This is a genomic window from Streptomyces sp. Ru71, from assembly GCF_002920535.1.
Classification (GTDB): Bacteria; Actinomycetota; Actinomycetes; order Streptomycetales; family Streptomycetaceae; genus Streptomyces.
Genome location: NZ_PQSS01000030.1, coordinates 1 through 56,766, shown reverse-complemented (window position 1 = coordinate 56,766; position 56,766 = coordinate 1). Strand labels below are relative to the sequence as shown.

The 56,766-nt window shown below is 73.9% G+C and carries 48 protein-coding genes and 1 pseudogene (1 of these 49 only partly in view); 17 read left to right on the top strand and 32 right to left on the bottom strand.

Features of this window, described 5'->3' with window-relative positions:
- The 4 genes from C3489_RS19280 to C3489_RS19265 form a co-directional block, all read right to left on the bottom strand.
- On the bottom strand, positions 1-884 hold the 5' portion of the coding sequence (locus tag C3489_RS19280; protein ID WP_103783116.1) for a hypothetical protein. Its footprint begins 226 nt before the window's first position; only the first 884 of its 1,110 coding nucleotides appear in the window; it begins with the start codon at positions 882-884; its stop codon lies beyond the left edge, outside the window.
- Positions 881-1,888 carry a hypothetical protein gene (locus C3489_RS19275; protein WP_103783115.1) on the bottom strand — a complete coding sequence of 336 codons (1,008 nt, stop codon included), beginning with the start codon at positions 1,886-1,888 and terminating at the stop codon, positions 881-883. The genes C3489_RS19280 and C3489_RS19275 overlap by 4 nt, the downstream gene beginning before the upstream one ends.
- A gap of 70 nt (positions 1,889-1,958) precedes the next feature.
- The gene (locus tag C3489_RS19270; RefSeq protein ID WP_103783114.1) at positions 1,959-2,576 is read right to left on the bottom strand and encodes a DsbA family protein; all 618 of its coding nucleotides are present in this window, start codon (positions 2,574-2,576) and stop codon (positions 1,959-1,961) included.
- A 163-nt stretch (positions 2,577-2,739) separates the two neighbouring features.
- Positions 2,740-3,285, bottom strand: a complete 546-nt coding sequence (locus C3489_RS19265; protein WP_103783113.1) for a DUF1697 domain-containing protein — start codon at positions 3,283-3,285, stop codon at positions 2,740-2,742.
- Positions 3,286-3,671: 386 nt separating this feature from the next.
- Here C3489_RS19265 and C3489_RS19260 point away from each other — a divergent pair, with 386 nt between their 5' ends.
- Positions 3,672-5,921, top strand: coding sequence for an MMPL family transporter (locus C3489_RS19260; protein WP_103783112.1), 2,250 nt, complete (start codon positions 3,672-3,674; stop codon positions 5,919-5,921).
- Positions 5,922-6,068: 147 nt separating this feature from the next.
- Here C3489_RS19260 and mgt read toward each other — a convergent pair.
- The 5 genes and pseudogenes from mgt to C3489_RS19235 form a co-directional block, all read right to left on the bottom strand.
- A pseudogene (gene mgt, locus C3489_RS19255) lies at positions 6,069-7,312 on the bottom strand (macrolide-inactivating glycosyltransferase).
- 55 nt (positions 7,313-7,367) lie between these two features.
- Positions 7,368-8,201: a PIG-L family deacetylase gene (locus C3489_RS19250; RefSeq protein ID WP_103783110.1), complete on the bottom strand. Its 834-nt coding sequence runs from the start codon at positions 8,199-8,201 to the stop codon at positions 7,368-7,370.
- A 208-nt stretch (positions 8,202-8,409) separates the two neighbouring features.
- Positions 8,410-9,678 (bottom strand): ABC transporter substrate-binding protein, encoded by a 1,269-nt coding sequence (locus C3489_RS19245; protein WP_103783109.1) that lies wholly within the window; start codon positions 9,676-9,678, stop codon positions 8,410-8,412.
- Positions 9,678-10,511, bottom strand: a complete 834-nt coding sequence (locus C3489_RS19240) for a carbohydrate ABC transporter permease (RefSeq protein WP_103783108.1) — start codon at positions 10,509-10,511, stop codon at positions 9,678-9,680. Before C3489_RS19240 ends, C3489_RS19245 begins: the two co-directional genes overlap by 1 nt.
- Positions 10,508-11,443, bottom strand: a complete 936-nt coding sequence (locus C3489_RS19235) for a carbohydrate ABC transporter permease (RefSeq protein WP_103783107.1) — start codon at positions 11,441-11,443, stop codon at positions 10,508-10,510. Before C3489_RS19235 ends, C3489_RS19240 begins: the two co-directional genes overlap by 4 nt.
- Before the next feature lie 158 nt (positions 11,444-11,601).
- Between C3489_RS19235 and C3489_RS19230 the strand changes: the two genes are divergently transcribed.
- Complete coding sequence (locus C3489_RS19230; RefSeq protein WP_103783106.1) at positions 11,602-12,462, top strand: phosphotransferase enzyme family protein; 861 nt, start codon at positions 11,602-11,604, stop codon at positions 12,460-12,462.
- A 31-nt stretch (positions 12,463-12,493) separates the two neighbouring features.
- On the opposite strand, the gene C3489_RS19225 is transcribed toward C3489_RS19230, so the two are convergent.
- Entirely contained in the window at positions 12,494-15,925 is a 3,432-nt protein-coding gene (locus C3489_RS19225) for a CHAT domain-containing tetratricopeptide repeat protein (RefSeq protein ID WP_103783105.1), read from the bottom strand.
- 75 nt (positions 15,926-16,000) lie between these two features.
- Between C3489_RS19225 and C3489_RS19220 the strand changes: the two genes are divergently transcribed.
- Together C3489_RS19220 and C3489_RS19215 are read left to right on the top strand one after the other, a co-directional pair.
- A complete protein-coding gene (locus C3489_RS19220; protein ID WP_103783104.1) occupies positions 16,001-16,189 on the top strand; it encodes a hypothetical protein in 189 nt (62 codons plus the stop codon).
- Entirely contained in the window at positions 16,186-16,929 is a 744-nt protein-coding gene (locus C3489_RS19215; RefSeq protein WP_103783103.1) for a hypothetical protein, read from the top strand. The genes C3489_RS19220 and C3489_RS19215 overlap by 4 nt, the downstream gene beginning before the upstream one ends.
- 56 nt (positions 16,930-16,985) lie before the next feature.
- On the opposite strand, the gene C3489_RS19210 is transcribed toward C3489_RS19215, so the two are convergent.
- Positions 16,986-17,960 (bottom strand): LysR family transcriptional regulator, encoded by a 975-nt coding sequence (locus C3489_RS19210; RefSeq protein WP_103783102.1) that lies wholly within the window; start codon positions 17,958-17,960, stop codon positions 16,986-16,988.
- A 94-nt stretch (positions 17,961-18,054) separates the two neighbouring features.
- On the opposite strand from C3489_RS19210, the gene C3489_RS19205 reads away from it, so the two are divergent.
- Positions 18,055-19,137 (top strand): DMT family transporter, encoded by a 1,083-nt coding sequence (locus C3489_RS19205; RefSeq protein ID WP_103783143.1) that lies wholly within the window; start codon positions 18,055-18,057, stop codon positions 19,135-19,137.
- A gap of 19 nt (positions 19,138-19,156) precedes the next feature.
- Here the strand turns inward: C3489_RS19205 and C3489_RS19200 are convergent, their stop codons facing one another.
- Positions 19,157-19,879 (bottom strand): 3'-5' exonuclease, encoded by a 723-nt coding sequence (locus C3489_RS19200; RefSeq protein WP_103783101.1) that lies wholly within the window; start codon positions 19,877-19,879, stop codon positions 19,157-19,159.
- Positions 19,880-19,985: 106 nt separating this feature from the next.
- Entirely contained in the window at positions 19,986-21,224 is a 1,239-nt protein-coding gene (locus C3489_RS19195; RefSeq protein ID WP_103783100.1) for an SAV2148 family HEPN domain-containing protein, read from the bottom strand.
- A gap of 407 nt (positions 21,225-21,631) precedes the next feature.
- Between C3489_RS19195 and glgX the strand changes: the two genes are divergently transcribed.
- The 3 genes from glgX to C3489_RS19180 all read left to right on the top strand — a co-directional run bounded on the left by glgX (position 21,632) and on the right by C3489_RS19180 (position 27,569).
- Positions 21,632-23,743 (top strand): glycogen debranching protein GlgX, encoded by a 2,112-nt coding sequence (gene glgX, locus C3489_RS19190; protein ID WP_103783099.1) that lies wholly within the window; start codon positions 21,632-21,634, stop codon positions 23,741-23,743.
- 94 nt (positions 23,744-23,837) lie between these two features.
- Positions 23,838-26,189 (top strand): malto-oligosyltrehalose synthase, encoded by a 2,352-nt coding sequence (gene treY, locus C3489_RS19185; protein WP_103783098.1) that lies wholly within the window; start codon positions 23,838-23,840, stop codon positions 26,187-26,189.
- Between the two features lie 129 nt (positions 26,190-26,318).
- Positions 26,319-27,569, top strand: coding sequence for a M14 family zinc carboxypeptidase (locus C3489_RS19180; RefSeq protein WP_103783097.1), 1,251 nt, complete (start codon positions 26,319-26,321; stop codon positions 27,567-27,569).
- Positions 27,570-27,725: 156 nt separating this feature from the next.
- On the opposite strand, the gene C3489_RS19175 is transcribed toward C3489_RS19180, so the two are convergent.
- From C3489_RS19175 to C3489_RS19165, 3 genes are all read right to left on the bottom strand, one after another.
- Entirely contained in the window at positions 27,726-28,148 is a 423-nt protein-coding gene (locus C3489_RS19175) for an SSI family serine proteinase inhibitor (protein ID WP_103783096.1), read from the bottom strand.
- Positions 28,145-29,467 carry a M14 family zinc carboxypeptidase gene (locus C3489_RS19170; RefSeq protein ID WP_103783142.1) on the bottom strand — a complete coding sequence of 441 codons (1,323 nt, stop codon included), beginning with the start codon at positions 29,465-29,467 and terminating at the stop codon, positions 28,145-28,147. Before C3489_RS19170 ends, C3489_RS19175 begins: the two co-directional genes overlap by 4 nt.
- Positions 29,468-29,624: 157 nt before the next feature.
- The gene (locus tag C3489_RS19165) at positions 29,625-30,176 is read right to left on the bottom strand and encodes a DUF1707 and FHA domain-containing protein (RefSeq protein WP_103783095.1); all 552 of its coding nucleotides are present in this window, start codon (positions 30,174-30,176) and stop codon (positions 29,625-29,627) included.
- 188 nt (positions 30,177-30,364) lie between these two features.
- Between C3489_RS19165 and treZ the strand changes: the two genes are divergently transcribed.
- The gene (gene treZ / locus C3489_RS19160; protein WP_103783094.1) at positions 30,365-32,110 is read left to right on the top strand and encodes a malto-oligosyltrehalose trehalohydrolase; all 1,746 of its coding nucleotides are present in this window, start codon (positions 30,365-30,367) and stop codon (positions 32,108-32,110) included.
- Positions 32,111-32,149: 39 nt separating this feature from the next.
- Here treZ and C3489_RS19155 read toward each other — a convergent pair whose 3' ends face one another.
- Together C3489_RS19155 and C3489_RS19150 are read right to left on the bottom strand one after the other, a co-directional pair.
- Complete coding sequence (locus C3489_RS19155; protein ID WP_103783093.1) at positions 32,150-33,079, bottom strand: phosphotransferase family protein; 930 nt, start codon at positions 33,077-33,079, stop codon at positions 32,150-32,152.
- A 51-nt stretch (positions 33,080-33,130) separates the two neighbouring features.
- Entirely contained in the window at positions 33,131-34,258 is a 1,128-nt protein-coding gene (locus C3489_RS19150; protein WP_103783092.1) for an aminopeptidase P family protein, read from the bottom strand.
- Between the two features lie 210 nt (positions 34,259-34,468).
- Between C3489_RS19150 and C3489_RS19145 the strand changes: the two genes are divergently transcribed.
- Positions 34,469-35,224 carry a metallophosphoesterase gene (locus C3489_RS19145; protein WP_181139742.1) on the top strand — a complete coding sequence of 252 codons (756 nt, stop codon included), beginning with the start codon at positions 34,469-34,471 and terminating at the stop codon, positions 35,222-35,224.
- On the opposite strand, the gene C3489_RS19140 is transcribed toward C3489_RS19145, so the two are convergent.
- Both C3489_RS19140 and C3489_RS19135 read right to left on the bottom strand, forming a co-directional pair.
- A complete protein-coding gene (locus C3489_RS19140; protein WP_103783090.1) occupies positions 35,217-35,804 on the bottom strand; it encodes a PDZ domain-containing protein in 588 nt (195 codons plus the stop codon). The genes C3489_RS19145 and C3489_RS19140 overlap by 8 nt on opposite strands.
- Positions 35,805-35,935: 131 nt before the next feature.
- On the bottom strand, positions 35,936-36,814 hold the full coding sequence (locus C3489_RS19135) for a LysR family transcriptional regulator (protein WP_374936753.1): 879 nt from the start codon (positions 36,812-36,814) through the stop codon (positions 35,936-35,938).
- A gap of 76 nt (positions 36,815-36,890) precedes the next feature.
- Between C3489_RS19135 and C3489_RS19130 the strand changes: the two genes are divergently transcribed.
- Entirely contained in the window at positions 36,891-37,619 is a 729-nt protein-coding gene (locus C3489_RS19130; protein WP_103783089.1) for a hypothetical protein, read from the top strand.
- A gap of 137 nt (positions 37,620-37,756) precedes the next feature.
- On the top strand, positions 37,757-38,695 hold the full coding sequence (locus tag C3489_RS19125) for a hypothetical protein (protein WP_103783088.1): 939 nt from the start codon (positions 37,757-37,759) through the stop codon (positions 38,693-38,695).
- On the opposite strand, the gene cyc2 is transcribed toward C3489_RS19125, so the two are convergent.
- On the bottom strand, positions 38,682-40,847 hold the full coding sequence (cyc2, locus tag C3489_RS19120; protein ID WP_103783087.1) for a germacradienol/geosmin synthase Cyc2: 2,166 nt from the start codon (positions 40,845-40,847) through the stop codon (positions 38,682-38,684). The genes C3489_RS19125 and cyc2 overlap by 14 nt on opposite strands.
- A 178-nt stretch (positions 40,848-41,025) precedes the next feature.
- Here cyc2 and C3489_RS19115 point away from each other — a divergent pair, with 178 nt between their 5' ends.
- Positions 41,026-41,847 (top strand): alpha/beta fold hydrolase, encoded by an 822-nt coding sequence (locus C3489_RS19115; RefSeq protein ID WP_103783086.1) that lies wholly within the window; start codon positions 41,026-41,028, stop codon positions 41,845-41,847.
- The gene (locus C3489_RS19110) at positions 41,844-43,106 is read left to right on the top strand and encodes a cytochrome P450 (protein WP_103783085.1); all 1,263 of its coding nucleotides are present in this window, start codon (positions 41,844-41,846) and stop codon (positions 43,104-43,106) included. Before C3489_RS19115 ends, C3489_RS19110 begins: the two co-directional genes overlap by 4 nt.
- Positions 43,107-43,109: 3 nt before the next feature.
- Here C3489_RS19110 and C3489_RS19105 read toward each other — a convergent pair whose 3' ends face one another.
- The 6 genes from C3489_RS19105 to C3489_RS19080 form a co-directional block, all read right to left on the bottom strand.
- The gene (locus C3489_RS19105; RefSeq protein ID WP_103783084.1) at positions 43,110-44,291 is read right to left on the bottom strand and encodes a damage-control phosphatase ARMT1 family protein; all 1,182 of its coding nucleotides are present in this window, start codon (positions 44,289-44,291) and stop codon (positions 43,110-43,112) included.
- 156 nt (positions 44,292-44,447) lie between these two features.
- Entirely contained in the window at positions 44,448-45,101 is a 654-nt protein-coding gene (locus tag C3489_RS19100; protein ID WP_103783083.1) for a ScbR family autoregulator-binding transcription factor, read from the bottom strand.
- Between the two features lie 154 nt (positions 45,102-45,255).
- Positions 45,256-46,212, bottom strand: coding sequence for an ABC transporter substrate-binding protein (locus tag C3489_RS19095; protein ID WP_103783082.1), 957 nt, complete (start codon positions 46,210-46,212; stop codon positions 45,256-45,258).
- Between the two features lie 92 nt (positions 46,213-46,304).
- A complete protein-coding gene (locus C3489_RS19090) occupies positions 46,305-46,973 on the bottom strand; it encodes an ABC transporter permease (RefSeq protein ID WP_103783081.1) in 669 nt (222 codons plus the stop codon).
- Positions 46,970-47,668, bottom strand: a complete 699-nt coding sequence (locus tag C3489_RS19085) for an ABC transporter permease (protein WP_103783080.1) — start codon at positions 47,666-47,668, stop codon at positions 46,970-46,972. The genes C3489_RS19090 and C3489_RS19085 overlap by 4 nt, the downstream gene beginning before the upstream one ends.
- The gene (locus C3489_RS19080; RefSeq protein WP_181139741.1) at positions 47,665-48,858 is read right to left on the bottom strand and encodes an ABC transporter ATP-binding protein; all 1,194 of its coding nucleotides are present in this window, start codon (positions 48,856-48,858) and stop codon (positions 47,665-47,667) included. The genes C3489_RS19085 and C3489_RS19080 overlap by 4 nt, the downstream gene beginning before the upstream one ends.
- Before the next feature lie 240 nt (positions 48,859-49,098).
- On the opposite strand from C3489_RS19080, the gene C3489_RS19075 reads away from it, so the two are divergent.
- From C3489_RS19075 to C3489_RS19065, 3 genes are read left to right on the top strand one after another with little or no spacing between them, the layout of a single operon-like run.
- Positions 49,099-49,695 (top strand): LysE family translocator, encoded by a 597-nt coding sequence (locus C3489_RS19075; protein WP_103783078.1) that lies wholly within the window; start codon positions 49,099-49,101, stop codon positions 49,693-49,695.
- Positions 49,696-49,697: 2 nt separating this feature from the next.
- Entirely contained in the window at positions 49,698-50,399 is a 702-nt protein-coding gene (locus C3489_RS19070) for a B3/4 domain-containing protein (RefSeq protein WP_103783077.1), read from the top strand.
- Positions 50,400-50,437: 38 nt separating this feature from the next.
- On the top strand, positions 50,438-52,096 hold the full coding sequence (locus C3489_RS19065; RefSeq protein WP_374936755.1) for a PLP-dependent aminotransferase family protein: 1,659 nt from the start codon (positions 50,438-50,440) through the stop codon (positions 52,094-52,096).
- Positions 52,097-52,118: 22 nt separating this feature from the next.
- On the opposite strand, the gene C3489_RS19060 is transcribed toward C3489_RS19065, so the two are convergent.
- The 5 genes from C3489_RS19060 to C3489_RS19040 all read right to left on the bottom strand — a co-directional run bounded on the left by C3489_RS19060 (position 52,119) and on the right by C3489_RS19040 (position 56,764).
- Positions 52,119-53,303 (bottom strand): PP2C family protein-serine/threonine phosphatase, encoded by a 1,185-nt coding sequence (locus tag C3489_RS19060; protein ID WP_258054855.1) that lies wholly within the window; start codon positions 53,301-53,303, stop codon positions 52,119-52,121.
- Between the two features lie 111 nt (positions 53,304-53,414).
- Positions 53,415-54,155 carry a PP2C family serine/threonine-protein phosphatase gene (locus C3489_RS19055; protein WP_103783075.1) on the bottom strand — a complete coding sequence of 247 codons (741 nt, stop codon included), beginning with the start codon at positions 54,153-54,155 and terminating at the stop codon, positions 53,415-53,417.
- A 128-nt stretch (positions 54,156-54,283) separates the two neighbouring features.
- Entirely contained in the window at positions 54,284-54,691 is a 408-nt protein-coding gene (gene msrB / locus C3489_RS19050) for a peptide-methionine (R)-S-oxide reductase MsrB (protein WP_103783074.1), read from the bottom strand.
- Between the two features lie 14 nt (positions 54,692-54,705).
- Complete coding sequence (murC, locus tag C3489_RS19045) at positions 54,706-56,094, bottom strand: UDP-N-acetylmuramate--L-alanine ligase (RefSeq protein ID WP_103783073.1); 1,389 nt, start codon at positions 56,092-56,094, stop codon at positions 54,706-54,708.
- Between the two features lie 211 nt (positions 56,095-56,305).
- A complete protein-coding gene (locus C3489_RS19040) occupies positions 56,306-56,764 on the bottom strand; it encodes an indole-3-glycerol phosphate synthase (protein WP_258054854.1) in 459 nt (152 codons plus the stop codon).
- Between the last annotated feature and the right edge of the window lie 2 nt (positions 56,765-56,766).

Sequence of the window (56,766 nt, the reverse complement as noted above, 5' to 3'; positions counted from 1 at the left end):
TCCCGGATGGTGGTCTCGCCGTCGACGTAGGCGTACTTGCGCCGGTCGTCCTGCTCGAAGCCGGCGACCTTGCGCAGCCGGTCGGCACCGGTGGCCTGATCCAGCGCGTCGCCGTCGACCAGCCCGGAGTCGATCTGCGCCGCCCACTTCGCCTCGGAGTCGAAGGTCTGCTCGCGGTTCCAGCCGGCCAGCATGGGGTCGGTCGGGCGGCTGCGGTTCCACTTGCCGCCCAGCTCGGCGTAGGAGAGGTGGGCGTCGGTGTCCGTGACGCGGCCGATCACCGGGGAGCCGCGGCCCGGGTAGTCCTTGACCGGGACGACGGTCTTGAGCCGGGACTCCGGGGGCAGAGGGGCGGCGCCGGGGGTGAGCGAGGGAACGGGCACGCCCGGCAGCGGCTTGTCCTCGCCGGCGGTGCCGTTGCAGTCGGCGTTCGCGTACTCCCCGCTCGCCTTGGCCTGCTGCACCACGACACCGTCGGCGAGGATGGTGCACATGATGTTCCCGGCGCCGTGTTCGGAGCGGTTGCTCACGAGCAGGGCGACGTGTTCCTCGCGGTCGAAGGTGAAGGTCGCCTTGAACGGCAGGACGGTGGCCTCATGGCTCTCGTCGCCGCGCGGCGTGGTGTAGTGCACGTCCGCCGAGGGGCGGTCGCCGGTGACGATGTAGGTGATCCGGACGTGGTCGCTCGGTACGGCCGCGCCCGGCTTGTCGCCGCCCGGCTCGTCGCCGCCGCCGAACACCGCCGCGAGTGTGAGCACGATCTGGGCGAGGATCAGGAGCGCGGCCAGGACCCACAGCGGTCCGGGGACGCGGTCGAACGTACGGCGTCCGGCCGGGGACAGCGGGGGCCCGTCGGCGGTGGTCGTGTCGGCGTGGCCGCTCATCTCGTCCCCCCGGAAGCGTGGTCGCCGTCGCCGGCCAGGTCCAGTCCCGCCTGCCGGGCCTCGCCCAGGCTGCGCTGCAACGCCTCCAGCCGGGCCCGGTCGGCGAGGCCCTCGATCTCCGCGACGGCGAGCTCGTCGCGCACGGTACGGGCGAGGAGTTCGGCCATGTCGTCGCCGAGCTCCTCCAGCTCCTGCACCGCCTGCCAGTCCCGGTACGCCTCGTCGGCGGCCCGGACGTGCTCGGCGTACCGCTCCAGCGCCTCGACCCGCTCCTCCAGCGCCTCGGCGGACAGCTGCAGGGCCCGCTTCTGCGGCTCCAGCACCTCCAGCACCCGGGGAGAGGCGGTGGTGTTGCCGGTGACGGAGCGCACCTGCGTGGCGAGCCGGGTGAGTTCGGCCAGCACCTGGGCGATCTCCCACTCCTGCACCGGCAGGGTCACGGCGTTGGCGACGTCGTCGAGCAGCCCGGCCTTGTTGACCTCGGACTCCAGGACGGTCGTCACGGCGATCTGGGTCCGCAGCATCTGGCGGCGCAGCGACCGGCCGACGAGCGGGCGCAGCACCGAGGTGCCGAAGTCCTCGTCGACGTAGTAGTGGCCGTGGTGGAGGCGGGCGAGCCGCTGCGCCTCGTCCATCCCGCAGCCGAAGACGTAGATCAGCAGCCAGGACACGCACTGCAGCGCCGTCACCGTGATCAGGAACGGGGTCAGCCCGCCCCACCACCACGCGGCCACCACCCCGGCCTGTGCGAGCGCCCCGGTGACCGCGCCCGCGCGCCGGCCGAGCAGCAGCGGCAGCGCGACCACCGGCAGGAAGCCGCACAGTGTCGCGACCGGCAGGGCCAGCAGGACGTCGGTGGACGTGCGCCCGCCCCGGCGCGGCGCGGCGGGCAGCGGCTCGGCCGCGGGGATCAGCCCCGCCCCGGCCCCGGCCAGCAGTTCCCGTTCCTCTTCTTCCAGCGCCGGATCCACCACCGGCCGCAGCAGTGCGGAATCGACCGCCATCGGACCACCCCCCAGATGTTCGGGATGATCGTGACACACGAACCCCGCACCGGCGCACCCGTGTACGACGTCAGTCGAACGACAGTCCGCCCGTGCGGGTCCGCTTGAGTTCGAAGAGGTCGGGGTCGCCGGCCAGGACCCGGAAACTGTCGAAGAGTTCGGCCGCGCGCTGCCCGCGCGGGATGGCCCGCAGCACCGGGCCGAACCACACCGTGCCGTCGACGTGGAGCGTCGGCGTGCCCACGTACTTGCCGGACTCCGCCTCCGCGCCGGCCTGGTGGCTGCGGCGCACGGCGTCGTCGTGGGACGCGTCGTGCGCGGCGGCGGCGAGGTCGGCGTCCAGGCCGAGTTCGGCGAGGGACTCGGCGATCACCGCGTCGAAGTCCCGCTGCCCGCGCTCGTGGATGCGGGTGCCGAAGGCGGTGTACAGGTCGCGCAGGACCTTCTCGCCGTGCCGCTCGGCGGCGGCCACCGCCACCCGGACCGGGCCGATCGAGTCGTCGACCAACTCGCGGTACCAGTCGGGCAGTTCGTTGCCGATGTTGTGCAGGTACAGGCTCATCACATGGAAGCGCAGGTCGAGGGGGCGGTGCCGTTCGACCTCCAGCAGCCAGCGGGAGGTGATCCAGGCGAAGGGGCAGGCGGGGTCGAACCAGCAGTCGACGCGGGTCGGCGAGGTGTCGGTCATGGCGCCGACGCTACCGGCCGGGCGGCCCGCGGGGACGGGCCATTTCGCCGCCGGTTCCGTGGGCCAATCGGCACGGCGGGCGACCGGAGGCGAACAGCGGGTCGCGCCGGCCGCGCCGGGGTGCGGGCCGAGGGCACGATCCGGCGCAGCGGGCTCGGCGCGCTCAGTCCGCGGTCATCTCCACCAGCTTGACGACCGTGTTCCAGTTGCGGCTCGTGGCGATCAGGCCCTTGTTCACGCGCGGCCGGGACAGCGCCTCGCCGAGCTTGGAACGGCCGAGGCCCTCCGGGGCGTACAGGTACAGGGCGCGGTCGCCGAGGCGGAACTCCTCGGGGAGGTAGGCGGCCGGGTCGATCTCCGCGAACCGCTCCGGGCCGACCTGGCCGGAGAAGTACGTGACGTGCAGCTGCTTGGCCTCCAGCTCGGCGGCCGGGAACGGGCAGGCGTCGGCGACCGCCTTCAGATAGGCGTGGTCGCGCACGATCACATCGACCCGGAAGCCGAACTGCCGCTCGATCGCCTCCGTGAGGCCGGCGGCGAGGGACTCCTCGTCGCCGTGAGCCGAGGAGAAGACGGCCTGGCCGCTCTGGAGGTAGGTGCGGGGGTCGTCCAGGCCCAGACCGCTCATCAGGGAGCGCAGTTCGGCCATCGGCAGCTTTCTGCTGCCGCCCACGTTGATTCCGCGCAGCAGCGCCGCATACGTCGTCATCCGCCCACCATAGAGCGGCCGTCGCGCCCCGTGGGGGCGGGCACGACGGCCGTGGTCCCGGAAGGGATTGCGCGAAACTCTGGCCGATGAGGCGGGTGCGGATCAACCTCTCCACGCAGCTGTGACTTGTTCAACAACCTTGTGTAATCACAAAGCGGGGCCCTGCCGTCCGATTCGGGCACCCTGATCCATGGCCCCCACCTCCGTCGACAGATGTAAGGGGCACGCTCCGCCCCTGAGGGGAGACGGCGGGGCACCGAGGGGAGGAGCGGGGGCGTGCGCACCTCACCGGGCAGCACGACGAGATGGCTTTATCCGGCCCCTACCTTCGAGAGGGAAGGTGGCGGCAGGGGGCCGCCGCCGAAGGTTGAGGGGGCAGGCCCGTCATGGGGAGTGGAGAATCGCGGGTGCGGGGGTTCGCCGCCCGGGCCGGCGGCTGGAGCGCCCGGCACCGGTGGGCGGCGGTCGGCATCTGGGTGCTGTTCGTCGTCCTGGCGATGGGGCTGGGATCGGCGGCGGGCCGGGTCGATGTGGACGAGAGCGACCAGCTGAAGGGCGAGACGCACACCGCCGCCCGGATCATCAAGGACGCCGGCATCGACGAGCCCGCGAGCGAGACCGTGCTGGTGCAGGCGAAGGACGGCCGGCTGAAGGCGACCGACACGGAGTTCAGGGCCGCCGTCGACGCCGTCGTCAAGGCGGTCGACGGCACCGGCCGGGTCACGGACGTGACGTCGCCGTACGTCTCGAAGACGATCTCGAAGGACGGCCGCAGCGCGCTGGTGCAGTTCGACATGCGCGGTGACGCGGACACCGCCGGCGACCGGGTGGAGCCGGTGCTGAAGGCCGTCGAGGGGGTGCAGAAGGAGCACGCCGGCACGCTGCGGATCGAGGAGATCGGCGGCGCGAGCATGATGAAGACCTTCAGCGACGCGTTCGGGGACGACTTCAAGAAGGCCGAGTACTCCGCCGTGCCGGTGGCCCTCGGCATTCTGCTGATCGCCTTCGGCGCGCTGGTCGCGGCGTTGCTGCCGGTGGCGCTGGCGATCACCGCGATCATGGCGACGATGGGCCTGATGGGCCTGGTCAGCCATGTGCAGCCGATGAGTGACACCGCCAACTCGGTGATGCTGCTGGTCGGTATGGCGGTCGGCGTCGACTACTGCCTGTTCTACCTGCGCCGCGAGCGTGAGGAGCGGGCCGCCGGGCGGGACGCCCGTACCGCTCTGCAGATCGCCGCCGCGACCAGCGGCCGGGCCATCGTGGTCTCCGGTGTGACGGTGTGCGTGGCGATGGCGGGCATGCTGTTCACCGGGCTCGCCACCTTCGAGGGGATGGGGCTGGCCTCGCTGATGGTGGTGGCCGTCGCCATGGTCGGCTCGGTGACCGTGCTGCCGGCGCTGCTGTCGCTGCTGGGCGAGCGGGTCGAGAAGGGCCGGCTGCCGTTCCTGAGCCGGCGGCGGCGCAGGAGCAGCGGGGAGAGCCGGTTCTGGTCGGCCGTCGTCAAGGGCGTGCTCGCCCGGCCGGTGCTGTCCGTGGTGGTCGCGGCCGGCGCGCTGCTCGCGGTGGCGGCGCCCGCGCTCGGCATGAAGACGCAGCAGCTCACGCTGGACCAGGAGTTCGGGGACTCGCTGCCCATCGTGCAGACCTACAACCGGGTCAACGACGCCTTCCCGGGCGGCTCGGAGCCGGCCGAGGTGATCGTGAGCGCCAAGGACATCACCGCTCCCGAGGTGAAGGCGGCGCTCGCCGACTTCCGGGACCGGGCGATCTCCTCGGGCGCCTCGCGCGGCCCGGTCGACATCAAGGTGCACGAGAAGCAGAACATCGCCTTCGTCTACGTCCCCCTGGTCGGCGGCTCCGACCAGGACAAGGCGGGTGCCAGCCTGGAGAAGCTGCGCGACGAGGTGCGGCCGGCGACGCTGGGCGAGGTGGCGGGCGTCGAGGCGCCGATCACCGGGCAGGTCGCGGGCTCGCACGACTTCAACGACCAGCTCCTCGGTTCGGTCGTGCCGGTGTTCGCCTTCGTGGTGGTGTTCGCCTTCGTGCTGATGCTGCTGTCGTTCCGCTCGCTGACGATCGCCCTCACGTCCATCGTGCTGAACCTGCTGTCGGTGGGCGCCGCGTACGGCATCCTCGTGGCGGTGTTCCAGCACGGCTGGGGGGCTTCGCTGGTCGGCGCGGAGGGGGTCGGCGCGATCGTGACCTGGCTGCCGCTGTTCCTGTTCGTGATCCTGTTCGGCCTGTCGATGGACTACCACGTGTTCGTCGTCTCCCGGGTCCGCGAGGCGCGACTGCGCGGCCGGTCGACCAAGGAGGCCATCGCGCACGGCGTGGTCACCACGGCGGGGGTGGTCACCAGCGCCGCGGTGATCATGGTCGCCGTCTTCGCGATCTTCGGCACGCTGTCGATGCAGTCGATGAAGCAGATGGGCGTGGGCCTGGCGGCCGCGGTCCTGATCGACGCGACCCTCATCCGGGGCGTGCTGCTGCCGGCGGTCATGGCGCTGCTGGGCGAGCGCAACTGGTACCTGCCGAAGTGGCTGCACCGGCTGCCGGACCTGACCCACGACGAGGCGCCGGAGGCCATCGCCGGCCGGCCGGCGCGGGACGAGGGTGAGCCGCTGCGGGTGTGACGCGCGGCCCGGGGGCCCGCCGGTCGTGTACCGACCGGCGGGCCCCCGTGTTTTCCTGCTCGGTGACCGCGCGCGGACAGATCCCGCTCAGCGCCCGCCCGCGGCCAGGCTTCCCGCTCAGTGGCCGCGCGCGGACAGATTTCCCGCTCAGTGGCCGCGCGCGGCCAGCTCGGCCTCGATGAGGTCGGCCGCCCGCCGGGTGCCGCCCTCCTGGGCCATCTGAGCCTGGATCTCCTTCAGCCGCCGGGCCACCTCGGCGTCCTCGACCAGAGCGAGGGCGGCCTCGCGCAGCACCTCGGCGGTCGCCTCCGCCGTCGCCAACCGCCGTGCCACGCCGAGCCCCACCAGCATGTCGGCGTTGCCGAACTGGTCCACGGCCTGCGGTACGGCGATCATCGGCGTGGCCGTGGCCAGCCCCTCCTGGCTGCCGCCCGCCCCGGCGTGCGTGACGAACAGGTCGGCCTCCTTCAGGACCGCCAACTGCGGCACCCAGTCACGGACTTCCACGCTCTCCGGTACGTCGCCCAGCTCGGCGGGGTCGACATGCTTGCCGATCTGCAGCACGGTGTGCCAGCCGGGCAGGTCGCCGAAGGCGCGGACGCACTCCCGGTAGAACGCGGGCTGCCTGGTGAAGGTGGAGCCCAGCGACACCAGCGCCACCTTCTCGGCGCCGGCGGGCCGCTGCCAGGTGCCCTGCGCGGCGCGGTCGCCCTGGCAGGCGCCGACGAAGGTGTACACCCGCTCGTCGACCCGGTCGGCGTTGGGCTGCAGCGCCTTGGGGATCAGCACCAGGGAGCGGGCGGGCCGGCCGGCGAAGTCGTCGGGGTGCTGAGTGATGCCGTTCTCCTCCAGCCACCCCTGGAAGCGGGCGTAGTACGCCTGCCCGCGCGGCGTCTTCCTCGGCTCCGCCCACATCGGTTCGGCGACCTCCTCCTCGTAGCCGTCCCAGGCGACGAGGTTGGGCGAGAGGGAGACCGCCGGGACGCCCCAGCGGTGGGCGAGGACGCGGGCCGGGTAGGAGGCGATGTCGTGCAGCACGAGGTCGGGCTCGTCGTCCCGGTAGGCCTCGATCAGCTGCGGCAGGGCCTGCATGGCGTCGGCGAGGAACGGTTCGACGTTGTCGAGAAGGGTGTCGCCCCACGCGGAGGGGTCGTCGTCGGGTGAGGGCAGTGTGGAGCTCCAGAGCTTGGGTTCGGCGCCCGTCTCGGCGACCTTGTCCGCGAAGACGGGCGGGATGGCGTAGGTGACCCGGTGCCCGCGCGCGACGAGCTCCCGGATCACCTCAAGGCTGGGGTTCACATGGCCGTGTGCGGCGATGGAGAACATGGCGATGTGGGCACGACGACTGGTCATGTCGAGCACCCTATGCCGAGACGAGACGTCTCGTCCAAGGTATTTACCCGCGCTGCGCGCTCGATGCGCCTGCCCGGCCGCCGCAGGGACGGCTCAGCGCAGCCCGGCGAAGAGATCGTTCTCCGGGACGGCCGCGCCCGTGGTGTCCTGGACCCGTACGAAGGTCTCCACGCCCATCAACTCGGCGAACCTCTCCTTGCCCATCCTGAGGAAGAAGATGTTCTCGCCCTGACTGGCGTGCGCGGCCAGTGCGTCGAACTTCTGACCGCTGAACGCCGTGGCGTCCACCCACGTGGTGATCTCGTCGTCGGGGAGACCGATCTCGGCCAGCGCGGCGGCCTCGGCGGGATCCGGCTCCGGCATGTCGGCACCGAACTCGCGCATGATCTCGCCGAACCGCCGCATCATCGAGCGGGGCATCGTGGTCCAGTACACCTTCGGTTCCAGATCGGTCATCTCCAGCGCCGCCATCGTGATGCGGTGAGCCTGGATGTGGTCGGGGTGGCCGTAGAAGCCGTTCTCGTCGTAGGTGACGACCACATCGGGGCGATAGTGCCGCATGAGTTCCGCGAGTCGGGCCGCGCCTTCCTCGACGGGGGTCTGCCAGAAGGATCCGGGGGCGTCGTTGCCCGGCCAGCCCATCATCCCGGAGTCGGCGTAGTCCAGCGTCTCCAGGTGACTGATCTTCAGAACGGCACAGCTGGCGTCGAGTTCCTGACGGCGCATCGCGGCGACCGCAGCCGGATCGTGCCCGGGCTCACCCGGCTTGACACCCCCCGGTCCGTCCCCGCATCCGCCGTCGGTACACGTCACGAGGACCGTGCGGATGCCTTCCGCCGCGTACCGCGCGAGGATCCCTCCGGTTCCGGTGGCCTCGTCGTCCGGGTGGGCGTGTACGGCCATGAGCGTCAAGGGCCGGTCAGTCATGAAGCAGTCCTCCTGAAGAAACGTCGTTCGTCCCGGCGCGCGTCAGCCGTGGCGCGGTCTCGGGCCCGGTACTGGCAGGGCGCACGACCCTATGGTCTCCGTGTTTCTCGCCCGTACGGCGCGCGGTCCCCCGATCGGTGCAACCGTGCCGACCGGAGCGCCTGTTCCCGGAGGTGAGGTCGGGTGTGCACGAACTTCGCGACAGGCCCTAGCGCTGGTAGCGGGCCAGCACCAGGTTGCCGTCGTGTTCCAGGCGGCGGCGCAGTTCGGGGAGGTCGATGGCGCCGCTGTAGTACTCCTGGAAGGCGGGGGTGGCCACCTTGTCCTTCCACTCGGGGTAGCCGCGCACCGACTGGGCGGGCGCCGAGGTGAGCCGGGCGGCGAGGGCGGTGCCGGTCGCCCAGCCGTCCTTCGCGGTGTGCAGGGCGGGGTCCTTCAGCGCCTCGGTGCCGGTGGGCAGCATCCAGTCGCCGAGCGCCAGCCGGACCATGTTCTTCGGCCGCAGCAGGAAGTCCAGGAAGGCGGCGGCCTCCTTCTTGTGCGGGCTGTCCTGGGCGATGGACAGGGTCTGCGGGCTGACGCCCTGGGTGAGTCCGGCGGCGCCGGCCGGGGCGGGCAGCACCTGCCAGGTGAAGCCCTTCGGCGCCTGCTGGGCGATCTGCTGACGGTAGGAGAAGCCCAGCGGCACCATGGCGTACCGGCCGGCGAAGAAGCCGGGCAGCGTGTCGGAGCCGCCGCTGCCCAGGGTGGAGCGCGGGGCGCTGCGGTCACCGGCGAGCTGGTCGCGGACGGTGGCCGGCACCACGGCGTCGGCGGCCTCGAAGCGGACGGTGACCTTGCCGTCCGCGCCCCGGTGGAAGAGCTGCCCGCCCGTGGACAGGGACAGGTTGAGCGTGGCGGAGACGGGTTCCTTCAGCGGCCAGGCCACGCCGTACCGGCCGCCGCCGCTGAGCCGCCGGGTCACCTGCCGGAACTCCGGCCAGCTCCAGGGGCGTTCCGGGGTGGGGACGCGGACGCCGGCGCGGCGCAGCCAGGCCGCGTTGGCGATCAGAACCCGGGGTTCCTGGAGGAAGGGCACGCCGTAGACGCCGCCGTCGAAGGTGGTCGTCGCCCAGCTGTGCTGCGGGATGTCGTCCTTGAGCCGCTGCGGGAGCAGCCGGGTGAGGTCGGCGAGGTAGCCGCCGTGCGCGAAGTCGGCGAGGTCGTCGGCGGCGTCGTGGACGATGTCGGGCGCCTCGCCGCCCTCGAAGGAGGTGAGGAGCTGGTCGTGGACGCTGTCCCAACTGCCCTGGACGTAACGGACCTCGACGTCCGGGTGGGCCGCGTTCCACTCGCGCACCAGCGCCTTCGTGGCGCGCACGGACTCGTCCTGCCAGGCCAGGGACACGAAGCGCAGGGTGACACGCTCGTCGCCGCCGGGGTCGCCGCAGCCGGCGAGCAGCACGAGCAGCACGAGGACCACCAGGCGGGCGCGCATCAGCCCCTCACCGCCCCGGCGAGCAGGCCGCTCGCGATCCGCCGCTGCAGGAGGGCGAAGAGGAGCAGCGAGGGGATCGTGGCGAGGACCGACGCGGCGGCCAGCGGCCCGAGGTCGGCGACTCCCTCGGCCCCGACGAAGTGGCTGAGGACGACCGGCAGGGTCTGTTTCTCGGGGCTCTTGAGCAGCACCAGCGCGAAGAAGAACTCGTTCCACGCGGTGACGAACGCGAACAGCGCGGTCGCCGCGATCCCCGGCGCGAGCAGCGGCGCCGTCACCGACACCAGGATCCGCAGCCGTCCGGCGCCGTCGACGGCCGCCGCCTCCTCCAGCTCGACGGGCACGGCCCGGACGTACCCGGTGAGCAGCCACAGCGCGAACGGCAGCGCCCACACGACGTAGACCATCACCAGCCCGCCCGGGGAGTCGACCAGCCTCAGCCTGCGCAGCACCAGGAACAACGGGATGATCACCAGGGCGAACGGGAACGCCTGGCTGACCACCACCCAGCCGCTCGCCGCCCGCCCGAGCCGGGTGCGGTGCCGGGCCAGCACGTACGCCATCGGGGTCGCCAGGCATACGGCGATCAGCGCGGCGGCGAGCGCGACGAGCAGGGAGGTGAACGCGGCCCGCAGCAGGGGCTGTTCGTCGAAGGCCTGCCGGAAGTTGGCGAGCGTGGGGTCCCTCGGGATCCAGGTGGGGTGCAGCCGGGCCAGCTCGCGCGGGGGTTTGAAGGCGGTGGACAGCAGCCAGAGGAAGGGGAACGCGAGGAAGACGAGATACGCCAGCAGGGCGGCGTACTGGCCGGCGCGGGCGCTCCTGCGGGTCCTCACCGCTCCTCCCCTCCTCGCAGCCGGCCCACCAGGAACACCGCGAGACAGACGGCGATCACCGCGACCAGTACGCAGCCCATCGCGGCGGCGTAGCCGAACTGGCCGTAGCGGAAGGCCTCTTCGTAGGCGAAGAGCATGGGCAGCCGGGTCCGGCCGCCGGGGCCGCCGTTGGTCAGCACGTAGACCAGCGCGAAGGCGTTGACGTTCCAGATGAGGTTGAGCGCGGTGATGGCGAGGGCGACGGGCCGCAGCGCGGGCCAGGTGACCTCGCGGAAGCGGCGCCAGGCGCCGGCGCCGTCCAGGGCGGCGGCCTCGTGCAGGTCGCGCGGTGTGTTCTGCAGGCCGGCGAGCAGGGCGACCGTGGTCTGCGGCAGGCCCGCCCAGACGCCGACGACGAGCACGGCGGGCAGGGCGGTGGACAGCGAGCCGAGCCAGTCGCGGCCGCCGCCGAGCCCGAGGTCGTGCAGGGTCTCGTTGAGGACGCCGGCGTCGGTGTTGTAGACGAGCCGCCACATGATGCCGACCACGACCTCCGGCATCGCCCACGGCACGATCGCCAGGGCCCGCGCGAGCCGGCGCAGCCGTAAGTCCTGGTTCAGCAGCAGGGCGAGGCCGAGGGCGAGCAGGAACTGCGGCACGGTCACACCGACCGCCCACACCAGGCCGATGCGGAACGACTCCCAGAACAGCGTGTCGTGCAGCAGGTCCCGGAAGTTGAGGGCGCCGATCCAGTGCGTGGGCGCGGCTCGGCCGGACTGGGCGTCGGTGAACGCCAGTGCGATGCCGTACAGCAGCGGGCCGACGCTCAGCACCAGGATGGGCAGCAGCGCGGGCAGGACGAGGAACCAGGCGCCCCGGTCCAGGGCGCGGCCCGGGGGGCCGGAGCGCGGCGCGCGGGAGGCCGGCCGCCTCGCTTGCGCCACTGCCGTCACGGAATCAGCCCCTTTGCGCCGTGGGTTGGCATGGCCATGGTTGTAAAGGCTGCTCCCGTCGTCAAGGGGACGTGCGGGCCCGTGTACGGGCGCCGACCTGTGCGAATGCGAGACTGGCCGCCGAGCTCACACACGGGAACGCGACACGGAGGCGGACGATGGACGAGGCGCGGGCGCGGCAGGTACTGGCCGCGGCGGGCGTGCTGCCGGGGGCCGGTGACGCGCGGCTGCTCGCCCTGGGCGAGAACGCGGTGTTCGCCGCCGGTGACCTGGTCGTCAAGGTGGGCCGCGACGCCGAACTGCTGGAGCGGGCCAGCCGCGAGCTGGACATCGCGCTGTGGCTGGCCGAGGCGGGCGTCCCTGCGGTCCGCGCGGCCGAGCCCGAGCCGCTGCTGGTCGACGGGCACCCCGTGACCGTGTGGCACCGGCTGCCGGACGCGGTACGGCCCGCCGAGCCGCGCGACCTGGCCGCACTGCTGCGGATCGTGCACGCCCTGCCCGCCCCCTCCTTCGCCCTGCCGCGCCGGGAGCTGCTGGGCGGGGTGGAGCGCTGGCTGCGGCTGGCGGGCGACGCCATCGACCCGGCGGACGCCGCGTATCTGCGTGAGCGCCGCGACGGTTTCGCCTCGGCCGCGGCCGCGCTCACCCCGCACCTGCCGCCCGGCCCGATCCACGGCGACGCCCTGCCCCGCAACGTCCACGTCGGCCCCGACGGCCCGGTCCTGGTCGACCTGGAGACCTTCTCCGGCGACCTGCGTGAGCACGACCTGGTGGTCATGGCCCTCTCCCGCGACCGCTACGGCCTGCCCGCCGAGGCGTACGACGCCTTCACCGCCGCCTACGGCTGGGACGTACGCGAGTGGGAGGGCTGCGCGGTGCTGCGCGGGGCGCGGGAGACGGCCAGCTGCGCCTGGGTCGCCCAGCACGCCCCGAGCAACCCCAAGGCGCTCGCGGAGTTCCGGCGCCGGGTGGCGTCGCTGCGGGACGGGGACGCGACGGTGCGGTGGTATCCGTTCTGACCCGGCAGGCGCCGCGCACCCCGGCGACGGATCAGGTGCCGTAGAACACGAACGCGCCCCAGCCCGCCGCGTCGGCGAACACCGGGAACCGGTAGCCGCCCCCGGCCGCGGCGAGACGCCGGTGCCGGTCGGTGTCGACGGGCTGCGCCGCGCGGACGGGCAGGACGGCCGGGAACGCGTCACTCGGGCCGGGCGTGCCGGTGGGCGGGATGTCGGCGTCGGCCGTGCCCGCCATCCGGTGGGCCAGGTGCAGCATCTCGCCGCTGAGGTCGTCGGCCGCGGCGGGGCGGTGCGGCGTCTCCAGCCGGGAGCAGGCCCAGTCGACCAGGTCGGCGGCGGTCATGGCCGCCATACGCCGCTGGGCACGGGCCAGCGCGCCCGCGACCACCCCGGCGTCCCAGCCGGGCTCGGCGGCCAGCGACTCGTAGAACAGCGACATCAGCACCGCCGTCTCGTGGTCCAGCACCGGCCACTGGCTGACGATCAGTCCGCGCGCACCGGCGGACAGCAGGGCGTGCCCGAGACCGGTCAGCTCGTCGCCGCGCCGCACCCGGTGGCGGCCGCTGCCGCAGGCGCTGAGGGTGACGAGCGCGCCCGACCAGTCCAGGGCGGCGAGCCGCTCGACGGTCACCACCTCACCGCCGGCGGCTCCGGCGCCGCGCCCCAGCACCAGGCCGCTGCGTTCGGGGCGCCGCTCGTCGAACGTGGCGTGGCAGGCCAGATGCACCAGGGACAGCCGCTCCGCGCCGGTGACGGCCTCCTGGAGCCACTCGCCCGTGGCCGTGTCGCCGACCCGCTCGGTGCCGGCCAGCCGGTGGGCGACCTCGGCACACTCGCTGCGGCAGAACACCAGCTCCCGGCTGCCACCGACGCGTCCGGCACCGGGGAAGCCGCCCACCACGACCGCGCCGTCACGGTGCCAGGCGCCGCCGGACGAGCGCAGCAGCGACGCCGACGGCAGATAGCGCAGCGGCGGCCGGCGGCGGCAGGCGTTCAGATCGGGCGACAGGTGCAGCGGTACGCCGTGCAGCGGGCCGTGGGGGACGACGAGCACCGAGCCCTCCGAGTCCGCCGAGTCAGCCGAGCCCTTCGAGTCCGGGCCGTCGGCCGTGGGCGCCGCATCCGTGGCCGGCGCGGCGCCGTCGACGACCGCGCGGAGGGCCTTGTGCAGGGGCCCCACCAGCAGGGAACCGAGGGCGCGTAGCCGGTCCCGGCGGTCGCGGGCGGTGCGCAGGGCGCGCATCCGGTCGGCGCCGTCCCGCAGTCCCAGGGCGTCGTGCCGGCCCACGGTCACGAGCGCCGGTTCGGCGCGGCCCGGCGTGATCACGAACGCGTACAGCGTCTCGTCCCCGCTCCACAGCTCCACCAGGGCCCTCGCCCCGGCGCGCGCGAGCAGCCGGGCCGCCTCGCGCGCCGTGATGGGCTCGGCCATCCGGTGGCGGCGGACCTCGGGGTGCGTGTCCGCCAACCGCCCCCAGAAACCGGCGAGTTCGGCGCGCACCGCCTCCAGCTCGTCCTCCACCGCGTACAGCCGGCGGACCCGCTCCTCGGGCGCCTCGCCCTGCCGCCACCGGGACAGCTCCTCGCGCAGCTCGCGCTGGCGGCGCCACAGCTGCTGTTCGCGGCCGAGCGGGCCGTGGGCGGCCGGGGCCTGAACCGCCGCGTGCCGCACCGCGTCCAGCAGCGAACGGCTCCGCGCCCGCTCCGCCAGGGCGAAGGCCTGCTCGACCTGGCCCACCGCCAGCGCGACCTCCACCGCCTCCGGGTAGGGCGGGGTGGTGAGCGTATGGAAGTCGGGCAGCGGTCCGAGGTCCAGGGCCTGCCGGCGCACCTCCTCATGGGCGTCGCAGGCCGCGGTCAGCCGGTCGAGCAGCTCCGGGCTGCGTTCGCCCCGGCGGAAGCGGTGCGCGCCGACCGCCAGGGACGCCACCATGACCGTCTGCGGTTCCGGGTGGCGCGCGGCGAGGGCGGTGAGCCGTTCGGCCGTCTCGGCGGCCTCCGCCTCCCGGCCGGTCAGCTCGGCCAGATACAGCCGTACCATCAGCCGTCCCGCGAGCCGGTGTGCCACCCGGCCCTCGTCGGCCACGGCGGCGGCCGCGATGCTGACTTCGCTGTAGGTGCGGGCCAGCTCCCAGGCGCCGTACGCCATGCAGATCTGCGCGAGCCTGCCCTCGTGCACCCCGAAGTCGCCGCCTGGCGCGTCCTCCGGCAGGGCGGAGGCGGCCGCGCCCAGACGCCTGCGCAGGGAGAAGCGGCTGAGGGCCCGCGCCCGCAGCAGCAGCGCCAGCTCGTCCTCCTCGCCGATGCCGAAGCGGTTGACGGCGATGGCCAGATGGCGCAGCGCGATGCTCTCCCGCGACGCGTCGCCGAGGCCGTGCGTCACCTCCCGGGAGCGCACGAGCACCTCGTGGGCACGCTCGTGGGCGCCCGCGTACAGCAGGATGAGCCCGCGCAGGTTCCACACCCGCGGCATGCAGTGCAGCGCCTCCAGATGGGCCCAGTGGGTCTCGGCCCGGTGCAACAGCTCCTCCGCGCCCGCCAGGTCACCTTCCTCGAACCGCCGTTCGGCCCGCTCGGCCAGGTCCCTGCCCGACGTCGCGTGCAGCCCGATGTCCAGCGCGATCTCGGCCTCGCCCACGCCCTCTTCGGCGGCGTACCGCTCGCGCAGCACCTGTTGTGTGCGGGCCTCCACGGCCCGGACCCGCTCGTCGTACCCGGGGCCGTAGTGTTCCTCGTCGATCCGGGCGTGGAGGCGTACGCCCAGGTCGTGGGCGTGGGTGAACGCGGCGCCGGCGGCCGCCTGGTCACCGGCGGCGCGGTGCAGGTCCGCCAGGTTCAGCCAGGCCCGGTACGCGTCGTGCTCGGCGCCCGCGGCGGCCAGCAGACGCGCCGCCTCCTCCGTGTGCCGCGCGGCCTCGTCCCAGCGGCCCTGCCGGTCCAGCTCCCGGGCGAGGTTGTCGGTGACGACGCCGCGCTGGGCGTCGGTGAGCTCCTCCACCTCCAGTGCCGCGCGCAGCAACTCCTCGGCGCCGTCGCGGCCGTGCCGGATCAGGGCGGTGGCGTGGTTCTGCAGGACCATCGCGCAGCCCATCGCGTCGCCGGCGTTCCGGGCGACGCGGGCCGCCTCCTCGAACCATCCGACGGCCCGCCGGAGATCTCCCAGCACCACGGCCGTGAGGGCGAGCCCCTCCAGGGCGCCGCTGCGTGCCTCCTCCGTCGCGGCGGCGTCCAGGGACTTCCGGTAGTACCCGAGTGCCCGGTCCGGCCGGCCCTCCGTCCGCGCCACCTGGCCGAGCAGCCGGTAGAGCAGGAAGCGCGTGTCGCCGTCGGCCACCTCCTCCGCGACGGTCTCCAGGGCGAGCAGCAGCCGCTTCGCCTCCGCCAGCCGCCCCTGGGCGAGTTGGCCGTGGGCGTACAGCAACGCCTCCTGGTACCGGGCGAGTCGGGTGTCTTCGTCGGTCACGCCGCCTCCGGGGTGTCTGGGCGATCGGGGAAGGGGTTACCCATGACACCCCGTCGCTCAGACATACTCTGACGCATGAGCAACCCGGAGGATGCCGATCCGCCGATCCCGGCCGTGGGTGCCACGCGGATCACGGAGGACGGCGAACTGCAGTACTGGGACGGCACCGACTGGTCGCCCTATCTCCTGCTGGCCGACGGCGAGATGTTCCGCCACGCGGTGGTGTTCCGGGAGGACGACGCCGAGCGGGACGACGACCGGTGACCTCGCCCGTGCCGGACGCGGCCGCTGCCCTGACGGCCGCCGACCCCGCCGCCACGGGGCCCGCGGACGCGGTGGCCGATCTGCGGGCCACGGCCCGCTGGACGATCGCGGCCACGGCGGCGGTCGGCGCGCTGCTGCTGGGCGGCGGTCCGCTGGTGGCCGTCGGCAGGATCCACGGCTGGCAGGACGCCGCCGCGGCGTTCGGCGGGCTCGCGCTGGCGGTGCTCGGCATCGGCTGGGCCATCTGGCAGACCGGCGAGGCGCTGACGCCGCGCCTGGCCACGCTCGCCGATCTCTCCGCCCCCGGCATGGCCGGCCTGCGCGAGGCCGTCGCCCGTGATCCGTCCGCCTACTACGGCCCGTACGGCTCCCTGGACGAGCTGTCCGCCGGGCGCCGGCTGCACGAGAAGGTCGCGGCCGAGCTGGCGGTGCGGCTGGCCCGCGAACAGGACCCGGACCGCACGCGGGTGCTCCAGCAGGGCCTGGCCGACGCCCGCGCCAACGCCGCGCAGGCCGGCGCGCTGCAGCAGCGGCTGCTCACGCTGATCCACGCCTGGTCGGTGCGCAACGCGGTGCGCCGGGCGCGGGTGCACACACTGGCGGCCTTCGTGCTCGTGACCCTCGGCGCGGTGCTGTTCCTGACCGCGACGTACGAGGACACGCCCGCACAGCCGGCCAAGTCGGCGCGGGCGTCCTCCTCACCCGCCGGACTCACACCTGCCGCCGCCGTGTCACGCTGAGCGGCGGGAGGATGCCAGGCGGGAGCCAGGCGGGAGCCGGGCAGGAGCCGGGGCGATCACGTCGACGAGCCGCCGGCCCGCTCGGTGTCCCGCTCACCGGTGTCCCGCTCACCGGTGTCGCGCTCGCCGCTGTCCCGCCGGCTGATCGCGTGGGCCGCGCGGCGCAGTTCGGCCAGGACCGTGCGGACCGCCGTCCGGGCGGTGCGCTCGGGGCGGCACAGGACGTCGATGTGGCGGCGGGCCTGGACGCCGCCGAGCGGCCGCAGAACCAGGTCGGGATGCGGACGCATGGTCCAGCGGGGCATCAGGGCGATCCCGCCCCCCGCGGCGACGACCTCGGCGACCACCGCGAACTCGTTGATGCGGTGCGCCAGGTGCGGCCGACGCCCCGCCGCCGCGGCGATCGCGTCGATGACCGCCAGGACCGGGAAGCCGTCGTGCACGGTGATCCAGGGTTCGCCGGCCACGTCCCGCGGACTCAGCCGCCGCTTGGCCGCGAGCCGGTGGCCGGCGGGCAGTGCCACGTCGAGCGGCTCGCGCAGCAGCGTGGCCGCGGCGACCGTGGCCGGCCAGGGCGGGGCGTGCTCCAGCCGGTGGGCGAGCACCAGGTCGTAGGCACGGGTCAGCCGGGGGAAGTCCTCCTGCGCGACATCCTCGTCGGCGAGCGCGAGCCGCGGCATGCCCGGGCCCGCGAGGGCGTGCAGCAGCGGCGGGAAGAAGGCGGCGCCCGCGCTGTGGAACGCGGCCACCGACACCTCCGCGTCGGTGCGCCCCACGAACTCCTGCACGGCGTGCCGGGCCCGCTCCAGCGCCGTCTCCACGCCGACGGCCGCGGCCGCCAGCGCCTGACCGGCGTCGGTGAGCACCAGCCGCCGCCCCTGCCGTTCGGTCAGCGGCACCGGCATCGTGCTCTGGAGCAGCCGCAGCTGCTGGGAGATCGCCGACGGCGTCACCAGCAGTGCGTCGGCGACCGCGCTGACGCTGCCCAGCTCGCCGAGCTCCCGCAGGATCCGCAGCTGCCGTTCGTCCATTCCCGCAGTGTAGGGCGATGTTGTAGGACTGCTGAAAGATCGTTGAAGGAAGTGGTGCTGGGCTTCACGGTCGCCGCCGGTGCACGGTGGGCGGGTGTCCGACGCCCGCCGTACCGATGCGGTACTCCTCCTGGTCGCGCTCGTCTGGGGTTCGAGCTATCTCTCCGCCCAGACGGCCACGGCCGCGCTGCCCGTGCTGACGGTTCTCTTCGCCCGTTACGCCCTCTCCCTCCTGGCCTGCGCGGGCCTGATCGCCGGCCGCCGCGGGCCGCGCCGATTGCGCCGCGAGGAGCTGCGGGCGGGGCTGCCGCTCGGGCTCACCCAGGCGGCGGTCCTGGTCGTGGAGACCTATGGCGTCGCCCACACCACGGCCGCCAACGCGGGCCTGATCATCAGCCTGACCATCGTGCTCACCCCCCTCCTGGACCGCTCCGGGCACCCCGGCGGGCTGCCCGGTCCCTTCTACGCCGCCGCCGGTGTCTGCGTGCTCGCCGTGGCGCTGCTGATGGCCGGCGACGGTTTCCACGCGCCCCGCCTCGGCGATGTGCTGATGCTGGCCGCCGCCGGGGTGCGCGCGGCGCATGTCGCCCTGGTGGGCCGGCTCACCGCCCGCCGGGCCGTGCGCCCCCTGCATCTGACGGCGGTGCAGACGGCTGTCGGCACGGCGCTGTTCCTGCCCGCGACCGCCGCCGGTCTGCCGGACCTGGTCCACGCCCCCGCCGGCACCTGGGCTCAGCTGCTCTATCTCGCCCTGTTCTGCAGCGTGTTCGCCTTCCTGGCGCAGACCTGGGCGGTGCAGCGCACCTCGGCGAGCCGGGCGAGCCTGCTGCTGGGCACCGAACCGGTGTGGGCGGCGGTGGTGGGTGTGGTGCTCGGCGGCGAGCACGTCACCGTGTTCACGGGGCTGGGCGCGGCGCTGATGGTCGCGGGCACGTACTGGGGCCAGGCGGTGGAACGCGCGCATCGTGCGACGTCCGAGCTCCGTGCCGCCTATCCGTGCCCACGTCGACCGTCGTCCGCGACCCCCTCGCCGGCCCCGGCACCGAATGCGGCCCCGGCACCGAATGCGGCGCCGGCACCGGATGCGGCGTCGGCCGGCGGCCAGCCGGACGAGAGCCCGTCCCGACCGGTGCCCACCCTGCCGCTGACGTCGGCTCAGCTCGCCGCCGACCACTGACACCCCCGCACCCGGAGGGTCACACCCGCTCCCCCGCCACCTCCCTCAGCGGCCACGTGCCGTCCACCACCGCGTCCGTGTCGCCCTTGCGGCGCAGGAAGTCCTGGAAGTCCGCCGCCCACTGCGCGTACCACTCGACCTGGCGGCGGTGCAGCTCCGCCGGGCCGAGACCCGCGATCTTCGGGTGGCGGTCGGCTATCGCGCCGGCCAGGCGGGCCGCGGCGAGGGCGTCGGCGGACGCGTCGTGCGCGGCGTCGAGCGGGACGCCGTACTCCGCGCAGACCGCTTCGAGGTTGCGCTTGCCGCGGCGGTAGCGGTCGGCCCAGCGGTCGATGGTGTACGGGTCGACGACGGGCGCGGGGTCCTGGCCGCCGAGCCGGTCGCGCAGGGACGGCAGGCCGTACCGCAGCAGTTCGGCGGAGAGCAGGGTGAGGTCGAAGGCGGCGTTGTAGGCGACGACCGGCACGCCCGTCCTCCAGTAGCCGGTGAGGACGTCGGCGAGGGCGTCGGCGACCTGGTCCGCCGGTCTGCCCTCGGCCGCCGCGCGCTCGGTGCTGATGCCGTGCACCGCCACCGCGTCCGCGGGGATCTCCACGCCCGGGTCCGCGAGCCATTCCCGGTGCCCCAGCACCTGCCCGGCCCTGACCTCGATGACGGCGCCGGTGACGATGCGCGCCTCACGCGGATCCGTGCCGGTGGTCTCCAGGTCGAAGCCGATGAGCAGCTCGCGGTGCCAGGCCATGGCGGCCCCCCTTCTCGGTGGTGCTGTCCCCCAGTGGCCTCCACCATCGCATGGGCCACTGACAATCGGACTCGCGCCCGCCACCCGGCCCCCGGCCGGGGACACTTCAGGACACCGGCCGCGAATCCGCCCAAGCCAGTTCGAACTCCTCCCGGTAGGTGGAGAAGAGGCCGCCGTCCTCGACGCCCTCCGCCTTCACCACCCGGTTGCCGCCCCGCAGCACCAGCACCGGCGCCTCCATGCCCCGCGCCCGCCGCAGATACGACTGCACGACCGCGACGCCGTCCGAGCCGTCGCCGTCGACGAGGTAGGCGGTGAAGCGCGGGGTGTCGTCGTAGACCTGGATCTCGAAGGCGCCGGGGTCGCGCAGCCGGGCCCGCACCCGGCGCATGTGCAGGATGTTCATCTCCACCGAGCGGCTCAGCTCGCCCCGCTTCAGGCCCAGTTCCCGCTCGCGCCGCTTCACCGCGCTGGAGGCCGGGTTCAGGAACAGCAGCCGGACCCGGGCGCCGGCCTCGGCGAGGCGGACCAGGCGGCGCCCGGAGAAGTTCTGCACGAGCAGGTTGAGGCCGATGCCGATGGCGTCGAGCCGGCGGGCCTGGCCGAAGAAGTCCTCGGCCGGGAACTGGCGCAGCAGCCGCACCCGGTCCGGGTGCACGGCGACGACGTCCGCGTACCGGTCGCCGACGAGGTCCTCGACGGCGTCGACCGGCAGCCGCCGGGCGGAGGGCACGTCGCCGCTGGTGCCGAGCATCTCCAGCAGCCGGGCGGAGGCCCGTTCGGCCTGGCCGAGGACGGCCTCGGACAGCGCGCGGTTGCGGGAGACGACGTTGCGGGTCACCTCCAGCTCGTCGAGGGCTAGTTCGACGTCGCGGCGGTCGTCGAAGTACGGCTCGAAGCACGGCCAGTGCTGCACCATCAGCTCGCGCAGCTGCGGCAGTGTCAGGAAGCTGATGACGTTGTCGTCGGCCGGGTCGAGCAGATAGCCCTTGCGGCGGCTGACCTCGCGGACGGCGGCCGCGCGCTGCACCCACTCCTGTCCGGCGGGCCCGGCGGCGGCGACCACCCAGTCGTCGCCGTGCACGGGCTCGTACACGGGCCGCAGCACGGCGGCGACGACGGCGCGCAGCCGCTGCTCGACGAGGTTGAGCCAGATGTAGGCCCGGCCGGCCCGCTGGGCGCGGGTGCGCACCTCGCGCCAGGCGTCGGCGTCCCAGTCCAGCTCCGGCCCGATGGCACCCGTCTGCATGGGCCTGGCCAGCGACACCGTGCCGGGCGGGACCTCTGCGGAGTTCCCCTCGTGACCCTCGTCACCAGGGGGCAGCTCCAGCTCTCCCGAGCCCACCCGCGCACCGCCTTCCGCTCCCCCGAGCACTCCCCGCTCTCAACGATCAAGGAAGGGTACTCCGCGAGCACCCGGCGATGCAGCCGGATGGACAGGGTCGCCCCCCAACTGCGTGGAAGTACGGGGCCGTTCCGCGCGGGCGGGGCCGGTGGAGTGAGCGGATTCATAGCGGGCGGCGGTCGCGGCCGTACGACCCTTCCGCCCCTCTGTACGCACAAGCGTTCCCCTCCCCCCTGCACCCCACTGACCAAGCTCTGCCACTCCTGTACACCCCTGCACGGAAATCCACCGTTCCACCCAGGTCGCCCGGTAAACGGGATGTACGTCATAGGTGGTTCCGGCAGTTTCGGGGAGACTCGCTGGCAAGGCGCTCCCTACGGCGCCCCACACCTGAAAGAGTCGTATCCATGCAGGTCTGGCCAGGCGAGGCGTATCCACTCGGTGCCACCTATGACGGCGCCGGAACGAATTTCGCGGTCTTCACGGAGGCCGCGGACCGAGTAGAGCTGTGTCTGCTGCACGACGACGGCTCGGAGACGGCGATCGAGCTGCGCGAGAGCGACGCGTTCGTGCGGCACGCGTACGTGCCGGGCGTGATGCCCGGACAGCGCTACGGCTACCGGGTGCACGGCCCCTACGCGCCCGAGCGCGGGCTGCGGTGCAACTCGGCGAAGCTGCTCCTGGACCCGTACGCGCGTGCGATCAGCGGCTCCATCCACTGGGGCGAGGAGGTGTACGGCTACCACTTCGACGCCCCCGACAAGCGCAACGACCTGGACTCGGCGCCCCACACGATGACGTCGGTCGTGGTCAACCCCTACTTCGACTGGGGCGACGACCGCAGTCCGCGCACCGAGTACCACCACACGGTGATCTACGAGGCCCATGTGAAGGGCCTGACCATGCGGCATCCGGGGCTGCCCGAGGAGCTGCGCGGCACCTACGCGGCGCTCGCCCACCCGGTGGTCATCGATCACCTGGTGGAGCTGGGGGTGACCGCGCTGGAGCTGATGCCGGTGCACCAGTTCGTCAACGACCACCGGCTGGTCGACCTGGGCCTGAACAACTACTGGGGCTACAACACAATCGGTTTCTTCGCCCCGCACAACGCCTACGCCTCCTGGGGCGACCGCGGACAGCAGGTGCTGGAGTTCAAGTCGGCGGTGCGGGCCCTGCACGAGGCCGGCATCGAGGTGATCCTGGACGTCGTCTACAACCACACCGCCGAGGGAAACCACCTGGGGCCGACGCTGTCCTTCAAGGGCATCGACAACCCGCGCTACTACCGGCTCGCGGACGACCCCCGCTACTACATGGACACCACCGGCACCGGGAACTCGCTGCTCATGCGGTCCCCGCACGTGCTGCAGCTGATCATGGACTCGCTGCGGTACTGGGTGACCGAGATGCACGTCGACGGGTTCCGCTTCGACCTCGCGGCGACGCTGGCTCGACAGTTCCACGAGGTGGACCGGCTGTCGTCGTTCTTCGACCTGGTCCAGCAGGACCCGGTGGTCTCCCAGGTGAAGCTGATCGCCGAACCCTGGGACGTGGGCGAGGGCGGCTACCAGGTGGGGAACTTCCCGCCGCTGTGGACCGAGTGGAACGGCAAGTACCGCGACACCGTGCGCGACCTGTGGCGGGGCGAACCGCGCACCCTGGCGGAGTTCGCCTCCCGGCTGACCGGCTCCTCCGACCTCTACCAGGACGACGGCCGCCGGCCACTGGCCTCGATCAACTTCGTGACCTGCCACGACGGCTTCACCCTGCACGACCTGGTGTCGTACAACGACAAGCACAACGAGGACAACGGCGAGGACAACCGCGACGGCGAGAGCCACAACCGGTCGTGGAACTGCGGCGCCGAGGGCGAGACCGACGACCCCAAGGTGCTCCAGCTGCGCGCACGGCAGATGCGCAACTTCATCGCCACGCTGATGCTGTCCCAGGGCGTGCCCATGATCAGCCACGGGGACGAGTTCGCGCGCACCCAGAAGGGCAACAACAACGCCTACTGCCAGGACAACGACCTGGCGTGGGTGAAGTGGCCCGAGGACGGCGGGCACCCCATGCTCGACTTCACCCGGGCGATGGTGTGGCTGCGCCGCGACCACCCGGTCCTGCGGCGGCGCCGCTTCTTCCACGGCCGCCCTGTGGAGGGCACCCACGACGACCTGTCCGACATCGCCTGGTTCACTCCGGAGGGCCGGGAGATGACCCAGCGGGACTGGGAGTCCTCGCCCGCCTCGGCGCTGACCGTGTTCCTCAACGGCAACGCGATCTCCGAGCCGGGCCAGCGCGGGGAGCGCATCACGGACGACTCGTTCCTGCTGATGTTCAACGCCTCGCCGAAGCCGCTGGACTTCGTCGTGCCGGTCGATCACGGCCGGCAGTGGGAGGTCGTCGTCGACACCGCCCTGCCGGAGGGCGTCCCGCCGGACTCGGGCACCAAGGTGCAGGCCGGCGAGAAGCTGACCCTGGTGGACCGCAGCCTGACCGTGCTGCGCCGCCCGGCCTAGCGGGGCACGCGCGCGGGGCAGCCGGCCACGCGCGCGTGCGCGGGTGGAGGACGCCGATGACACGAAAGGCGGCAGGGCGGGTACGTACGTTTCCATGACACCCGAGCGAAACGCCCCCCTCGTGCCGACGGCCACCTACCGGCTGCAGCTGCAGCCGGCGTTCCCGTTCGCCGCCGCCGCGGCGGCCGTGCCGTACCTCTCCTCGCTCGGCGTGTCCCACCTGCACCTGTCGCCCGTCCTTGAGGCCGTGCCCGGCTCGGCGCACGGCTATGACGTGGTCGACCACGCGCGCGTGCGCGAAGAGCTGGGCGGCGAGGAGGGGCTGCGCGCCCTCGCCCGCACCGCGCGCGAGCACGGCCTCGGCCTGATCGCGGACATCGTGCCGAACCACATGGCCATGGCCCCGCGCCACAACCACGCGCTGTGGGAGGTGCTCAGAGAGGGGCCGAAATCGCCGTACGCGCGCTGGTTCGACATCGACTGGGAGGCGCAGGACGGCCGGCTGCTGCTGCCCGTGCTGGGGGCTCCGCTGGGAGACGTCATCGGCGAGCTGCGCGTCGACGGCGACGTACTGCGCTACTACGACCACGTCCTGCCGCTGCGCGAGGGCACCGAGGACCTGCCGCTGCCGCAGCTGCTGGACGCCCAGTTCTACCGCCCGGTGTGGTGGCGGCTGGCCCGCACCGAGCTGAACTACCGGCGCTTCTTCAGCATCTCCGAGCTGATCGGGGTGCGGGTGGAGGACCCGGAGGTCTTCGACGCCACACACGGCAAGATCCTCCAGCTGCTCCGGGAGGGCGTGCTCGACGGGCTGCGCGTCGACCACCCGGACGGGCTCGCCGACCCCGGCGCCTATCTGCGGCGGCTGCACGAGGCGACCGGGGGCCGCTGGACGGTCGTGGAGAAGATCCTCTCCGGCGGCGAGCGCCTTCCGGCCTCCTGGCCCGTCGCGGGCACCACCGGCTACGACGCCCTGCGGCACATCGACGGACTGTTCGCGGACCCGGCGGGAGCGGAGGACCTCCTCGCCGCCTACCGGCGGTTCGCGGCGCCGCAGACCGACCGGGGCGGCGACTGGGCGGCGACGGCCCGCCGGGCGGCGTACGGCGTGCTCACGCACGAGCTGGCCACCGAGGTCGACCGGCTCACCCGGACGGCGTACCGGGCGTGCATGGGCTCGCCCGACCCTGCGCTGCGCGACCGCGCGCCCTGGGCGCTGCGCACCGCCCTGCAGGAGCTGCTGGTGCGCCTTGAGGTGTACCGGCCCTACACCACCGCCGACGCCGCGACGGTGATCACCGAGGAGGCGGCCGAGGAGGCCCGGCAGGCGTTCCTCGTGCCCGAGGAGGCCGGTGCCGTCGACGTCGTGCGCGGCCTGCTGCTCGGCCGGTACGGCGACGGGCCCGACCAGGTGGAGGTGCGCACCCGGTTCGCGCAGACGGCGTCGGCGCTGCGCGCCAAGTCGGTGGAGGACACGGCGTTCTACCGGTACGTACCGCTGCTGTCGGCCACCGAGGTGGGCGGCGAGCCGGACGCCCCGGCGGTCTCCCCGCAGGACTTCCACGCCTACTGCGCGCGCGTGCAGCGCGACTGGCCCGCCACCGGGACCGTCGTCACCACGCACGACACCAAGCGCAGCGCCGACGTCCGCGCGGCCCTCGCGGTGCTCACCGAGTGCCCGGAGCGCTGGGCGGAGCTGCTGGCCGACGTCACCCGCGCCGAGGAAAGGATGCCCGACGCGCAGCTGGCGTGGGCGGCCTGGCAGACGGTGTTCGGGCTGGGCCCGGCCGACCCGGAACGGGTGCGGGAGGCGCTGCTGAAGCATGTGCGGGAGGCGGGCCTGTACACGAGCTGGACGGAGCAGGAGCCGCCGTACGAGGAGGCGGTGGCCGCGTTCGTGGCGGCGGGGCCGTGCGGGGCCCCGGGCGAGCGCGTCGCCGCCTTCCGGGCGGAGCTGGCCGAGCACATCCGGGCCAACGTGCTGGGCACCGCGCTGGTGCAGCTGACGATGCCGGGCGTCCCGGACGTCTACCAGGGCACCGAGGCCGAGTACCGGGCGCTGGTCGACCCCGACAACCGGCGGCCGGTGTCCTTCCCGCCGGCGGACCCCGGCGCCAAGGGCGCGGTGACCGCGGCGGCGCTGCGGCTGCGCCGCCGTCGTCCCGAGGTCTTCGGCCCTTCCGCCACCTACGAGCCGCTGCCGGCCGAGGGCCCGGCGGCGGATCACTGCGTGGCGTTCGCCCGCTCCGGCCGGACCGTCACGGCGGTGACCCGGCTGTCCCTGCGGCTGGCGGAGTCCGGCGGCTGGCGGGACACGGCCCTGACGCTGCCCCCGGGCCGGTGGACGGACGCGCTGACCCCCGACCGCCGGTTCGAGGGCCACGTACGCGTGGCGGACCTGTTCACCCCCCTGCCGGTGGCCCTGCTGGAGCGGGCGGAGGACTGAGGACTCGACGGGCCGGGACCGCCTCCGCCAGGCCGGTCGGCCGGTGCTGGAGGCGGTTGCTCCATGTTCTTGACAGCGCCCCGTGTACGTGGGGTACTGCCAGGGCGAGGCCGGGACGACGAGTCGGGGGTGAGTCTCCTGCCGGAGCTGCGCTACCCCAGTGTTCCCGAACTGGTGGCGTCCGCACGGGCGCTGACCGCGGAACGACCCGGCCTGTGCGCGCTGCGCCAGGTGGGCCTCTCCCGGGCGGGACGCCCGCTGCACCTGCTGTCCGTGGGCCGCGCCCGGCGTGCCGTGCTCGTCGTCGCCGGCGCCCACGCCAACGAGCCGACCGGCGGTGCCACCCTGCGTCTGCTGGCGGAACGGGCCGTACGGGAGAGCTCCCTGCGGGACGGCGTCTCCTGGCACTTCCTGCTGTGCGCGGACCCCGACGGAGCCAGCCTGCACACCACCCCGGCGCCGCGCAGCCTGTTCGACTACCACCGGTACTTCTTCCGGCCCGCCGGGCCCGAGCAGCCCGAGTGGTCGCCCTCGGTCCTGCCGCCGGACCGGCTGCCACCGGAGACCCGCGCCCTGACGTCGGTGATCGACGAGGTGCGCCCCTACTTGCAGATCAGTCTGCACGGCACCGATCTCGGCGGCACCTGGGTGCAGTTGACGCGGGACATCCCGGGGCTCGCCGAGCCGTTCGCCAAGTCCGCGGCCGAGCTGCACATACCGGTGGAGGCGGGCGCCTCGGACGCGGCCGGCTGGCCCGCGTCGGGGCCGGGTGTGCACGTCATGCCCGCTCCCGGGGCGGGCGCGGCGTACCCGAGCATGCCGGACGACGCCCGGCAGAGCACCTGGTACCACGCGCACCGGTACGGCGGGCTCACCGCGATCGTCGAGGTGCCGATGTGGGCGAGCGACCTGGTCGGCGACCCGGCGCCGCACCCCGCCCCGGCCGCCGCGCTGGGCCGGCTCGCGCACCGGCTGCGCACCGACGCGCTGCTGGTCGAGGAGGTGTTCGCGCAGGCGCAGCCGCGGCTGGCGGACCGCGACGATCCGCTGCTGCGGGCGGCCCGGTGGGCGCTGGAGCTGGTGCCGGGCCTCGCCGAGGACTGGGTCCGCACCCCGCCCGCCGACACGACGATGGCGTACGTCGGCAGCGTGGACGCCTTCGCGCGGCGGCTGCCCCTGCGGGCGGCGGCGATGCTGCTGCGGGTGCTGCGGGAGGGCGACGACCGGGCGGCGCCTCGCCTGGAGCGGCTCGTGGCCCACTGGAGCGAGAGCTTCGCGCGCCGCTTCCACGCCCGCTGGGTGCCCGTACGGAACCAGATCGAGCACCAGTCCCGCACGGTCGTCACAGCGGCCCGCCAGGCCCGCGACACCGCCGGCTGACACCGGCCCGACGCGCCCGCCCACCCGTCCCTCAGTGGAGCACCCGCCCCGACGACCACGCGCGCGTGCGCGCCGAGCACCACGCCGTCCCGCGCTGCACACGCACCCCACCTGCCACGCGCGCGCGTGACGACACCCGTCACGCGCGCGTACCGCTCAGCCCCGCATCCGCCCACCCCCGCCGTCAACCGCGAACACCGCCCCCGTCCGGGCGGTCATCTCGCAGCGGTTGGCGAACGTCTCCCGGTACGCGACCGGGCGGCCGTGCCACCGGCCGCGGGCCTCGGCGGTCACGGGGGCGTAGATCAGCGGGCAGATGGCGTCCTTCTCGGTCGGGAGGGCGCCGATGTCACCGTCCACGGAGGCCAGCTGGGCGCAGGCCTCGGCCGCACGGGTGTGGCCGCGCGGCGGGTCGCACCGCAGCAGGGCACGGAGGGCGTCGCCCGCGTCGCCGCGGGTGACGGTGAGCCGGAGCCAGTCGCCGTGCCGCGTGGCGAGGGCGGTGCCGGGCGCCGCCGCGGTCAGGACGGCGGTCGCCGCGAGCAGCCCGGCCGCCGCCGATCGTGTCAGATGGGTCATTCCCGGTGCATCGGCACGGCCCGCCCGGAACCCCAGCCCGGCTCACCCGAACGGGAGCGCGCGGACGCCTGTTCGCCGGCCAGTTCGAACGCGGCGAGCACCACGCGGGACTGGTACTCCACCTGGCGTACGACCGGTATCCAGCGCGCCCCGCAGCCGTCGCGGTAGTCGGCGCAGCCGGTGTCGATGAGCCGGTCCAGCTCGGGCAGCGCGCCCGCCGGATCGCGCCCGCTGCGGGTGACCAGCCGGTGCAGCAGTCCGGCGGTGCGCAGGACCAGCCGCCGCCCGGCGATGCGCAGCGCGGCGAGGTGGGCGTTGCTCAGCGGTGGCAGGGAGTGGCCGGGGACGGCGGTGTCGGGGTCCCAGGCGTCCGCCAGGCCGGGGCAGACGAGTAAATAGTCGTCGACGGGGGCGAGCAGCCGCGCCGCGTCCGGGGTGCCGGTGACGTGCGGCCGGATGCGGGCGAGGAGGCGCTCCAGGAGCCGTGTCTCGTGTCGCAGCGTCGCGCTCACCGCGCGCAGCACCGCGTCGGCGTCGGCGGGCGCGGAGTCGTCCTCGACGGCTGCCACGCCCCACATGGGCGCCTCGACGATCGCGGTGAGGGTGCCGTGCCGGTGCGGATGGAACCAGGTGGACTGCACGGCCGCCTCGGTGATGGCCGCGGCCAGGTCCCGGGGGCGCGGCGGCGGGATCCGGTAGACGGCCGGGCCGAGGCTCGGCCAGTACAGGGTGTCGTAGGGGCCGAGCTCGCGGGGGATGCCGAGGCGGGCGGCGGCCCGGGCGACCCGCTGGTCGAGTCCGGGCAGTTCACGGGTGACCTCGACGAAGCCGCCGCCGATGTCCACGCCGTGCAGGGACGCCTGGAAGAAAGGTTTCAGCTCGTCCTGGAGCGCGAGCAGCGCCCGGGTCTCGGGCAGCGCGGCGGCCTGGGCGCCGTCCGGCAGCCACTCGGGCTGCTCACGGAAGCCGGGGCGGAAGAAGTGCCGGAAGTAGCGGCCGAGCGTGTACGGGCCCGCGAGCCAGCCCTCGTTGCGGCGCAGGGCGTCGGGGTCGAGGCACAGCAGCAGGTTCCAGGTGGCGTCGGCGCCCTCGGTCAGGCTCGGTTCGGCCAGCGCGCGTTCGGCCAGCCGCAGGACGGTGGCACCGCCCACGGGTTCGTTGGCGTGCGGTCCGGCGACGACGAGCGCCTGGCGGCTGCCGTGGCCGACGGAGAGCAGCCACAGCGGCTCGCCCGCGCGGGAGGTGCCGACGCGGCGCAGCCGGGCGTCCCGGGGGCGGTCGGCGGCCAGTGCGGCGGCGCGGGCGGCCAGCTCGTCCACACCCGGGTAGCGCAGGAGCGGCGGCAGGGCACACCTCCACGTGCGGTACCGGCGGTTCACCTGGTGTCCATGGTGTACGCACAGTCAGTCACGGCTCGGCGGGTACGTCAACACCACGGTCGCCCGGCATACTTGGGCGACCGACGGAATCCCGAGGTCACTGCCCGGCGAGCCGGAACCCCATCTGCCCGAAGGACACCAGGTCGCCCTCGCGCACGACCGCGGCGCCGACGACGCGGCGGCCGTTGACCGTGGTGCCGTTGGTCGAGCCGAGATCCCGCAGCACCCACATGCCGCCCTGGCGCCGCAGTTCGGCGTGCACCCGGGAGACCGTCTCGTGGTTGAGCCGCAGACCACTCGCGGGGTCGCGGCCGATGCGCAGCGGGTGGCGGCTGCCGGGGTGGGGCAGCAGCAGCTTGGGCAGCCGCTCGGCCTGCCAGGCCCTGCGCAGCCGTACGGTGAAGCCCGAGACGGCCTCGACGGCGCCGAACAGGGCGCGGGAGAGACGGCCGTCCTGCGGCAGATCGGCGGTGAGCGCGGCGAGCTCGTCGGCATGGCGCGCGGCCAGCGCCAGCTCCATGCGCCGCACGAAGGTGTCCTGCGACAGCCGGCCCAGGGCGACGCCGTCGCGCAGCACCTTCAGCGCGTGGTCGCGCTCCGCGTCGGACAACCGCGCGGGGTACGTGGGGAACTCGAAGGACGACGTCACAGTCGTGATTGTCGGTCAGCACACGCGGAGGTGTCCAGAAAACGGGACATCGGCCGCCACGCGCGCGTACCGCTCGGCCCCCGCGGGCGGCGACACCCCGCAAAAGGGAGGATTCGAAAGCGGATTGACCGGGTGTGACGCACCATGGACGGGCTACATCACGGTGAGCAGACGAAGGGGAACCGTCCGTGCAGTTCGAGGTGTGGGCACCGCAGGCCGATCACGTGACGCTGACGTGCGACGGCGTCACGAGCGCGATGGAACGCGATCCGGAGCGAGCGGGGTGGTGGACCGGCGAGGCGCGGGCGCGCGACGGCTCACGGTACGGCTTCGCGCTGGACGACGGGCCCGTGCTGCCCGATCCGCGCTCGCGCCGGCAGCCGGACGGACCGGACGGGCTGAGCGCGGTCGTCGACCAGGCGCGCTACGCGTGGCGCACACCGTGGGCGGGACGGCCGTTGCCGGGCGCGGTGCTGTACGAGCTGCACGTGGGCACCTACACGCCCGAGGGCACCCTGGACGCGGCCGCCGAGCGGCTCGGGCACCTCGCCGAACTGGGCGTCACGCACGTGGAGTTGATGCCGCTGTGCCCGTTTCCCGGGCGGCACGGCTGGGGCTACGAGGGTGTCTCCCTGTGGGCCGTGCACGAGCCGTACGGCGGTCCCGAGGCGCTGAAGCGGTTCGTCGACCGGGCGCACGAGCTGGGCCTCGGCGTCGTGCTGGACGTGGTGCACAACCACTTCGGGCCGTCCGGCAACCACCTGCCCGCCTTCGGCCCCTACCTCACCGACACCCACCACACCCCGTGGGGCGCCGCGGTGAACCTGGACGCGCCCGGCTCGGACGAGGTGCGCGCCTACCTGGTGGGCAGCGCGCTGGCGTGGCTGCGGGACTACCGCCTGGACGGGCTGCGGCTGGACGCCGTGCACGCGCTGGTCGACACGCGCGCGTGCCACTTCCTGGAGGAGCTGTCGGCGGCCGTGGACGCGCTGGCCGCGGAGACGGGCCGGCCGCTGTTCCTGATCGCCGAGTCCGATCTGAACGACCCGCGGCTGATCACCCCGCGCGAGGAGCACGGCCTCGGTCTGCACGCCCAGTGGAACGACGACTTCCACCACGCCCTGCACTCCGCGCTGACCGGCGAGTCCCAGGGCTACTACGCCGACTTCGGGCGGGCCCCGCTCGCCGCCCTCGCCAAGACCCTGACCGGCGGTTACTTCCACGACGGCACGTACTCCTCCTTCCGCGGCCGCTCGCACGGGCGCCCGCTGGACCGCTCCCGGGTGGCCGCGCACCGGCTGCTGGGCTACAGCCAGACCCACGACCAGGTCGGCAACCGTGCCCAGGGCGACCGGCTGGCGGCGGCCCTGACCCCTGGGCTGCAGGCCTGCGCGGCCACGCTGGAGCTGACCGCGCCCTTCACGCCGATGCTGTTCATGGGCGAGGAGTGGGCCGCCTCCACGCCGTGGCAGTTCTTCACCGACCACACCGATCCGGAGCTGGCGGAGGCGGTACGGCGCGGCCGGCGGCGGGAGTTCGCGCAGCACGGGTGGGCCGAGGAGGACGTGCCCGACCCGCAGGACCCGGCGACCCGGGACCGCTCCTGCCTGGACTGGGCCGAGCCGCGGCGCGAGCCGCACGCGCGCGTGCTGGCCTGGTACCGGCAGCTGATCACCCTGCGGCACACCCAGCCCGACCTCACCGATCCGGATCTCGCCGACGCCAAGGTGGCCTTTGACGAGGACGCCCGCTGGCTCGCCTTCCGGCGCGGCGACGTACGCGTGGCGGTGAACCTCGGCAAGGAGCCGGCGGCGATCCCGCTGGGCACGCGGCCCGCCCGGGTGCTCGCCGCGTGGGAGCCGGTCGAGGGACCGGACGGGAACGGGGTGCTGCACCTGCCCGCCGAGTCGAGCGTGGTGCTGGAGCAGGCGTAAGCGCTTACACGCAGTCGGCGCCCCCGGCCCCCGGCGCTCCTACCCGTCCTCCCGCAGCTCCGTCACCCGTTCCAGCAGGATCGCCTCCCAGGCCCGCTGCAGCTGGGTCTGGAGGAGTTCCAGGGAGCTGTCGTCGCGGCCCTCGATCCGTTCGGCGAGGCGGATGACGCTGTCGCAGCGGGCCAGCCACAGGCCGCGCAGGCAGGGCCGGGCGCCGTACCCGGCGAGGGTCGCGGCGCGCACGGCGGCCCCGGAGCCGACGGCGAGCGCGAGGCCGGCGATGTCCTCGGCCGGGTCGCCGAGGACGACGCCGGTCCAGTCCAGGACGCCGCGCACCCGGCCGTCGGCGCTGACCACGAGGTGCTCGCCCTTGAGGTGGTGGTGGACGAGGACGGCGGTGCCCGCCTGCGCGGCGAGCTGGGCCGCGCCGGGCGGGGTGAGCTGCGCCAGCCGCGCGGGGTCGAACTCCTCGGCGGTGCCCAGGGTCCGGGCGGCGGGCACGGCCATGCGGCGCAGCGCCTCCAGGGAGCGCGGGGCGGCGCGCGGCACGCCGAGCGTCTCGGCCTGGCGGGCGGGCACCGCGCGCAGCCCGGTGAGGAAGCCGGCGAGGTCGGCCTCGCCGATCGCGGAGACGTCGTGCTCCTCGGCCGTACCGCCCGGCACCAGGGTGTCGAGGGTGTAGGTCAGGCCGGGGCTCCACTCCCCGTGGGCCACGCTGGTGGGCACGGCCACGGGCAGGTGCGGGCGGACCAGGTCGCGCAGGCGCAGTTCGCGGCGCTGCCGGGCGGCGGCCTCACGGTCGGGGGCGAGGCGCAGCACATGGCGGGTGCCCACCCACCAGGTGCAGTGCTCGCCGCCTTCGGAGACGGGCCGGACGTCGGGGCCGGAGGTGTCGTTCCCGGCGTCCTTCAGCAGGGTGCGGACCAGTCTGCGGACGGTGTCCGCGGTGGGTGTCGGTGCCTGGGTCATGTCGCGCCGTCGTCACTCGCTCGATGGGTGATGGTGGTGTCGGTGTCGTCCTCAGTCCACTATGACCATCTCGCGGGTGGTGTTGTTCAGCCGCCGGCCGCCGTCCTCGGTGACGGTCACGATGTCCTCGATGCGCACCCCGAACCGGCCGGGCAGGTAGATGCCGGGCTCCACGGAGAAGCACATGCCGGGCACGAGCGGCTGCTCCTCGCCCTCGATCATGTAGGGCGGCTCGTGCGTGGTGACGCCGATGCCGTGGCCGGTGCGGTGGATGAAGTACTTCCCGTACCCGGCGTCCTCGATGACCTTGCGGGCGGCGCGGTCGACCTCCTGGCAGGCGACGCCGGGGCGCACGGCGGCGCAGCCGGCCTCCTGCGCCTCGCGCACGATGTCGTGGACCCGGCGTTCCTCGTCGGTGGGTTCGCCGACGTGGACGGTGCGGGTGGTGTCGGAGCCGTAGCCGTCCTTGAGGCCGCCGAAGTCGAGGACGACCATGTCGCCGCGTTCGATGACGCGGTCGCCGACCTCGTGGTGCGGGTTGGCGCCGTTGGGTCCTGAGCCGACGATGGTGAAGTCGACCTGGGAGTGGCCGAAGCGGCGCAGCAGGTCGGCGAGGTCGGCGCCGACCTCGCGTTCCCGGCGGCCGGCGAAGGGAACCGTGCGGATCTCCTCGAACGCCGCGTCGGCGGCGGCGCCCGCGGCGGCCAGGAGCCGCAGCTCGGCGGCGTCCTTGACGGCCCGCAGCATCGGCAGGGCGTCGGTGAGCGCGGCGTAGGAGCTGCCGGGCAGGGCCCGCTGAAGGCCCAGCAGGTGCAGGGCCCAGGTGTTGTCGCTGATGCCGAACCGGCCGCCCGCGTCGAGGAGGTCCGCGGTGGCGGCGTAGGGGTCGGTGCCGTCGGTCCAGTCGCGCAGGGTCAGGGCGGACGCGCCGGCCGCGTGGGCGGCGTCCGGGGCCTCCAGGGTGGGCACGACGAGGACCGGGTCGCGTCCGGGGGCGAGGACCAGCAGGGTGAGACGCTCGGTGACGGCGGTGGGCGCGTAGCCGGTGAGCCACACCAGGTCGGGCCCCGGTGCGACGAGCAGCCCGGCGAGGCCCGCGTCGGCGGCGGTGCGCGCGGCGCGCTCCATCCGGGCCCGGTAGTCCTCGGCGCCGAACGGTGCGGGCGCGGTGCCGGTCATCGGCCTCTCCTGTCTGACGAAGGGTCTGCCCGGACGTCGTCGACCGGACTTCCGGAAGGATCAGTCTCGCCTGGCAGCATCCTGCCCGCCCCGAGGGGGCCACGCGAGCCGGTTTCCCCACCCGTGACCGACGGCGGCTCGTTGCCCGCGCGCCACAGCTAATGCTTTGATGCGTGCACACCATTAATACCGACGGGGAGGGAGTACGACGTGCTCGTACTCGCGCACATCAGCGATCTGCACCTGGACGGGACCGCCCGGGCGACGCGCCGGGCCGAGCAGGTGCGCGACCGGCTGTGGGAGCTGCCGGGCCGCGTGGACGCGGTGCTGGTCACCGGGGACATCGCGGACCACGGCGCCGAGGCCGAGTACGAGGAGGCGGCCCGCATCCTGGGCCTGCGCGACGGCTCGGCACCCGTGCCCGTGCTCACCTGCCCCGGCAATCACGACCGCCGCCCCGCCTACCGCAAGGCCCTGCTGGGGCTGCCGGCCTCCGAGGAGCCGGTCAACGAGGTGCGCGTCTTCGCCGGGGGCGCCGTGCTGATGTGCGACTCCAGCATTCCGGGCCGGGACGACGGGGCGCTGGACGCGGCGACGTACGACTGGATCGAGGCGACGCTCGACGAGCTCGGCGGGCGCCTGCCGGTGCTGCTCGCCTTCCACCACCCGCCCGTCGCGCTGCACCACCCGCTGCCCGACTCCTACCAGCTGGGCGCACCGGAGGCGCTGGCCGCCCTGATGGAGCGGCGGCCGGAGATCGCGGGGCTGATCACCGGGCACGCGCACTCGGCGGCCGCGACCGCGTTCGCCGGCCGGCCCCTGGTCGTCGGCCCGGGTGTGACCTGGACACTGCGGCTGCCCTGGGAGGGCGAGGAGGTGGCCGACCGGGAGGCGCCCGTGGGGCTGGCCTTCCACGTGCTGGACGACGCCGGGCGGCTCACCAGCCACTTCCGGCCGGTCACGTGACGATTCCCGGCACGGCGGTCAACTGCTGGTAGCCGCCGCTGCGGTGTCTCACCGTCAGCACGACCCGTCGGCCCGGGTGCGCCCCGGCGACGGCCCGCGCCAGGTCGGCGGCGGAGTCGACGCGGGTCCGGCCGACGGCGAGCACGATGTCCCCGCGCACGAGACCGGCCGTGTAGCCCGGGCCGGGCACGTGCACGCCGACGACGAGGGCGCCGGGCTTCTGCGCGTCCATCACCTCCACGCCGAGGGTCGCCCGCACCACGGCGGGGGCGGCGGGCGCGGGGGCCTGGCTCGGGGCGCCCGGTGACGGTGAGGCGGGAGCGGGGCCGGGCGGGCGGTGCGCGGCGGCCTGCCGTTGCAGGTCGGCGACCTTGCTCCAGCCGATCACCGTGGCGCCGACGGTGCCGAGCCCGACACCGGCCAGGACCAGGACCGTACCGACGAGCAGGCCGAACAGCCAGGTGGTGAGCCGCCGGCCGCGGCGTCGCGCGGCGTGCGGGCGCCGGGGCCGGGCCTCGGGGCGGGTGCCGCCGGGGTCGCGGCCGGGCATCGGCTTGGGACGCAACGCGGTGTGTTCCATGGTTCGCCTCCGGCTGGTGCTCTACCCGGCGCACCGGCGCGGAACGTGCCACGAAAGAGTGAGACTGACCGGCCGTCGACAGCGGGAAGAGGGCCCGCCCTCCAGGGTGCGGAGGGCCCTGTTCCACCAGCTCAGGGCCGTCCCCCGAGGGCGTCCGCCAGGGCCGCCGCAGCGCCTCGGGGCGGGCCCGCGTACAGCAGTTCGGTGCGGTGCACGAGCCGGGGCCTGGTCACCGGCACGGCGACCGCGCCGGGTACGGCACCGGCCGCCGTGCGGGGCAGCAGGGTCAGGCCGTGCCCGGCGGCGGCCAGCGAGGCCAGGGCGCGCACGTCGGTGCCCTCGTAGCGCAGGGACGGCCGGAAGCCGCGCCCCGCGTTCGCGGCCCGCAGCTGGGCGAGCGGCAGCCCGGCGTCGGGGGCGTCCAGCCAGCGGGCGTCGGCGAGGTCGTCCAGCGCCAGGCCGGGACGGCCGGCCAGCGGATGCGCCGCCGGCAGCAGGACGCAGACCGGCTCCTCCCCCACGCCGTACGCGGTCAGGGGCGCCACGTCGGCCAGGCGGAGCGGGTCGCTGGGTGCGGCGAGACCGTCGGCCAGGCCGAGGTCGGCCGTGCCGGTGGCGACCGCGGCGGGCACCTCCTCGCGGGGCAGCACCCGTACGGTCACGCCCGCGGCCGGCAGGGCCGCCACGACGGCCGGCCCGAGCGCGGTGGCCGTGGCCGCCAGGGTCAGGCCCCGGTCCGGGGCGGCCGCGATGCGGGACACGTCGGCGCGGGCGGCGTCCAGGCGCAGCAGCAGCGGACCCGCGTGCTCCAGCAGCCGCTCACCCGCCGGGGTGGGGGCGACCGGCCGGCGGGTGAGCAGCGGGGCGCCGAGGTCCTGCTCCAGCGCGGCGATGTGCTGGGAGACGGCTGACTGGGTGTAGCCGAGTTCGCGGGCCGCCTCGGAGAAGGAGGCCAGGCGGGCGACGGCGACGAAGGTGCGCAGCAGGTGCGGGTCCATGTTGCCCAGCATGGCATCAGCGTTGCTTATGGATCGTGCAGGGATCATCGTTGGACGTGAACCTGGCAGCCCGCCCAGGATGGTGGCCATGACCACCACCGAAGTCGCGAAGGTCGCCCTGGTGGGCGACCGGTCCCCCAACGTCGTCTCCCACACCCGTATCCCCGAGCTGCTCCACACGCTCGCCGCACACGACCGGCTCGTGCTGGACGCCTACTGGATCCCCTCCGAGGACGCCGAGGCCGAGGGCGCGGTGCGCGGCTTCGACGCCGTGTGGGTGGTGCCGGGCAGCCCCTACCGCAGCGAGGCCGGCGTCCTCGCCGCGATCCGCACCGCGCGCACTCAGGGCATCCCGTTCCTGGGCACCTGCGGCGGCTTCCAGCACGCGCTGCTGGAGTTCGCCCGGGGCGCGTGCGGGCTGACCGGGGTGGCGCACGCGGAGAACGACCCCGACGCCGAGGACTTCCTCATCGAGCCGCTGGCCTGCTCGCTCGCCGGCCACGAGGACACCGTCCTGCTGGAGGCGGGGTCGCTCGCCCAGACGGTCATCGGTGCCGAGCGGACCGTGGAGCGCTACTCGTGCCACTACGGCCCGTCCCGCCACCTCGACACGCTCTCCCGGCACGGGCTGCGCTTCAGCGGGCGCGACCCGCGGGGCCAGGTCCGCGTGGCGGAACTGCCAGGCCACCCCTTCTTCCTCGCGTCCCTGTTCCAGCCGGAGTTGTACGGCGACGGCTCGCGCCCGCACCCGATGATCCGGGGACTGGCCCGAGCCGCGGTCGACCACGCGACCGCCGGGACCCGCGTGCCCGCCTGACCGCGCGGCCGGCAAAACCGCCTGCCCGGACGGGCCGCGGAACAGGGGACCGCGGCCCGTCCGAGTCACCCGGTGCGCAGGATCACCGAGCCGGCGCGGGGCCGGCGTTGTCAGTGGGCGCTGTTACGTTCTGTGACATGACCGATCACGCGCTGCGCAAGCTGCGGGAGAACCCGCGCCTGGCCGAACTGGCCGCCTTCCCCTTCGACTTCGACGTGGACCGCGCGGCCCTGGGCCATGTGGAGCCGGTGCGGCTGGCCTCGGGCGGACCGCTGACCGTGGTGGCCGGGGACGACACGGGCGGCACCTACTTCGTGTGCGCCGACGGCGGTGTGCTGCACGCGGACTCCGAGGGCGGGGCCTGCCTGATCGGTACGAGCGTCGACGAGGCGCTGGAGGTGGTGATCGGGCTGGCCGACTGGGGGGCGTTCGCGGACCTGACGCCAAGGGACGGCGAGGAGCGGATCCTGGCCCGCAAGGCGGAGGTCGAGGAGGAGATACGCGAGCACTACGGCATCGACGACGAGCGCCGCGAGCTGCTCGCCGGGCTCGGCCTGCCCGAGCGCTCCCCGGTGGAGCTGGTCGGCATGCTGCACCGCGCGCTGACGCGCACCGAACCCGACCATGTGCTGCTCAACGCCGAGGAGCTGAACGCCTACCGGTTCCTCCACGACCACGACGAGCTGCCGCCGCTGTGGGAGTACCTGGGCCTCGCGCCGGACGCGTCCGCGGACCCGGCGGCGCAGCCGCTGACCACCTGGACCCGCCCGGTCCTCGTCCAGGGCCGCACCGAGGCGGTGCGGGTCGCCCTCATCCGCCGCCTGGACGCGCTCGTGATGAACCAGAGCCTGCTGCGCAGACCGGAGGCGCCCGGGCGGCTGGACACCGCCCCGCTGCGGGAGCTCGCCGAGGAGTTCGAGCACCTCGGCGACCTCCCCCAGGCGCTGCGCGCCCAGCGGCTGTACGCCGCGTTGCAGGACAGCCCGCGGGAGCGGGCGGCCGCCGACGCGACGGTCGTCCGCCTGGAGGAGCGGGTGCGCGCAGCGCCGCAGGTGCCGGTCGTCAGCGGAGCGTGAGGGCGGGCAGGGCGGGCGGCCGGTCCGGCAGGAAGCCGTGGGCGCGGCGGGCCAGCCACTCGGCCTTGTAGCGGTCCACGCAGCGGTGCCAGTTGAGGATGCCGGCCATCCAGTTCTGCAGGTCCGTGACATAGCCGTGCATGGCCGCGCGCGCCTCGGCGTTCAGCGCCAGATCGTCGTACAGCACGGGCAGTTCGTGCGCGGCCACGTGCTCGAACTGCTGCATGCGCTGGGTCATCAGGTCCTGGACGACACCGAGGGCCTGCGGATAGTCGCAGCCGAAGAAGTTCTGGACGACAAGGATCGCGTTGTGGATCTCACCCTCGTACTCGATCTCCTTCTGGTAGGAGAAGACGTCGTTGAGCAGGCAGGCGTAGTCGAACGCGGCGTTCTCCAGGGAGCGCACCGGGCCGCTGCCGTACACCTCGGGCGGGACGGCGGGGCCGTATCCCATGCGGCACAGGCTCAGGGTGAGGTCGGAGCCGAAGGTGCGGCGGCGCATCTCCAGGTAGTCGACCGGGTCGGGGACGCGGTTCTGCAGCTGGTTGGACAGCTCCCACACCCAGCTCTCGGTCATCACGTCGACCGAGGCCTTCACGGCACGCCGCTGCTCCCGTGTCATCCGCGCGGTGGTGCTCGCCCACAGGTCGAGCAGGCCGCGCTCCATCGCGTTGACGGGGACGACCGGCTCCTCTCCGTCCAGGGGCATGCACGCGGACAGCCGGGCCGTGGTCAGGCGGGCGGCGGCCAGGTCACGGCGGTGTCCGTAGACGAGCGGGTAGTAGTCGTCGCCGTAGGTGCCCCAGGCGAGCCACCGGGCGCTGAGGTCGAGGGCCTCGGGCGTGGCGTCGGGGTCGAGGCCGGCCGAGCACAGGGCGAGGTCGCAGGCGCGGAGCTTGTCCTCGTCCCAGACGCCCTCCTGAAGGATGCCCATGGCCCGGCACCAGTCGGCCAGGCGGGACCGGCAGCCGTCCAGATGCGGGCTGAGCCGGAGCTCGAAGGGCATGTAGAGGTCGGGGATGCGGGACGGGCCCACCTTCCGGAAGGGCTGGTGCCGGTAGTTGCGCAGCCGGTCCTGGGCGGCGGAGGCGAGCAGTGCGCCGATGTCGGCGGCAAAGGTGCCGCGGCCGCTGGCGAGGGCCTGCCAGGGCGACTCGGAGCGCGCCCCCTTGTTCATGTAGCGGCTGGAGCGCAGGTGCCACTCGTGGCCGCCGGACTGCCAGTCCTGCAAGCCCTTGGTGTAGGCGGCGACGGCCGCGACCTCGGCCGGGGTGAGCCCGTGCTCCAGGGCCAGGGCGGGCACCTCGGTGAGCGCGGTGTGCTCGAACTGGTGCAGCCGCGAGGTGAGGACGTCGTTGACGGTCTCGGCGGCCTCCTGGGTGGTGCAGCCGAAGAAGGTCTCCAGCACGAGCACGCCGTTGCTGTTCTCGCCCTCGTCCTCCACCTCGCGCTGGTAGGAGAAGAGGTCGTTGCGCAGGTGCACGGCGTCGGAGAAGGTCTCCATCAGCACCCGCAGCGGCCGGGAGAGCGCCACCGAGGCGGGGACCTCGGCGGTGGCGTACTCCACGAGCCCCGCCGACCAGGGGGCGCCGCCCACCTTGCGGCGCATCTCGATGTACTCGACCGGGTTGGCGATCCGGCCCTCGTTGATGTTGGACAGCTCCCACATCGACTCGTTGAGCAGGTGCTCGGTGGCGACGGAGAAGCGGCGCCGCCAGTCCACCGACATGGACGGGACCGTGCGCTGCCACAGGTCCTTGAGCCCGGCCTCCACCGGGTTCTCCGGTTCCGGCACGTCGGCGGCGGGGTCCAGCGGCATGAACAGCGGCAGCCGGTCGAGGTGGGCCTTTCCCGCGGCACGGTCCTGGGTGCGCTTGAACATGTCCAGGAAGTGGTCGTCGAAGAAGAACACCCACACGTACCAGTCGGTGATCAGCGACAGGGCGGGCCCGTCGCAGTCGGGGTGGGTGTAGGCGCAGAGCAGCCCGTAGTCGTGCGCTTCGAGGTCGGACTGCTCCCAGATCCCGGACCCCTCCAGCATGCCCATCTCGCGCGCCCACTGCGTCGAGTGGATCCGCGCCTCCTCCAGATGCGGGTTCAGCCGCGCGGGATACGGCATGTAGAAGTGCGGGAGTTCGAACGGCTGCGTCATGGCCGGGGCCCTACCCAGGGCCCCCGGGACGCATCCGGACGGGCGGACATGATCACACCATCGCGTGAACGCGGGCCCGAACAGGCTCGAACTGCCCCTGGGCACTGGCGTGGTCGTCCCAGAAGGCTCCGGTGCCCGGCCTCTGGACGCCCGCGCCGGCTCGGTCCACCGTGGTCGCATGACGACCTTCACCCTCCCGCACGAGCTGCTCGGCGACGGCGCCCACAAGGTGTTCGCCGTGCACGGCTGGTTCGCCGACCGCTCCGCCTTCGCGGCCGTACGCGACGACCTCGACCTCACGTCCTTCACGTACGCGCTGGTCGATCTGCGCGGCTACGGCGGTGCGCGGGACGCCGACGGGCCGTTCACCACCGGGCAGGGCGCCCGGGACCTGGTGGCGCTGGCCGACCGGCTCGGCTGGGACCGTTTCTCGGTGGTGGGCCACTCGATGGGCGGAGCGGTCGGGCAGCGGCTGCTCGCCGTCGCCCCGCACCGGCTGCGCCGGCTGGCCGGGGTGTCCCCGGTGCCCGCGTGCGGGCTCGCGCTGCCGCCGGAGCAGTGGGAGCTGTTCGCCGACGCGGCGCACCGGCCGGAGAACCGGCGTGCCATCATCGACGTCACCACCGGCGGCCGCCGCCCGGCAGCCTGGCTGGACCGGATAGTGGCGCGCTCGCTGCGGGTCAGCGACGACAAGGCGTTCCGGGCCTGGCTGGACTCCTGGGCCGGGGAGGACTTCCAGGCCGACGTGCAGGGCGCGGACCACCCGGCGCTCGCGGTGGCCGGTGCGCTGGACCCGGCGCTGTCGGCGGACCTGCTGTGGCGGACCTGGGGCGCCTGGTATCCGCACGCCGAGGTGCACGAGCTGCGGGGCGCCGGGCACTACGCCATGGACGAGACACCGCTGGAACTGATCCGGCTGGTCGAGGACTTCCTGCGCGCCGACGACAGCGAACCGGCGCACGCGGCACTCGCGGGCGGCCCGGACGGCGAGGACGCATGACCGTGCCCACGGCCCCGCCCGTACCCGACGTCTTCGACCCCCGGCAGTACGCCGACGGCGTCCCCTACGCCGCCTACCGTGTCCTGCGCGACCACCACCCGGTGGCCTGGCAGGCCGAGCCGGAGGTGCTCGGCTGGCCCGCCGGCCCCGGCTTCTGGGCGGTGACCCGGCACGCGGACGTGGTGCGGGTGCTCAAGGACGCGGCGACGTACTCCTCCCACCTGGGCGCCACCCAGATCCGTGACCCCGATCCGGCGGACCTGCCGTTCATCCGGCGGATGATGCTCAACCAGGACCCGCCGGCGCACGGCCGGCTGCGCCGCCTGGTCAGCCGGGCGTTCACCCCGGGCCGTGTGCGGCGGTTCACGGCCGTCGTCGAGGCGAGGGCCCGCACGCTGCTCCGCCGGGCGCTCGCCGGGGCGCGGGCCGGGGACGGCACCGTCGACCTGGTGAGCGCGGTCACCGACGACTACGCCCTGCTCAACCTCGCCGATCTGCTCGGTGTGCCGGAGAGCGACCGCGGGCTGCTGCTGCACTGGACGCAGCGGGTCATCGGCTACCAGGCCCCCGACGAGGCAGGGCCCACGGTGCGGGACGCGGCGGGCCGGCCGGTGAACCCGCGCTCGCCCGCCCTGCTGGGCGACATGTTCGCCTATGCGGGGCAGCTGGCCGAGCACAAGCGCCGGCATCCGGCCGACGACATCATGACGACACTGGCCCATGACGCGGAACTGACCGGGCCCGAGCTGGAGATGTTCTTCTTCCTGCTCACGGTCGCCGGGAACGACACCGTGCGCAGCGCGGCTCCCGGTGGTCTGCTGGCGCTCGCCGAACACCCCGAGCAGTACGAGGCGTTGCGCGCCGGGAAGGCGGATCTGGCCACGGCGGTGGAGGAGTTGCTGCGCTGGCATCCGCCGGTGCTCACCTTCCGCCGTACCGCTGTCCGGGACACTCGGCTGGCCGGGCGGCGCATCCGGGCGGGCGACAAGGTGGTCGTCTTCCATGCCGCCGCCCACCGCGACGAACGGGTCTTCGCCGATCCCGACCGGCTGGACCTGGCCCGCTCCCCCAACCCGCACGTGGCGTTCGGGGACGGCCCGCACGTCTGCCTGGGCGCCCACTTCGCGCGGCTGCAACTGCGGTCTCTGTACGCCGAGGTGCTGCGGACGCTGCCCGCGCCGCGCCCGGCCGGGCCGCCGGGGCGGCTGGTGTCGAACTTCATCAACGGGTTCAAGTCGCTCCCCGTCCACACCGGTTGAGGCTCAGCCGCGCACCTGGATCAGCGCATGCGTCCCGCTGGTCCGCCAGCTACGGCCCTCGGCGGCGTCCAGCGCCTTCTCCGTGGCGGCGTCGAGGCCGGTGATCACGTCGGACTTCAGCGTGCGCAGCGCGGCGAGGGGACCCGGGAAGTGGGCGGTGACGTCGGCGAACGGCGTCGTGGCGGGCCACAGCCGGTCGCCGACCAGGCGGCGGTAGTTGAGGTCGCCCTTGAACACGGTCAGGGTGGCGGCGGCGAACTCGGCGCGCAGGTCGTCGGGCATCTCCTCGTACGGCAGCGGGCCGGCGGAGAAGGGATGGGCCCGCACGACGAGGCTGCCGCCGGTCATGGCGTCCCACAGCCGCCGCCCGTGCGCCGCGGCCGTGCCCGGCGCGGCAGTGAGCCGGCGCAGGGCGTCGAGCACATCGGCGGTGGTGGCGTCGGAGACGTAGTACGGGTGCGGTTTGACGTGCAGGACGACCCGCCCGACATGGCCGTGGGCGAGCAGATGGGAGACGAGCAGCAGGTCGGGGACGAGTTCGCGGCCCGCGTTGTCGGCGACCAGGCACAGGGTGCCGTCCGCCCGGCCGGGCGGGAGCAGCTTCCACAGGGCCGCGCTGTCGTCGGCGAGCAGGGCCGGGGCGGCGTCCGAGGTGGCACCGGCGCCCGTCTGGAGGCGGAAGCTGAGGTCGGCGCGGTTGCCCCACAGGGAGCCGTGCAGCAGGGCGGTGGCCTGCTCGTCGGGGGCACGGCCGGTCAGCGCGTCGAGGGCGGCCAGTTCCTCGTCGGTCTCGGGGGCGTCGAGTTCGGCGCGTTTGGCGGGGCGGAAGGGGTCGATGCCGCGCCAGGGGCCGTCGTCGAAGTAGCCGACGGTCTGCAGCAGCAGGCGGTAGAAGTAGCTCTCCGCCCACAGCCACGGCACGTCGAACCAGGACCGGCCGGTGTACGTCCCGAGCCCCCAGGCCAGCCAGCGGTCGCGGTCCGGGGCGTGCGCGGGGAGCGGCTCGATCACGCCGTCGAGGCACCGGTCGAGCAGCGCTTCCAGGGCGGCGCGCACGCCCGGGTCGTACGGGAAGGAGTCGCGCACCTGCCGGATGATCGCGGGGTGCCGTTCGGCGAGCACGCTGTGCGGGAAGGAGCCGGGACGATCGGCACGCAGCACGGGCGCGTGGGGGGTGTCGGGCATGCCGCTCACCGTACCGCCGACCGCCCCTGGGAGCCCCGAGCGCTGCCGAGCCACCGCTCACCGCGCCGCCGACGTGCCCCCGGGCACCGCGCACCCGCCGCCCGCCGCGCCGCCGGCGTGCCCCCGGGCACCGCCCACCCGCCGCCCGCCGCGCCGTCACAGCGCGGCGGCGGCCGCCTCCAGCTCCAGCCGGGCCACCAGCGTCAGATAGCGGGGGCGGCGCGGCACGGGCACCAGGCCGCGGATGAGCAGGTGCCACATCTCGGCCATCCGGCGGGGCAGCCGGGCGACGGGTTCCAGGGAGCGGCCGACGACCCGGGTGCCGACGAAGAAGGACACCAGGGAGTGGGTGACCGCGTCGATGTCGACGTCCGGGTGCAGGTCCGACTCGCGGACCGCGCCCAGCAGCCGGCGGGAGACCAGTTCCCGCCACTCGGTGAAGGGATGGCGCAGCGGCGGCCGGACCGGGACGGGGCCGGTGGCGAGCCGGAGGCCGGCCCGGGTGATCGGGCCCTCCACCGTCAGCCGGGCGAAGCCGAAGGTGATGCGCACCAGCGCTTCCAGGGACGGGTACCCGTGGCCGTCCACCTCCCCGGCGACCTTGCGGGAGGCCTCGGACTGCAGCTCCAGGATGGCGTGGGCCAGGTCCTCCTTGGCGGCGAAGTGGAAGTACAGGGCGCCCTTGGTGACCTTCGCGTGCTCCACGATGTCGCTGAGACTGGTCGATTCGTAGCCCTGCCGGTCGAACAGGTCGGCGGCAGCGGTGAGGATCGTCGCGCGGGTCTGTTCGGCGCGTAACTGCCTCGGCATCGACGGGTCACTCCTGGGGGACGGAAAAGAACGGATCAGCTCGTTCCAAAAGAACGGACCGTGCCGTTTGTTTTCAACTCCCCGAGGATAGCCCACCGTCGGCCGGGGCCCCGTCACGGGTTCCCCGGCCTCCGGCTTCAAAGCCGCTGGTTACTCAGGTCAGTCCGACCGACTTCAGCCACGCCCGCGCCACGTCCAGCGGGTCCTTCTTGTCCAGTTGGACCTGGGCGTCCAGGGCCAGCAGCGTCTTCGTGTCCAGCTTGGCGGAGACGGCGTTCAGCGCGTCGACGCCCTGCTGGGGCAGGCCCTTCTTGTAGACGAGGGGCTGGACGTTCTCGAAGCCGAAGAGGTTCTGCGGATCGCGCAGGACGACGAACTTCTCCTTCTGCACGGTGGGATCGGTGGAGAAGACGTCCGCGACCTGGACCTCGTTCTGCTTCAGCGCCGCCAGCGTGAGCGGCCCGCCCGCGTCCAGCGCCTTGAACGACTTGAACTCCAGGCCGTACACCGACTTCAGGCCGAGCAGACCCTGGTGCCGCTTCTGGAACTCCGGCGAGCCGCCGATGACCAGTTCCCCGGCGACGCCCTTGAGGTCGGCGATGCTGGAGGACGGGGTCAGGCGGTACTTCTTCGCCGTCTCGGCGTTGACCGTCACCGAGTCCTTGTCCTCGGCGGGCGAGGGCTGAAGCAGCGTCAGCTCCGGTGCGAGCTTGGCCTCGATGGCCCGGGTGGTCTCCTCGGCCGACTTGGGCGTGGCCTTGGGGTCGAGGTGGGCGAGCAGGGCGCCGTTGTACTCGGGCAGGACGGTGAGCGAGCCGTTCTTGATCAGGCCGTAAGTGGTCTCCCGGGTCCCGATGTTGGGCTTGTAGGTGACCTTGACGCCCTTGGCGCGCAGGGCCTCGCCGTAGATGTCGGCGAGCAGCGTGGACTCGGGGAAGTTGTTGGAGCCGACGACCACCGTCTTGCCGTCGGACTCGTTCTCCGCCAGCGGGTTGTCCCCCTTGCCGTCGGAGGAACACCCCGCCAGCAGGACCGTGGTCGCGGCGAGCGCGACGGCGGCGGCGCGGGGAGGAATCCTGCTGGGCCTGCTGCGATGGGCGGTAGTAGTCACCTACTGATCCAATCCAGCCACTTCCCACCCGTCAAGGGCATTCATGTGATCAACATGCGCCGTTATGAGGCTGGTTGGCGCCGGTCCTCGTCTCATCCGCGCCTGCGCACGCCCGGCGACACCGCGCAGCGGGCCAGCGCCCAGAACACCGCGAGGGTGAGCAGTGCTAGGCCGGCCACCAGGGTGGCGCCCCCGACGACCTTCTCGTAGTCGTGCTGGTAGAGGCCGTCGATGACGTACCGGCCGAGGCCGCCGAGGCTGACGTACGCCGCGATGGTGGCCGTCGAGACGATCTGGATGGCGGCCGAGCGCAGACCGCTGAGGACCAGCGGGAGCGCCACGGGCAGTTCCACCTGGAGCAGGATGCGGCTCTCGGGCATGCCCATGCCCCGGGCCGCGTCCACCGGGGAGGGGTCCACGGAGCGCACCGCCTCGTAGGTGGTCACCAGGATCGGCGGGATCGCGAGGACCACCAGCGGGATCATCACGGGGACCAGGCCGAAGCCGAGCAGGATGAACATCAGCACCAGCAGGCCGAAGCTGGGCAGGGCGCGGGCGGCGGTGGCGATCAGCGCGAGCGCGTTGCCGCCGCGCCCGGTGTGCCCGGTGAGCAGTCCGGCCGGCAGTCCGACGGCGGCGGCGATGACCAGCGCGAGCAGGGTGTACTGCACGTGCTCGCGCAGCCGGGTGGGGATGCCGTCGTAGCCGTGCCAGTGGGCGCTGTCGCTGAAGAAGGCGTTGACGAAGTGGAGGACGTTCACCGGGCGGTCTCCTCCCGCACGGGCAGCGCGGGTTCGGCGGGCGGGGCGGTACGGGCGCCGCGCGGCATCCAGGGCGTCAGCAGCAGGCGTACGGCGACGAGGACGGCGTCCGCGACGACGGCGAGGACGGCGGTGCCCACCACCGACAGCCACACCAGCCGGGGCTGCTGATAGGTCATGCCGTCGTGCAGCAGGTTGCCGAGCCCGCCCTGGTTGCCGATCAGCATGCCGACGCTGACCAGGGAGATGGAGGACGCGGTCGCCACCCGCAGCCCGGCGAGGATCGCGGGCACGGCGATCGGCAACTGCACCTGCAGATAGCGGCGTACGGGGCCGAAGCCCATCGCGGTCGCGGCGTCGAGCGTCTCCTGCGGCACCGAGCGGACGCCGTCGACGACCGCCGGGACCAGCACCACCAGGCTGTAGACGGCGAGCGGGATCATCACGGTCGTCTCGGTCTGGCCGGTGTAGTCGATGAGGACGACGAACAGGGCCAGCGACGGGATGGCGTACAGCACGGTGGTCACCCACAGCAGGGGCGGGTACAGCCAGCGCAGCCGCACACATAGCTGGGCGACCGGCAGCGCCACCAGCAGTCCGGCCAGGACGGGGATCAGCGCCTCGCGCAGATGCAGGCCGACCAGGCCGAGGTAGCTGTTCTGCAGATCGCTGGGGAGGTCGAACAGGCCGTTCATCGCAGGGCCTTCGGCTCGTTCGGGGGCTGCGCCGCACCGGTGGCCGGGTCCTCGGCCGGAGGCGGTGCCTCGGCGGTGGCCGGGTCCCCGCCCGGGTGCCGGGCGTGGGCGGCGCGGATCGCCGCGCCGATGGCCTGCTGGGAGACGACACCGCTCACCCGCCCGGTGTCGTCCACGGCGACGGCCCAGCCGGTCGGCGACAGCACCGCGCAGTCCAGCGCGGCGCGCAGGGAGTCGGTGCCGGCGGCGAACGGCCGTCCGTACGGCAGGAGCCGCGCCGTGTCGATGCGGCCGGCGGCCAGCTCGCCGGGCTCGCCCCATCCCAGGGGTCTGCCGTCGGCGTCGGTGACCAGCAGGTAGGGGGCGTCGACGGCGGCGATCCGCTCGGCGGTGGCGTCGACGGTGACGACGGGCTCGGTGAGCAGGTCCAGGCCGGCGGCGGGGAAGAAGGACAGCCGCCGGATGCCGCGGTCGGCGCCGAGGAAGTCCTCGACGAACGCGTCGGCCGGGTGCGACAGCAGCTCGGCCGGCGGCGCGTACTGGGCGAGCCGGCCGCCGGTGCGCAGGACGGCGACCATGGTGCCGAGCTTGACGGCCTCGTCGATGTCATGGGTCACGAAGACGATCGTCTTGCCCAACTCGGCCTGGATGCGCAGGAGCTCGTCCTGGAGCCCTTTGCGGACCACGGGGTCGACGGCGGAGAACGGCTCGTCCATGAGCAGCACCGGAGGGTCGGCGGCCAGCGCCCGGGCCACGCCGACGCGCTGCTGCTGGCCGCCGGAGAGCTGGTACGGGTAACGCCCGGCGAGCGCCCCGTCGAGCCCGACCCGCTCCATCAACTCCCGCGCCCGCTCGCGGGACCTGGCCTTGCTCCAGCCGAGCAGCCGGGGAACGGTGGCGATGTTGTCGAGGATCGTGCGGTGCTGGAAGAGACCGGCGTGCTGGATGACGTATCCCATGGACCGGCGCAGGGTGTGCACGGGCTGGCGCAGGATGTCGGTGCCGTCCATCAGGATGCGGCCCTCGCTGGGCTCGACCATGCGGTTGATCATGCGCAGGGTCGTCGTCTTGCCGCAGCCGGAGGGGCCCACCAGGACGGTGATCGCCCGGTCGGCTATGTCCAGCGTGAGCCGGTCGACCGCCACGGTGCCGTCCGGGTACCGCTTGGTGACTGATTCCATCCGTATCACTGCGCCGAACGCCCTTCGGTTGGCGGCACGTGCCGTCTCGGCGGCCGGTTCCGCACATGCGTGCGGGCGCCCGCTGCCCGGAGAGTCTAGACGCCGCCCATGGGCCCGTTGGTGAAGAGACGATGTCGACTCCGGCCGGGGATCGTTGCTTTGGACCGGTGAACGGCGCCGTCTTTGGCCCTGTCCACGGGGCCATGGCGTGGGCAGGGTGGAAGGCCTCGCATCCTCGCGGAGGTTTCCTTGAGCGTCACGTTCCTGCTGACCACCCTGGTCGTGGTGGTCACCCCCGGCACCGGCGTGGTGTACACGCTCGCCGCCGGGCTCTCGCACGGCCGCCGGGCGAGCGTGGTGGCCGCGTTCGGCTGCACCCTCGCCACCGTGCCCCACCTGCTCGCCGCCGTCACCGGGCTGGCCGCCCTGCTGCAGGCCGGTACGGTCGCGTTCACCGTCGTGAAGTACCTCGGTGCCGCCTACCTGCTGTACATGGCGTGGGCGATGCTGCGTGACCGTTCGGCCCTGGTGGTCGAGAGCGACCCCGCGCCGCGCTCCGCGGCCCGGCTGATCGGCTCCGCCGTGCTGGTCAACCTGCTCAACCCCAAACCGGCCCTGTTCTTCCTGGCGTTCCTGCCGCAGTTCGTCCCGGCCGGCTCCGTCGGCCCGATGCTGCGGCTGAGCGCCGTGTTCATGGCGCTGACCTTCGTGGTGTTCACCGCCTACGGGCTGTGCGCCGCCGCGCTGCGGGAGCGGCTGCCGGCCCGGCCGGGCGTGCTGACCGGGATGCGGCGGGTGTTCGCCGCCTGCTTCGTGGTGCTGAGCATGCGGCTGGCGGTGGCGTGAGCATGCGTTTCCGGCACGCGGACGCGATCTGGTCCGCCCACCCCGCGCTCACCGCCGGTGTGCTGTACGCCGACGGGGTCGACGCCCGCCCCGACACGGGCCCCCGGGTCGCCGCGTACACGGCCCGGGCGGCCGCCCGGCTGGCCGGCGGACCGGAGGGCGAGTTCCCCGAAGTGGTCGCCTGGCGGCGCACGTTCGCCCGGCTGGGGCTCAGGCCCACGCAGTACCGCTGCGCGGCGGAGTCCCTGCTGCGGCGCCTGCGCAAGGAGGGGACGCTGCCGCGCATCCACCCGGTGGTGGACCTGTGCAACGCGATCTCCGTGGCGTACGCCGTGCCGGTCGCGGCCCTCGACGCGGACCGGATCGCCGGTCCGCTGCTGGAGGTGCGGCCCGCCCGGGGCGACGAGGCGTACACGGCGTTCGGGGGCGCCCTGGAACATCCCGCGCCCGGCGAGGTGACCTTCGTGGACTCCGCCGGACGGGCGCACGCCCGGCGCTGGACGCACCGGCAGAGCGGCCACTCCGCCGTCGGCCCGGACACGCGCCGCGTCCTGGTGGTGGCGGAAGCCGTGCACGACGGAGGGGCGCGGCTCATGCCGGACCTGGTGAAGACGCTGGCCGGGGAACTGGCCGCGCACTGGCCGGTCGTGACGGCGGACGCCGTACTGTCCGCCACCGCACCGGAGTTCGCCTTCGGCGGCTGAGCGGTGGGCGGCGCGCGGGGCATGGCAGCATGAGCGGGATGAACGAGGCGGCGGCAGGCGCACCCCAGGGGTCCGACTTCCTGCAGCTGGACATCGGTTCCGCGCCCGCCGGCGGCAAGGCCGACTGGCTGGCCGGGCGGCTGCGGCGGGCGATCGCCGACGGCCGGCTCACGGTGGGCAGCAGACTGCCGCCCACCCGGGTGCTGGCCGCCGAACTGCGCGTCTCCCGCGGGGTGGTGACGGAGGCGTACCGGCGGCTGGCGGAGGACGGGCACGTGGAGGGGCGGCGGCGCGGGGGCACGGTGGTGGTGGCCGTGCCGGTGGTGCCCGGGGACGGGGCCGGGGAAGCGGGGCGCGGGATGCCGCGCGGTGACTCGCCCGGTGCGGACGCGGTCGACGCCGGGCGTGCCGTCGCGGCGGGGGCTTTCCCCGGGCCGGCAACGGCGGACCGGGTGAACGGAGCCGGTCACTCCGTAGCGGCAGATCCCTTCCCCGACGCCGACAACCCCGTAGGGCCGGGACTGTTCGCCGGCCCCGGCGGTGTCCGGACCGCAGCCGAGACCCTGTTCACCGGCGAGCCCGGGCCCGGCGTCTTCGACGCGCTGCGTGCCGCGCCGGCCCGCTTCGACTTCACGCCCGGCCGGCCCGATCTGGCCGCGTTCCCGCGCGCCGCGTATCTGCGGGCCGAACGGGCCGTCCTCGGCGAGCTGTCGGCGGACGGTCTCGGCTACGGCGACCCGCGCGGGGCACCGGCGCTGCGCCGGGCCGTGGCCGACTGGCTGGCGCGCAACCGAGGCGTACGGGTGGAGCCGCGGGAGGTGCTGATCGTGTCCGGCACCGCCCAGGCGCTCACCCTGCTGCACACCGTGCTGCGCGCGGACGGCATCGACGCCGTCGCGCTGGAGGACCCCGGCTCGCTGGGCTCGCGCCAGCACCTGCGCAACGGGGGCCTGGCCACACCCCCGGTGCCGGTGGACGACGACGGGATACGGGTGGACGCCCTGCGCGCCACCGGCGCCCGCGCGGTGCTGCTCACGCCGGCCCACCAGTTCCCCACCGGCGTGGTCACCAGCGGCGAACGCCGCCGCGCGCTGCTGCGCTGGGCGCAGGACGGCGGGCTGATCCTGGAGGACGACTACGACGCCGAGCACCGCTACGACCGGCCGCCGGTGCCGGCGCTGCGCGGGCTGCTGGCCGACCGGGTCTGCTATCTGGGCAGCGTGTCCAAGCTGCTGGCGCCCGCGCTGCGGATCGGCTGGCTGGTGCCGCCGCCCCGCCACCGCGACGCCCTGATCGACGCCAAGCGCTTCGCCGACCTGGGCAACGCGGTGCTGCCGCAGCTGGTGCTGGCCCGGCTGATGGACTCCGGCGGCCTGGAGCGGCACCTGCGGCTGCTGCGCGGGCGCCACCGCCGGCGCCGGGACGCGATGATCGACGCCCTCGCCGCGCATCTGCCGGGCGCGGTGGTGCGGGGTGCGGCGGCCGGCCTGCACCTGACGGTCACGTACGCGGGGGACGTCCCGGACACCGACCTCGCGGCGGCCGCGCTGGCCCACGGCGTGAAGTGCCAGCCGTTGTCCTGGCACCGTCTGCTCCCCGGCCGCCCCGGCCTGGTCCTCGGCTACGCGGCGACCCCGGCGGGCGCGATCGCGGACGGGGTGGCGCTGCTGGGGAAGGCGCTGCGCTCGCTGTCCTGATCGCTTCGGCCGGCCCGCACGGTCACCGGGGTTCCTCTTCCTCGCCCCGTGCCCTGGGCCGGGCCGCGAGGGCGGCCACGTTGTCGTCGGCGTGGTGGGCGTCCAGGCCGGTGAGGACCGTGTCCAGGATGTCCTCCAGGCCGGCCGCGGCCGGGAAGCGCAGCCCGGCGAGCCGGTCCAGGCCGCGGTCGATGTCCTCGCCGCGCCGCTCGACCAGGCCGTCGGTGAACAGCAGCAGGGTGTGGCTGGTGTCCAGGTCGTAGGTGGCGGACTCGTAGCCGCCGAGCCCGGTGCCGAGCGGCGGTCCGACCGGCAGCGGCAGCAGCCGGGTGCCGGCGTCGGCGTCGATCACGACCGGCGGCAGGTGGCCTGCCCCGGCGAGGGTGACCTGTCCTCGGCCGGGGTCGACGCGGGCGATCAGGCAGGTGGCCGGCCGGCGGTCCGGTTCCCCGGCGGCGAGGTCGTCCATCTGCCGCAGCACGCGGTGCGGCGGCAGGTCGGTGGCGGTGATCGTGCGCAGGGAGGAGCGGTAGGCGGCCATGTCGACGGCGGCCTCCACTCCGTGGCCCATGACGTCGCCGACCACGAGCAGGGTCCGCCCGAAGGGCAGCCGGACGGTCTCGCACCAGTCGCCGCCGACCAGGGCGCGGCGCCCGGCGGGCAGATAGCGCACGGCGACGTCCAGGTTCGGGTGCGGCCGGCCGGGCTCGGCGAGCAGGGCGCGCTGCAGGTCGCCCACAGTGCCGCTGACGCGGGCGTGTTCGTCGGCGTGGTGCAGGTGCGGCCCGGCGGGGGCGGCGAGGAGGGCGAGCAGTTCGGCCTCGCGCGGGGTGAGGGGCGGGTTCGGGCGGGCGCACACGAGGACGCCGTACAGCCGGCCCGGGGTGGCCAGCGGCAGGCACAGGGCCGTGCGTCCGCCTCCGGTGGCCAGTGTCCAGGGCCCGCCGGGTACGCCGTCGCGTACGGCCTCGGTGATCGGGCGGATGTCCGGCAGCGCGTCCGGGTCCCCGCTGATCGCCTCGTATCCGGAGACGGTCGGGCCGGCCACCCGGACGACGGCCGCCGTGCAGCCGGTCAGCGAGGTCGCGGCCCGGGTCAGCTCCGCGCGGGTGAGGTCGGCGTCGAGCGTGGTGCCGATCCGGGTGAGCGCCGTCCGCAGCGCGTCGAGCGGCACCTCGGCCGTGCTCGCTCTCTCCGGCCCGTTCACGGGGGCGGACCGGCGGAGCGCTCTGATCCGTCGCACCACACTCAGCACGATCGCATCGTGACAAAGGGCGGACCACCGCGCACCGCCGCCGCCCCGGCCCGCGTGGGTCTCCTACTCCCCTCCCACGCGTACCAGCGCCAGCGTGATGTTGTCCGGGCCGCCCGCGTCGATGGCGGCCCGCCACAGCTCGAAGGCCGCCCGGCCGTCGTCGTGCTCGCGCATCACCTCGTCGAGCACGTCCTCGGTGACCGGGTCGGTCAGCCCGTCCGTGCACACCAGGTACCGGTCACCGGAGGCCAGGGGCGCGGCGGTGACATGGGGCCGGACGTCACGGCGGGTGAGGGAGCCGCCCAGGCACTGGGTGACCAGGGAGGTGGTGCGCTGTCCTGGCCGCAGCGGCGGGCTGTCGTCGACGCTCACCTGGCGCAGCCCGTCCTTCGGCGCGGCGAAGACCCGGCTGTCGCCGACGTTGAACACCAGCGCCGACTCGGGCAACAGGACGAGACCGGCGACGGTGGTGCCCATGGCGGTCAGCTCGCTGCCCTCGGCGGCCTCGTACACGGCGGTGTTGCAGGCGGCGAGGGTGTCGCGTACGGCGTCCTCGTCGGCCAGGGTCGTCCCGGCGCGGGCGATCCGGCGGGCGACGAGGGCGCTGGCCACATCGCCGCCGGGATGCCCGCCCAGTCCGTCGGCGACGGCGACGACGAGCGGGGAGCGCAGCGGGAAGACGAGGGTCTGCGGGCTCTCCGTGACGGTGGCGCACAGGGTCCAGGGGCCGATGACGAGCGAGTCCTCGTTGCGTTCGCGGAGCAGCCCGGGGTGGCTCAGCGCGGTGACGGCGACGTACGCCATTCCGGCCCACCGCCTTCCTGCCTGTACCGGTCGGGGCCGGGCCTTCCCTGTCAGTCTAGGTCGGCCCGGGGTGCCGGATCAGCCGGTCCGGTGGGTCCGGGATCAGCTCAGTCGGCGGGGCGTCGGGATCAGCTCTCGTCGGGCGCCAGGCGCAGGGCGATGCTGTTGATGCAGTAGCGCTGGTCGGTCGGGGTCGGGTACCCCTCGCCCTCGAACACGTGCCCGAGGTGGGAGCCGCAGCGGGCGCAGCGGACCTCGGTGCGGACCATGCCGTGGGAGCGGTCCTCCAGCAGTTCGACGGCGTCGGTGTCCTTCGGGTCGTAGAAGGACGGCCAGCCGCAGTGGGACTCGAACTTGGTCTCGGAGGTGAACAGTTCGGCGCCGCAGGCCCGGCAGGAGTAGACGCCCTTGGTCTTGGTGTCCGTGTACTCACCGACGAACGCGGGCTCGGTGGCGGCCTGGCGCAGCACCGCGTACTCGCCCGGGGTCAGCTCCGCGCGCCACTGCTCGTCCGGCTTCTCGACGTCGTACGCCATGTCGGCCAACCCCTTCACTTGTCCGCGAGACGGTCCAGGATGCGCGGGCCGAGGTCCGTGACGTCGCCCGCGCCCATGGTGAGAACGAGATCACCGGCCCGCGCCATTCCCGCGACGACATCCGGCACCTCGGCCTTGTCGTGCACCGCGGTGACGTCGGCGCCCGCGGCGCGCGCCGCCTCGATGATCAGCTCACTGGTGATGCCGGGGATCGGGTCCTCGCGGGCCGGGTAGATGTCCAGGACGACGGAGGCGTCGGCCAGGGCCAGCGACTGGCCCATCTCCTTGCCCAGCTCCTGGGTGCGGGAGAACAGGTGGGGCTGGAAGACGACGAGGATGCGCGCGTCACCGGCGGCGCCCCGCATGGCCTCCAGGTCGGCGGTCATCTCGGTGGGGTGGTGGGCGTAGGAGTCGATCACCTGGACGCCGGCCGCCTCGCCCTTGAGCTGCAGGCGCCGCTTGACGCCCGTGTACGCGGCGAGCGCCGGGGCCAGCTCGGCCACCGGGATGCCGAGAGCGGCGCCGGCGGTGAGCGCGGCGACCGCGTTGAGGGCGTAGTGGCGGCCGGGCACGGACACGGCGAAGGTCAGCTCCTGCCCGTCGAGGAGGACCGTCACCTGGCTCCTGAGACCCTGCGGCACGATCGACAGCACGCGCACGTCGGCGTCCTCGGCCTCGCCGTAGGTCACCACGCGCACGCCCTCGACGCGCCGGGTCAGCTCCCGGGCGCCCTCGTGATCGGCGGAGATCACCAGCGTGCCGCCGGGCACGATCTTCCCGGCGAAGGTCTCGAAGGACTCGTAGATCTCGTCCATCGAGGCGTAGTTGGCGTGGTGGTCCAGCTCGACGTTGAGGACGATGGCGACCTCGGGGGCGTACTTGTGGAAGCTGCGGTCGCTTTCGTCGGCCTCGGCGACGAAGATCTCGCCCTCGCCGTGCAGGGCGTTGGAGCCGGGCGCGTCCAGGTCGCCGCCGATGGCGTACGACGGGTTCAGGCCGAGCTCGGTCAGGGAGACCGCGAGCATCGACGTGGTCGTCGTCTTGCCGTGGGTGCCGGCGACGGCGATCGGGCGCAGGCCCTCCATCAGCGCGGCGAGCGCGTCGGAGCGGTGCACGACCGGGATGCCCAGCTCGGCGGCGCGCACCAGCTCCGGGTTGTCCTTGCGGATCGCGGAGGAGACGACCACGCAGCTCGCGTCGTCGGCGAGGTGCTCGGCGGCGTGCCCGATGTGCACGGTCGCGCCCAGCGCGCGCAGCGCCTCGGCGGTGGCGGATTCCTTGGCGTCACTGCCGGCCACCTTGGCGCCGCGCTGAGCGAGGATCTTGGCGATGCCCGACATCCCGGCGCCGCCGATGCCGATGAAGTGCGGTCGGTCCATGGCGGTAGGAAGGCCGGGTGCCATGCGTTCTTCTCCCAGATACGGTGCGGGTCGGAGCGTGCCTAGCCTATGCGCTGAAGCACGGGCCGCTGTGCAAGGTGCGCGAGTGGACCCCGCCAGGGGCGCGGGGCAGTGTCGACATGCGGCTCCGCCGCGGGGCGCGACAGCCACAACGCATCCGCAGACGACATCGCACCGCACCCCCGACGGCGCTCACCGGCAACCAGGCGGAGCGCTACGCCTTGCTGTGGGAGAACAGCTTCAGCACCGGCACCCCCACCTTGTGCCGCGCCCGGGAGGCCCAGTCCCGGTGGAAGAACTCCTCCACATAGTGGGGGTCGGTCAGCACGATCACCTCGTCCGCGCCGATCTCCTCCACCAGCGTCTTCAGCGCGTCCAGCGGGTGGTCCTCGACGAGCCGGCCCTCGGCCTGGCTGCCGGCGGAGCGCAGCGCGGTCAGGGACACGTCCAGGGCCTGCCGGCCGACGCTCTTGGCCTGCTCGCCCTCCGGGGTCTCCCCCTCGCGGGCCGCCTCGTCGATCTCGCCGAGCGCGATGTCGTCGATGGCTCTCAGCAGCCGGTCGGCCTGGTCGCCGCGGGGCTGGAGCAGTACGTGGAAGGCGACCGGCTCGTCCCCGTGCAAGGTGGTGACGAACTCCACGTCGGCGGACGTCAGGGCCTTCTCGATCATCAAAA

What these genes read in the sequence shown, in the direction of transcription:
- C3489_RS19275 (WP_103783115.1), bottom strand. Translation starts at nt 1,888, where the DNA reads ATGGCGGTCGATTCCGCACTGCTGCGGCCGGTGGTGGATCCGGCGCTG.
- C3489_RS19270 (WP_103783114.1), bottom strand. Translation starts at nt 2,576, where the DNA reads ATGACCGACACCTCGCCGACCCGCGTCGACTGCTGGTTCGACCCCGCC.
- C3489_RS19265 (WP_103783113.1), bottom strand. Translation starts at nt 3,285, where the DNA reads ATGACGACGTATGCGGCGCTGCTGCGCGGAATCAACGTGGGCGGCAGC.
- C3489_RS19260 (WP_103783112.1), top strand. Translation starts at nt 3,672, where the DNA reads ATGGGGAGTGGAGAATCGCGGGTGCGGGGGTTCGCCGCCCGGGCCGGC.
- C3489_RS19250 (WP_103783110.1), bottom strand. Translation starts at nt 8,201, where the DNA reads ATGACTGACCGGCCCTTGACGCTCATGGCCGTACACGCCCACCCGGAC.
- C3489_RS19245 (WP_103783109.1), bottom strand. Translation starts at nt 9,678, where the DNA reads ATGCGCGCCCGCCTGGTGGTCCTCGTGCTGCTCGTGCTGCTCGCCGGC.
- C3489_RS19230 (WP_103783106.1), top strand. Translation starts at nt 11,602, where the DNA reads ATGGACGAGGCGCGGGCGCGGCAGGTACTGGCCGCGGCGGGCGTGCTG.
- C3489_RS19220 (WP_103783104.1), top strand. Translation starts at nt 16,001, where the DNA reads ATGAGCAACCCGGAGGATGCCGATCCGCCGATCCCGGCCGTGGGTGCC.
- C3489_RS19210 (WP_103783102.1), bottom strand. Translation starts at nt 17,960, where the DNA reads ATGGACGAACGGCAGCTGCGGATCCTGCGGGAGCTCGGCGAGCTGGGC.
- C3489_RS19200 (WP_103783101.1), bottom strand. Translation starts at nt 19,879, where the DNA reads ATGGCCTGGCACCGCGAGCTGCTCATCGGCTTCGACCTGGAGACCACC.
- glgX (WP_103783099.1), top strand. Translation starts at nt 21,632, where the DNA reads ATGCAGGTCTGGCCAGGCGAGGCGTATCCACTCGGTGCCACCTATGAC.
- treY (WP_103783098.1), top strand. Translation starts at nt 23,838, where the DNA reads ATGACACCCGAGCGAAACGCCCCCCTCGTGCCGACGGCCACCTACCGG.
- C3489_RS19175 (WP_103783096.1), bottom strand. Translation starts at nt 28,148, where the DNA reads ATGACCCATCTGACACGATCGGCGGCGGCCGGGCTGCTCGCGGCGACC.
- C3489_RS19155 (WP_103783093.1), bottom strand. Translation starts at nt 33,079, where the DNA reads ATGACCCAGGCACCGACACCCACCGCGGACACCGTCCGCAGACTGGTC.
- C3489_RS19150 (WP_103783092.1), bottom strand. Translation starts at nt 34,258, where the DNA reads ATGACCGGCACCGCGCCCGCACCGTTCGGCGCCGAGGACTACCGGGCC.
- C3489_RS19140 (WP_103783090.1), bottom strand. Translation starts at nt 35,804, where the DNA reads ATGGAACACACCGCGTTGCGTCCCAAGCCGATGCCCGGCCGCGACCCC.
- C3489_RS19135 (WP_374936753.1), bottom strand. Translation starts at nt 36,814, where the DNA reads ATGCTGGGCAACATGGACCCGCACCTGCTGCGCACCTTCGTCGCCGTC.
- C3489_RS19130 (WP_103783089.1), top strand. Translation starts at nt 36,891, where the DNA reads ATGACCACCACCGAAGTCGCGAAGGTCGCCCTGGTGGGCGACCGGTCC.
- C3489_RS19125 (WP_103783088.1), top strand. Translation starts at nt 37,757, where the DNA reads ATGACCGATCACGCGCTGCGCAAGCTGCGGGAGAACCCGCGCCTGGCC.
- cyc2 (WP_103783087.1), bottom strand. Translation starts at nt 40,847, where the DNA reads ATGACGCAGCCGTTCGAACTCCCGCACTTCTACATGCCGTATCCCGCG.
- C3489_RS19115 (WP_103783086.1), top strand. Translation starts at nt 41,026, where the DNA reads ATGACGACCTTCACCCTCCCGCACGAGCTGCTCGGCGACGGCGCCCAC.
- C3489_RS19110 (WP_103783085.1), top strand. Translation starts at nt 41,844, where the DNA reads ATGACCGTGCCCACGGCCCCGCCCGTACCCGACGTCTTCGACCCCCGG.
- C3489_RS19105 (WP_103783084.1), bottom strand. Translation starts at nt 44,291, where the DNA reads ATGCCCGACACCCCCCACGCGCCCGTGCTGCGTGCCGATCGTCCCGGC.
- C3489_RS19100 (WP_103783083.1), bottom strand. Translation starts at nt 45,101, where the DNA reads ATGCCGAGGCAGTTACGCGCCGAACAGACCCGCGCGACGATCCTCACC.
- C3489_RS19085 (WP_103783080.1), bottom strand. Translation starts at nt 47,668, where the DNA reads ATGAACGGCCTGTTCGACCTCCCCAGCGATCTGCAGAACAGCTACCTC.
- C3489_RS19070 (WP_103783077.1), top strand. Translation starts at nt 49,698, where the DNA reads ATGCGTTTCCGGCACGCGGACGCGATCTGGTCCGCCCACCCCGCGCTC.
- C3489_RS19065 (WP_374936755.1), top strand. Translation starts at nt 50,438, where the DNA reads ATGAACGAGGCGGCGGCAGGCGCACCCCAGGGGTCCGACTTCCTGCAG.
- C3489_RS19055 (WP_103783075.1), bottom strand. Translation starts at nt 54,155, where the DNA reads ATGGCGTACGTCGCCGTCACCGCGCTGAGCCACCCCGGGCTGCTCCGC.
- msrB (WP_103783074.1), bottom strand. Translation starts at nt 54,691, where the DNA reads ATGGCGTACGACGTCGAGAAGCCGGACGAGCAGTGGCGCGCGGAGCTG.
- murC (WP_103783073.1), bottom strand. Translation starts at nt 56,094, where the DNA reads ATGGCACCCGGCCTTCCTACCGCCATGGACCGACCGCACTTCATCGGC.